The 57,671-nt window shown below is 62.6% G+C and carries 50 protein-coding genes, 4 tRNA genes and 1 pseudogene (1 of these 55 running past the window's edge); 34 read left to right on the forward strand and 21 right to left on the reverse strand.

Annotated features, from left to right (window positions below):
• Positions 1-174 precede the first annotated feature (174 nt).
• The 6 genes from FZZ93_RS15685 (at position 175) to FZZ93_RS15710 (ending at position 7,460) form a co-directional block, all read left to right on the forward strand.
• Entirely contained in the window at positions 175-1,548 is a 1,374-nt protein-coding gene (locus FZZ93_RS15685) for an MFS transporter (protein WP_149323245.1), read from the forward strand.
• 26 nt (positions 1,549-1,574) lie between these two features.
• A complete protein-coding gene (locus FZZ93_RS15690; protein ID WP_149323246.1) occupies positions 1,575-2,552 on the forward strand; it encodes a glycoside hydrolase family 43 protein in 978 nt (325 codons plus the stop codon).
• A gap of 102 nt (positions 2,553-2,654) precedes the next feature.
• Positions 2,655-3,659 carry an AraD1 family protein gene (araD1, locus tag FZZ93_RS15695; protein WP_149323247.1) on the forward strand — a complete coding sequence of 335 codons (1,005 nt, stop codon included), beginning with the start codon at positions 2,655-2,657 and terminating at the stop codon, positions 3,657-3,659.
• 107 nt (positions 3,660-3,766) lie between these two features.
• Positions 3,767-5,344 (forward strand): aldehyde dehydrogenase (NADP(+)), encoded by a 1,578-nt coding sequence (locus tag FZZ93_RS15700; RefSeq protein WP_149323248.1) that lies wholly within the window; start codon positions 3,767-3,769, stop codon positions 5,342-5,344.
• A 90-nt stretch (positions 5,345-5,434) separates the two neighbouring features.
• Positions 5,435-6,601: a fumarylacetoacetate hydrolase family protein gene (locus tag FZZ93_RS15705; RefSeq protein ID WP_149323249.1), complete on the forward strand. Its 1,167-nt coding sequence runs from the start codon at positions 5,435-5,437 to the stop codon at positions 6,599-6,601.
• A gap of 94 nt (positions 6,602-6,695) precedes the next feature.
• The gene (locus FZZ93_RS15710) at positions 6,696-7,460 is read left to right on the forward strand and encodes a FadR/GntR family transcriptional regulator (protein ID WP_149323250.1); all 765 of its coding nucleotides are present in this window, start codon (positions 6,696-6,698) and stop codon (positions 7,458-7,460) included.
• A 129-nt stretch (positions 7,461-7,589) separates the two neighbouring features.
• Here the strand turns inward: FZZ93_RS15710 and FZZ93_RS15715 are convergent.
• Positions 7,590-7,665, reverse strand: a tRNA-Ala gene (locus FZZ93_RS15715).
• Positions 7,666-7,902: 237 nt separating this feature from the next.
• Between FZZ93_RS15715 and uvrY the strand changes: the two genes are divergently transcribed.
• From uvrY to FZZ93_RS15745, 6 genes are all read left to right on the forward strand, one after another.
• On the forward strand, positions 7,903-8,550 hold the full coding sequence (uvrY, locus tag FZZ93_RS15720; RefSeq protein ID WP_149323251.1) for a UvrY/SirA/GacA family response regulator transcription factor: 648 nt from the start codon (positions 7,903-7,905) through the stop codon (positions 8,548-8,550).
• 59 nt (positions 8,551-8,609) lie between these two features.
• The gene (uvrC, locus tag FZZ93_RS15725; protein WP_149323302.1) at positions 8,610-10,424 is read left to right on the forward strand and encodes an excinuclease ABC subunit UvrC; all 1,815 of its coding nucleotides are present in this window, start codon (positions 8,610-8,612) and stop codon (positions 10,422-10,424) included.
• A gap of 72 nt (positions 10,425-10,496) precedes the next feature.
• On the forward strand, positions 10,497-11,045 hold the full coding sequence (gene pgsA, locus FZZ93_RS15730; protein WP_149323252.1) for a CDP-diacylglycerol--glycerol-3-phosphate 3-phosphatidyltransferase: 549 nt from the start codon (positions 10,497-10,499) through the stop codon (positions 11,043-11,045).
• 62 nt (positions 11,046-11,107) lie between these two features.
• A tRNA-Gly gene (locus tag FZZ93_RS15735) sits at positions 11,108-11,182 on the forward strand.
• Positions 11,183-11,209: 27 nt separating this feature from the next.
• Positions 11,210-11,283, forward strand: a tRNA-Cys gene (locus tag FZZ93_RS15740).
• Positions 11,284-11,325: 42 nt separating this feature from the next.
• Positions 11,326-11,412 (forward strand) — tRNA-Leu (locus FZZ93_RS15745).
• A 282-nt stretch (positions 11,413-11,694) separates the two neighbouring features.
• Here the strand turns inward: FZZ93_RS15745 and hemN are convergent.
• The 6 genes from hemN to FZZ93_RS15775 are packed head-to-tail and all read right to left on the reverse strand — an operon-like array spanning position 11,695 to position 20,758.
• On the reverse strand, positions 11,695-13,080 hold the full coding sequence (gene hemN, locus FZZ93_RS15750; protein ID WP_149323253.1) for an oxygen-independent coproporphyrinogen III oxidase: 1,386 nt from the start codon (positions 13,078-13,080) through the stop codon (positions 11,695-11,697).
• A 44-nt stretch (positions 13,081-13,124) separates the two neighbouring features.
• Entirely contained in the window at positions 13,125-13,937 is an 813-nt protein-coding gene (locus FZZ93_RS15755) for a peptidylprolyl isomerase (protein WP_149323254.1), read from the reverse strand.
• Between the two features lie 24 nt (positions 13,938-13,961).
• Positions 13,962-14,639 carry a respiratory nitrate reductase subunit gamma gene (gene narI, locus FZZ93_RS15760; protein WP_149323255.1) on the reverse strand — a complete coding sequence of 226 codons (678 nt, stop codon included), beginning with the start codon at positions 14,637-14,639 and terminating at the stop codon, positions 13,962-13,964.
• Positions 14,636-15,415, reverse strand: coding sequence for a nitrate reductase molybdenum cofactor assembly chaperone (gene narJ / locus FZZ93_RS15765; RefSeq protein ID WP_149323256.1), 780 nt, complete (start codon positions 15,413-15,415; stop codon positions 14,636-14,638). The genes narI and narJ overlap by 4 nt, the downstream gene beginning before the upstream one ends.
• Positions 15,408-16,973, reverse strand: a complete 1,566-nt coding sequence (gene narH / locus FZZ93_RS15770; RefSeq protein WP_149323257.1) for a nitrate reductase subunit beta — start codon at positions 16,971-16,973, stop codon at positions 15,408-15,410. The genes narJ and narH overlap by 8 nt, the downstream gene beginning before the upstream one ends.
• Positions 16,970-20,758: a nitrate reductase subunit alpha gene (locus tag FZZ93_RS15775; protein WP_149323258.1), complete on the reverse strand. Its 3,789-nt coding sequence runs from the start codon at positions 20,756-20,758 to the stop codon at positions 16,970-16,972. The genes narH and FZZ93_RS15775 overlap by 4 nt, the downstream gene beginning before the upstream one ends.
• 280 nt (positions 20,759-21,038) lie before the next feature.
• Here FZZ93_RS15775 and FZZ93_RS15780 point away from each other — a divergent pair, with 280 nt between their 5' ends.
• The 6 genes from FZZ93_RS15780 (at position 21,039) to FZZ93_RS15810 (ending at position 28,801) form a co-directional block, all read left to right on the forward strand.
• Positions 21,039-22,904, forward strand: a complete 1,866-nt coding sequence (locus FZZ93_RS15780) for a type IV pili methyl-accepting chemotaxis transducer N-terminal domain-containing protein (RefSeq protein ID WP_149323259.1) — start codon at positions 21,039-21,041, stop codon at positions 22,902-22,904.
• Positions 22,905-22,933: 29 nt separating this feature from the next.
• Entirely contained in the window at positions 22,934-23,593 is a 660-nt protein-coding gene (gene narL, locus FZZ93_RS15785) for a two-component system response regulator NarL (protein WP_149323260.1), read from the forward strand.
• Between the two features lie 232 nt (positions 23,594-23,825).
• The gene (locus tag FZZ93_RS15790) at positions 23,826-25,478 is read left to right on the forward strand and encodes an MFS transporter (RefSeq protein WP_246146241.1); all 1,653 of its coding nucleotides are present in this window, start codon (positions 23,826-23,828) and stop codon (positions 25,476-25,478) included.
• 63 nt (positions 25,479-25,541) lie between these two features.
• On the forward strand, positions 25,542-26,807 hold the full coding sequence (locus FZZ93_RS15795) for an MFS transporter (protein ID WP_149323261.1): 1,266 nt from the start codon (positions 25,542-25,544) through the stop codon (positions 26,805-26,807).
• A gap of 13 nt (positions 26,808-26,820) precedes the next feature.
• The gene (locus FZZ93_RS15800; RefSeq protein WP_149323262.1) at positions 26,821-27,387 is read left to right on the forward strand and encodes a YIP1 family protein; all 567 of its coding nucleotides are present in this window, start codon (positions 26,821-26,823) and stop codon (positions 27,385-27,387) included.
• 463 nt (positions 27,388-27,850) lie between these two features.
• A complete protein-coding gene (locus tag FZZ93_RS15810) occupies positions 27,851-28,801 on the forward strand; it encodes a cupin domain-containing protein (RefSeq protein WP_149323263.1) in 951 nt (316 codons plus the stop codon).
• Positions 28,802-28,961: 160 nt separating this feature from the next.
• Here FZZ93_RS15810 and FZZ93_RS15815 read toward each other — a convergent pair whose 3' ends face one another.
• Complete coding sequence (locus tag FZZ93_RS15815; RefSeq protein WP_149323264.1) at positions 28,962-30,191, reverse strand: Hint domain-containing protein; 1,230 nt, start codon at positions 30,189-30,191, stop codon at positions 28,962-28,964.
• 755 nt (positions 30,192-30,946) lie between these two features.
• On the opposite strand from FZZ93_RS15815, the gene FZZ93_RS15820 reads away from it, so the two are divergent.
• The gene (locus FZZ93_RS15820) at positions 30,947-32,104 is read left to right on the forward strand and encodes an FUSC family protein (protein WP_149323265.1); all 1,158 of its coding nucleotides are present in this window, start codon (positions 30,947-30,949) and stop codon (positions 32,102-32,104) included.
• Positions 32,085-33,665, forward strand: coding sequence for an L-aspartate oxidase (gene nadB / locus FZZ93_RS15825; protein WP_149323266.1), 1,581 nt, complete (start codon positions 32,085-32,087; stop codon positions 33,663-33,665). The genes FZZ93_RS15820 and nadB overlap by 20 nt, the downstream gene beginning before the upstream one ends.
• Before the next feature lie 2 nt (positions 33,666-33,667).
• Here nadB and FZZ93_RS15830 read toward each other — a convergent pair whose 3' ends face one another.
• Both FZZ93_RS15830 and FZZ93_RS15835 read right to left on the reverse strand, forming a co-directional pair.
• Complete coding sequence (locus tag FZZ93_RS15830) at positions 33,668-34,072, reverse strand: hypothetical protein (RefSeq protein ID WP_187774554.1); 405 nt, start codon at positions 34,070-34,072, stop codon at positions 33,668-33,670.
• Positions 34,032-34,325, reverse strand: coding sequence for an FAD assembly factor SdhE (locus FZZ93_RS15835; protein ID WP_149323268.1), 294 nt, complete (start codon positions 34,323-34,325; stop codon positions 34,032-34,034). Before FZZ93_RS15835 ends, FZZ93_RS15830 begins: the two co-directional genes overlap by 41 nt.
• Before the next feature lie 245 nt (positions 34,326-34,570).
• On the opposite strand from FZZ93_RS15835, the pseudogene FZZ93_RS15840 reads away from it, so the two are divergent.
• From FZZ93_RS15840 to lapB, 3 genes and pseudogenes are all read left to right on the forward strand, one after another.
• Positions 34,571-34,870, forward strand: a pseudogene (locus FZZ93_RS15840) (integration host factor subunit beta); the annotation flags it as partial.
• A gap of 55 nt (positions 34,871-34,925) precedes the next feature.
• Entirely contained in the window at positions 34,926-35,231 is a 306-nt protein-coding gene (locus tag FZZ93_RS15845; RefSeq protein WP_013332624.1) for a lipopolysaccharide assembly protein LapA domain-containing protein, read from the forward strand.
• A 1-nt stretch (position 35,232) separates the two neighbouring features.
• The gene (gene lapB, locus FZZ93_RS15850) at positions 35,233-36,414 is read left to right on the forward strand and encodes a lipopolysaccharide assembly protein LapB (protein ID WP_149323270.1); all 1,182 of its coding nucleotides are present in this window, start codon (positions 35,233-35,235) and stop codon (positions 36,412-36,414) included.
• A 6-nt stretch (positions 36,415-36,420) separates the two neighbouring features.
• Here the strand turns inward: lapB and pyrF are convergent, their stop codons facing one another.
• Entirely contained in the window at positions 36,421-37,122 is a 702-nt protein-coding gene (gene pyrF / locus FZZ93_RS15855; protein ID WP_149323271.1) for an orotidine-5'-phosphate decarboxylase, read from the reverse strand.
• Between the two features lie 226 nt (positions 37,123-37,348).
• Here pyrF and FZZ93_RS15860 point away from each other — a divergent pair, with 226 nt between their 5' ends.
• Complete coding sequence (locus tag FZZ93_RS15860; protein ID WP_149323272.1) at positions 37,349-37,681, forward strand: ComEA family DNA-binding protein; 333 nt, start codon at positions 37,349-37,351, stop codon at positions 37,679-37,681.
• Between the two features lie 78 nt (positions 37,682-37,759).
• Here the strand turns inward: FZZ93_RS15860 and FZZ93_RS15865 are convergent, their stop codons facing one another.
• Entirely contained in the window at positions 37,760-38,521 is a 762-nt protein-coding gene (locus FZZ93_RS15865) for an SDR family oxidoreductase (RefSeq protein WP_149323273.1), read from the reverse strand.
• A 163-nt stretch (positions 38,522-38,684) separates the two neighbouring features.
• Here FZZ93_RS15865 and FZZ93_RS15870 point away from each other — a divergent pair, with 163 nt between their 5' ends.
• From FZZ93_RS15870 to FZZ93_RS15885, 4 genes are all read left to right on the forward strand, one after another.
• Positions 38,685-39,227, forward strand: coding sequence for an FxsA family protein (locus FZZ93_RS15870; protein ID WP_149323274.1), 543 nt, complete (start codon positions 38,685-38,687; stop codon positions 39,225-39,227).
• Between the two features lie 202 nt (positions 39,228-39,429).
• Positions 39,430-39,723 (forward strand): co-chaperone GroES, encoded by a 294-nt coding sequence (locus FZZ93_RS15875; protein ID WP_149323275.1) that lies wholly within the window; start codon positions 39,430-39,432, stop codon positions 39,721-39,723.
• A 60-nt stretch (positions 39,724-39,783) separates the two neighbouring features.
• The gene (gene groL, locus FZZ93_RS15880) at positions 39,784-41,430 is read left to right on the forward strand and encodes a chaperonin GroEL (protein WP_149323276.1); all 1,647 of its coding nucleotides are present in this window, start codon (positions 39,784-39,786) and stop codon (positions 41,428-41,430) included.
• A 181-nt stretch (positions 41,431-41,611) separates the two neighbouring features.
• On the forward strand, positions 41,612-42,346 hold the full coding sequence (locus FZZ93_RS15885; RefSeq protein WP_149323277.1) for an RNA methyltransferase: 735 nt from the start codon (positions 41,612-41,614) through the stop codon (positions 42,344-42,346).
• Positions 42,347-42,578: 232 nt separating this feature from the next.
• On the opposite strand, the gene lhpI is transcribed toward FZZ93_RS15885, so the two are convergent.
• From lhpI to FZZ93_RS15920, 7 genes are all read right to left on the reverse strand, one after another.
• Positions 42,579-43,520, reverse strand: a complete 942-nt coding sequence (gene lhpI, locus FZZ93_RS15890) for a bifunctional Delta(1)-pyrroline-2-carboxylate/Delta(1)-piperideine-2-carboxylate reductase (protein WP_149323278.1) — start codon at positions 43,518-43,520, stop codon at positions 42,579-42,581.
• Position 43,521: 1 nt separating this feature from the next.
• A complete protein-coding gene (locus tag FZZ93_RS15895; RefSeq protein ID WP_149323279.1) occupies positions 43,522-43,878 on the reverse strand; it encodes a RidA family protein in 357 nt (118 codons plus the stop codon).
• Positions 43,879-43,910: 32 nt separating this feature from the next.
• Positions 43,911-44,945 (reverse strand): histone deacetylase family protein, encoded by a 1,035-nt coding sequence (locus FZZ93_RS15900; RefSeq protein ID WP_149323280.1) that lies wholly within the window; start codon positions 44,943-44,945, stop codon positions 43,911-43,913.
• Positions 44,946-44,968: 23 nt separating this feature from the next.
• Entirely contained in the window at positions 44,969-46,246 is a 1,278-nt protein-coding gene (locus FZZ93_RS15905; protein ID WP_149323281.1) for a TRAP transporter large permease, read from the reverse strand.
• Complete coding sequence (locus tag FZZ93_RS15910) at positions 46,243-46,788, reverse strand: TRAP transporter small permease (protein ID WP_149323282.1); 546 nt, start codon at positions 46,786-46,788, stop codon at positions 46,243-46,245. The genes FZZ93_RS15905 and FZZ93_RS15910 overlap by 4 nt, the downstream gene beginning before the upstream one ends.
• Positions 46,789-46,873: 85 nt before the next feature.
• Positions 46,874-47,950 carry a TRAP transporter substrate-binding protein gene (locus FZZ93_RS15915; RefSeq protein ID WP_149323283.1) on the reverse strand — a complete coding sequence of 359 codons (1,077 nt, stop codon included), beginning with the start codon at positions 47,948-47,950 and terminating at the stop codon, positions 46,874-46,876.
• A 141-nt stretch (positions 47,951-48,091) separates the two neighbouring features.
• Entirely contained in the window at positions 48,092-48,868 is a 777-nt protein-coding gene (locus tag FZZ93_RS15920; protein WP_149323284.1) for an AraC family transcriptional regulator, read from the reverse strand.
• Positions 48,869-49,102: 234 nt separating this feature from the next.
• On the opposite strand from FZZ93_RS15920, the gene FZZ93_RS15925 reads away from it, so the two are divergent.
• The 4 genes from FZZ93_RS15925 (at position 49,103) to FZZ93_RS15940 (ending at position 53,000) form a co-directional block, all read left to right on the forward strand.
• Positions 49,103-50,278: a zinc-binding dehydrogenase gene (locus FZZ93_RS15925; RefSeq protein WP_149323285.1), complete on the forward strand. Its 1,176-nt coding sequence runs from the start codon at positions 49,103-49,105 to the stop codon at positions 50,276-50,278.
• A complete protein-coding gene (locus FZZ93_RS15930) occupies positions 50,275-51,351 on the forward strand; it encodes a proline racemase family protein (protein ID WP_149323286.1) in 1,077 nt (358 codons plus the stop codon). Before FZZ93_RS15925 ends, FZZ93_RS15930 begins: the two co-directional genes overlap by 4 nt.
• Positions 51,352-51,354: 3 nt before the next feature.
• Complete coding sequence (locus FZZ93_RS15935) at positions 51,355-51,843, forward strand: LabA-like NYN domain-containing protein (protein ID WP_149323287.1); 489 nt, start codon at positions 51,355-51,357, stop codon at positions 51,841-51,843.
• A gap of 77 nt (positions 51,844-51,920) precedes the next feature.
• Positions 51,921-53,000 (forward strand): patatin-like phospholipase family protein, encoded by a 1,080-nt coding sequence (locus FZZ93_RS15940; RefSeq protein ID WP_149323288.1) that lies wholly within the window; start codon positions 51,921-51,923, stop codon positions 52,998-53,000.
• Positions 53,001-53,005: 5 nt separating this feature from the next.
• On the opposite strand, the gene norR is transcribed toward FZZ93_RS15940, so the two are convergent.
• Positions 53,006-54,559 (reverse strand): nitric oxide reductase transcriptional regulator NorR, encoded by a 1,554-nt coding sequence (norR, locus tag FZZ93_RS15945; RefSeq protein WP_149323289.1) that lies wholly within the window; start codon positions 54,557-54,559, stop codon positions 53,006-53,008.
• Between the two features lie 259 nt (positions 54,560-54,818).
• Here norR and hmpA point away from each other — a divergent pair, with 259 nt between their 5' ends.
• A complete protein-coding gene (hmpA, locus tag FZZ93_RS15950) occupies positions 54,819-56,003 on the forward strand; it encodes an NO-inducible flavohemoprotein (RefSeq protein WP_149323290.1) in 1,185 nt (394 codons plus the stop codon).
• Between the two features lie 71 nt (positions 56,004-56,074).
• Here the strand turns inward: hmpA and FZZ93_RS15955 are convergent, their stop codons facing one another.
• Entirely contained in the window at positions 56,075-56,992 is a 918-nt protein-coding gene (locus FZZ93_RS15955) for an AraC family transcriptional regulator (protein WP_149323291.1), read from the reverse strand.
• Between the two features lie 324 nt (positions 56,993-57,316).
• On the opposite strand from FZZ93_RS15955, the gene FZZ93_RS15960 reads away from it, so the two are divergent.
• Positions 57,317-57,671: the 5' portion of an NAD(P)-dependent alcohol dehydrogenase gene (locus tag FZZ93_RS15960; RefSeq protein WP_149323292.1), read on the forward strand. 710 nt of this gene lie beyond the right edge of the window; 355 of the gene's 1,065 nt are visible here — the first part of the coding sequence; the start codon lies at positions 57,317-57,319; its stop codon lies beyond the right edge, outside the window.

Below are 57,671 nucleotides of genomic sequence, written 5' to 3' on the forward strand. Positions count from 1 at the left end.
CTGTTGCCGTTCATCGCCTTGCAGCTGTGTGTGCTGTTCGCGCTGTTGTTCTGGCCGAACCTGGCGATGTGGCTGGTGAACTAACTGGCTGTGAACCAGCCCCTCATGACCATTCAACACATCATTCAACAAACCATTCAATACGCCATCCAACAACGCCAAGGAAGCAAAGTAATGACGACGCGACGCCTGACCTACCTGGAAAAAGTGGGATTCGGCAGCGGGGACATGGCGATCAACATCGTGATTTCCTCGATGTTTCTGATCATCTCGTTCTTCTACACGGACATCTTTGGCCTGAAGCCGAGCCACATGGGTATTCTCTTTCTCGTGGCTCGCCTGGTGGATGCCATCACCGATCCTTTGATGGGCATCATCACCGATAAATTCAACAGCAAGCGCGGACGATATCGCCCCTATTTCCTGATCTTTTCGGTCCCTTTCGGTATTTCCGTGCTGCTGCTTTTCACCACGCCGGACTGGAGCTATAACGCCAAGCTGGTGTGGGCCTATTCCACCTACCTGTTCGTCACCCTGATGTTCACGTCCGTGACGATTCCTTACATTTCGTTGATCGGTGTGCTGACGCCCGATCCTCAGGATCGGCTCTCCGCCAACGGTTATCGACTCTTCTTCGCCAAGATTGCAGCCTTTCTCGTTACCATCATCGTGCCCAAGCTGGCCGAATACGTGGGTGGTGAAAACCTCCAGTTCGGCTACCAGTTTTCCATGGGATTGATGGGCGGGCTGGCCACCCTGCTCTTCCTTTTTTGCTATGCCAACACCACTGAACGGGTACAGCACACCATCGAGGACAAACCACTGCGTTCGCAGTTGCGCATCCTGAAGAAGAACGATCAATGGCTGGTGCTATGCGCTGTCTGCTTCACCGGCACCCTGGGCTATGTGATACGCAGCTCGGTGGCCGCCTACTATGCCAAATATTACCTGGGCGCCGATGCCACCATGCTGTCGGCCTTCCTCACCACGGGCGTCAGCGCGGCAATACTGGCCATGATCGCCTCGACATGGTTGACCAAGCGCCACTGCAAGATCCAGCTATTCCGCTGGAGCCAGCTGGCGGTGGGTGCCTTGAGCGTGCTGATGTTCGTCGCTGTAGGCCCGGGAGATATCGCCCTCGCCTTCGTGTTGTACTTTCTCATTTCCTTCATCGTCGACCTGCACGCTCCCGTTTTCTGGTCGGCGATCGCCGAATCCGTCGACTATGGCGAGGCCAAGACCGGGCAGCGTGTCTCGGGGCTCGCCTTTGGCGGCATTTCCTTCTGCCAGAAGGCTGGCATGGGGGCGGCAGGCTTTCTCGTCGGCCAACTGCTGACCTTTTTCAACTATGAAGCCAACGTCGAACAGAGCGCCTTTACCCTGACCGGCATCGCGCTGATGCTCTCGATCATTCCAGGTGTGTTCCACACCCTGATGGGTAGTCTCATGTTCAAGTACCGCATCACCAACCGCTACTACAACGCCATGCAAGACGGCGAGCTGGACGATACGACCCCAGCAGCCGTTAGCGTCAGGACATCATCATGACACCGACACGGCAACAGGAGAACGCAATGGACAAGCCTCTTGCCCCCTTGATCGAACAACGGGCGGACCCTTTCATCCACCGGCACGACAACGGCTACTATTTCATCGCTTCGGTACCCGCCTATGACAGGCTGGAACTGCGTCACGCCACCACCATCGCCGGCCTCGCCGAGGCCGAGCCGGTCACCGTCTGGGAAAAGGAAGACAACGGCCCGCTCAGCGAGCTGATCTGGGCGCCGGAACTTCACTATCATCAGGGCCGCTGGACCATCTATTTCGCCGCCGCTCCCAGCCGCGAGATTCGGGACGGTCTCTTCCAGCACCGCATGTATTGCATCGCCACCAGCGCCAGCGATCCCATGCAGGGTGAGTGGAGCCATCCCCGACAGATCGATACCAGTATCGACAGCTTCTGTCTCGATGGCACCGCCTTCCAGCATGACGGCGAGCTCTACTATGTCTGGGCGCAGAAGGAAGCCAGCATCCCGGGCAACACCAACCTCTACATCGCCCGGATGGCCACGCCGGAGACCCTCGACAGTGCGCCAGTGCGGCTTTCCATCCCCGAGTTCGACTGGGAAACGCGCGGCTTCATGGTCAATGAAGGCCCCGCCGTGCTGATTCGACACGGCCGCGTGCTGCTGACCTACTCGGCCAGCGCCACCGACGAGAACTATTGCATGGGACTGCTGTGGGCCGACCAATCCGCCGACCTGCTGAATCCGGCCAGCTGGACGAAATCGGCCAGCCCCGTGTTCACCAGCGACTCGCAGCGCTCGGTATTCGGCCCCGGACACAACAGCTTCACCGTCGCCGAGGATGGCATTACCGACATGCTGGTGTATCACGCCCGCACCTATACCGAGATCGTCGGCGATCCGCTCTGGGATCCCAATCGCCACACCTACGTCAAACCCATTGCCTGGGACGCCGATGGGTTCCCTCGCTTCGGCCGGCCATCGCTGGTGGAAACCCCGGGAGACGAGGATGTGCTTGCGGGGTGATAGCGCCGAGCCCATCCATATGTACAACATTTGGAATTATTTATTGAACATGCCATCCTGTCCCGCATGCAGCAGCGGCGACACGCCGAGGAGAATGAACCGATGCGCCTGATCCAGTGCCTGCACGAAGACCGCCTGCACGCCGCCCTGGTGGAAACCGAAACGACGGTGCGGCTCGCCGACACCGATACCTATCATCTCGCCCGCGACGCCATGGCATCGGGCCGGTCGCTTGCCGAAGTCATCGAAGCGCGCCTGACCGACACGCGCCTGGACTATGCCAAGCTCATCGACGCAGGACGCCTGATGCCGCCGCTCACGCACCCGGATCCGGCGCATTGCCTGGTCACCGGCACCGGCCTGACCCACCTGGGCAGCGCCGACGCCCGTTCGGCCATGCATGCCAAGACCCAGGCCAACGAGGAAGATTTGACCGACTCCATGCGCATGTTCAAGCTCGGCGTGGAGAACGGCAAACCCGCCGCCGGCGAGGTGGGTGCCCAGCCCGAATGGTTCTACAAGGGCGACGGCGACTGCGTGGTGCCGCCCGAAGCGCCGCTGCCCTCGCCGGCCTTCGCCCAGGATGGCGGTGAGGAACCGGAACTGGCCGGCCTGTATCTCATCGATGACAAGGGTCGTCCACGCCGTCTGGGCTTCGCCGTCGGCAACGAGTTCTCCGACCATGTCACCGAGCGCTTCAACTACCTGTGGCTGGCGCATTCCAAGCTGCGCGCCTGCAGCTTCGGACCGGAACTGCTCATCGGTTCGCTGCCCGGCCACCTCGAGGGAGTCAGCCGCATCACTCGCGATGGCGAGACGCTGTGGCAAAAACCCTTCCTGACCGGCGAGGACAACATGGCCCACAGCCTGGCCAACCTCGAGCATCACCACTTCAAGTATCCGGGCTTCCGCCGTCCCGGCGACGTGCATGTGCACTTCTTCGGCACTGCCACGCTCAGCTTCGCCGACGGCATTCAGCCGCGCGAGGGCGATCGCTTCGAGATCGAGATTCCGGCCTTCGGCCGCGCCCTGCGCAATCCGCTGACCCAGGAAACAACCCACAACGACACGGACGTTTCACCGCTGACGGATGTTTCACCGCTGTAGGTACCACCCAGCTGTAGATACCATCCAGGCACTTATCCAGCCAGGTCGCTGCAGGCACCTGCGAATGTCTGAACAGCGTCCCATCGTTACCCATGAAAGGAGTGACCATGACACTAGAAGGCACGCAACTCATCGGACGTGAAACCGTTCTGGCCACGGGCGAGGCCTTCCACGCCATCGACCCGTCCACCGGCGAGACACTCCAGCCGGCCTTTCCCACTGGTGGCCAGGCCGAGGTCGAGCGCGCCAGCGAACTGGCTCGGGCGGCCTTCGACAGCTACCGCGAAACGGGGCTCGAGGCCCGGGCCCGCTTTCTCGAGACGATCGCCGACAAGATCGAGGGCATCGGCGATGAACTGATCGAGCGCGCCATGGCCGAGTCCGGCCTGCCCCGCGCACGCCTCGAGAGCGAGCGCGGCCGCACCTGCGGTCAACTGCGCCTGTTCGCCAAGGTCGTACGCGACGGTGAATGGCTCGACGTGCGCATCGACCCCGCGCTGCCCGAGCGCCAGCCCATGCCGCGAGTCGACCTGCGCCAGCGTCACGTGGCCCTGGGGCCGGTGGCCGTATTCGGCGCCAGCAACTTCCCGCTGGCCTTCTCGGTCGCCGGCGGCGATACCGCCTCGGCCCTGGCCGCCGGCTGCCCGGTGGTAGTCAAGGGACACCCCGCCCATCCCGGCACCTCGGAGCTGGTGGGCCGCGCCGTTCAGGCAGCGGTCGCCGAATGCCAGCTACCCGAAGGGGTCTTCTCCCTGCTCCAGGGCGCCGGCAACGAGATCGGCCAGGCGCTGGTCACGAACCCGAGCATCAAGGCCGTGGGCTTCACCGGTTCGCGGGCTGGCGGCACCGCCCTGGCGCGCCTGGCGCAGAACCGCCCGGAGCCGATCCCGGTCTACGCCGAGATGAGCAGCATCAACCCGGTCTTCCTGCTGCCCGAGGCCCTAGAGGCACGTGGCGAAGCACTCGCCGAAGGCTTCGTCGGCTCGCTCAACATGGGCGCCGGCCAGTTCTGCACCAACCCGGGGCTGATGATCGGCATTCAGGGTGAAGCGCTTGACGCCTTCCTGGCCACCGCCGCCAAGGCCGTCGAAGCCAGCGGCACCCAGACCATGCTGACGCCGGGCATCCGGGATGCCTATGACCGCGGCGTGGCGGCCCTGGCGTCCAGCGACAAGGCGCGCGAAGTGGCGCGTGGGCAATCCAGTGACGCCCCCAATCAGTGCCAGACAGGCCTGTTCGTGACCAAGGCCAAGGACTTCCTCGCCGACGAGACGCTCCAGGCAGAAGTCTTCGGTGCCACCTCGCTGGTAGTGAGCTGCGCCGACCAGGACGAGGTCAAGCGTGTCGCCGAACATCTCGAGGGGCAGCTCACCGCGACCCTGCAGATGGACGATGCCGACGTCGACTTTGCCCGTGACCTGCTGCCGACCCTGGAGCGTCGCGCCGGTCGCGTGATGGTCAACGGCTGGCCCACCGGGGTCGAGGTATGCCATGCCATGGTGCATGGCGGCCCCTATCCGGCCACGTCCGACTCGCGCACCACCTCGGTGGGCAGCGCGGCGATCCACCGCTTCCTGCGTCCGGTGTGCTACCAGAACCTGCCCCAGGCGCTATTGCCCGAAGCCCTGCGCGACGGCAACCCGCATGGCGTCAGCCGACTGGTGGACGGCCAGCGCGAGCACTGAGCCGACGACAGAAACAGGCGGACTATCGGATCGGCGGCACCATCGGGGCCGCCGATCCCGTCACGTCGTTTTTCACAGGATGACACTCCCATGTCTCAGGACAATCGACTCCCCGACGATCACCACCAGGCTTTGCTGGTCGGCCGGGTCTGGCGCGATACGCCGGAAGGTCCCGCACTGGTGATCGTGCGCGGCGGCCAAGTCATTGATATCTCCCACTCGATCGGCAACATGGCCGATCTGCTCGACCGCAGCGACGCCGCGCGCTGGGCCAGCTCCGCCACAGGCCCTGTACTGTGCGATGTCACGACCTTGCTCGACAACTCCGAGCGTTCGCCGCAAGTCGCCCCGCACCTGCTGGCGCCTTGCGATATCCAGGCCATCAAGGCCTGCGGCGTCACTTTCGCCGTCAGCCTGCTCGAGCGCGTCATCGAGGAACAGGCCGGCGGCGATCCGGGCCGGGCCGCCGAGTTACGTAAGGAGATGCAGCGGTTGATCGGCGGAGATCTGTCGCGGATCGCCCCGGGCTCCGACGAGGCCATGGCCCTGCGTGACGAACTCAAGGCCCGTGGTGCCTGGTCGCAATACATGGAAGTCGGTATCGGCCCGGACGCCGAGGTATTCACCAAGGCCCAGCCGCTCTCCTCGGTGGGTTTCGGCGCCTGGGTGGGCCTGCATCCGGCCTCGCGCTGGAACAACCCCGAACCCGAGATCGTGCTGGCCGTGAACGCGGCGGGCATACCGGTCGGCGCCACCCTGGGCAACGACGTCAACCTTCGCGACATCGAAGGGCGCAGCGCCCTGCTGCTGGGCAAGGCCAAGGACAACAACGCCTCATGCGCCATCGGCCCCTTCATTCGCCTGTTCGACGATCACTTCACCATGGACGACGTGCGCAGCGCCATGGTCGAACTGCGCATCGACGGCGAGGATGACGGCTTCAGGCTCGAGGACACGAGCGACATGCGCGAGATCAGCCGCTCACCGGAGGACTTGGTCGGCCAGACCATCGGCGCCCATCACCAATATCCGGATGGCTTCATGCTGTTCCTTGGCACCATGTTCTCGCCGATCCAGGATCGCGACGGGCCGGGCCAGGGGTTTACCCACCACCCAGGCGACACCGTGACCATCGCAACACCACGTCTTGGTACCCTGGTCAATCGCGTGGGACGAAGCGACCGCTTGCCGCCCTGGAGCTATGGCATTCGGCGCTGGCTGGCCGATCAGCAACGTTCGTCCACCAACCGGACGTGACGCCAGTGGCGTAGCCGCAACTTCTGTGCCCACCCGGATTGCGGCTATGTTTAAACATAGGCTAGGATCATCGCCATTTCTGCGGAGCCCGTCAGTGCCAGCAACTTCCCGCCCCTCGCGTGTACGCCCTTCCATCGCCGAGCATCTCGCCGAAGCCATCTTCTCCGGCCGCTATCGACCCGGCGATTTCGTCCCCAAGGAAGTCGACCTGGCCCAGCAATTCGAGCTCAACCGCTCAGCGGTGCGCAGCGATCTTCGCATGCTGGTCGATGTCGGCATCATTGAACGCATCTCGGGCCATGGTTCCAAGGTTCGTGACTACGAAGCCTGGAACATCCTTGACCCGCAGGTCACCGACTGGATGACGCGCTATGCCGCGCCCAACCCGAGAATCCAGCGGGAGATTCTCGCCTTTCGCCTCGACGTCGAGCCCTATGTGGCAATGACCGCCGCCCGACGCGCCACCGCCCGCGATCTGGTCGCCATCGAGGAAGCCTTCGACGGCATGGGCAAGCACCTGAACGATACCTCCGGCGAGGAACAGCGCCGCCTGCATACCGAGCATGATGTCGCCTTTCACGTTGCCATCTTCAAGGCAACCCACAACATCGTCTGGGCCCAGCTTTCGCACATACTAAGGCCCTCGATCCATCTGCTGATCGAGACGTCGAACATCAGTGCCACCGACCCTGAAGCCAGTCTCGAACGTCACCGTCAGGTCATGGAGAGCATTCGCGCACGGCGCCCCGCCGAGGCCTTTCGCGCCGCCCAGGCAGTCCTGGCAGGCACTGCCTCGGCGCTGGGCATCGAGCCGGGAGAAGGCACCCTGGGCGGCCAGGCCATACCGCCCAACGATTGAGCCACCGCCACCTCTCATGACGCCCGAGGCGAGCCACTGGCACCGTCGGGCCGTCATCATTGTTCATCCGACCAGCCACGAAAAAGCCGCCTGATGCATTGCACCAGGCGGCTGATTCTCGAAAACTGTTGGTGGAGCCTAGCGGGATCGAACCGCTGACCTCAACACTGCCAGTGTTGCGCTCTCCCAGCTGAGCTAAGGCCCCACATGTACTCGCCGTTGCGAGAACGAGGCGTATGTTATTCATTGAAGCGCGACTCGTCAACCCAAGGATCAGCAAAATGATAAAAAACGTTACCGAGACGCCATCACCAATTCCACTTAACCCCGTGTTATGCCAAGGTATGCGCAATTCAACGGAGGCTGCTCAGCCAGTCTCGCGCCCCTCTCGGCGCGAGCCATGTCCCTGCATTTTGTCCACCGCACAGTTAGGAGTTCCTTCTTGATCAGGGTTCTCGTCGCCGATGACCATCACTTGGTGAGGACCAGCATCGCCCATCTGCTGAATGACGAACCAGGCATCAGCGTGATCGGTGAAGCTGCCGATGGCGAACAAGCCATTGGTCAGGCCCGCCAACTCAAGCCGGATGTCATCCTGATGGATATCCGCATGCCCGGCATAGGCGGTCTGGAGGCCACCCGCAAGATCACCCGCCTGACCAGCGACGTGCGCATCCTGGTATTGACCGCCTTCATCGAGGAAGCCTTTGCCCAGCGCCTGCTCGAGGCCGGCGCCCACGGTTTTATCAGCAAGGGATCGCAGCACGACGAGATGGTCAAGGCAATCCACAGCGTGTTTGGCGGGAAGCGCTATATCAGCCCCGACATCGCCCAACGCCTGGTACTGTTTAGCATCGACTCCAACGACAACCCCTTCGACCTGCTTTCCCAGCGTGAACTCCAGGTCGCCATGATGATCGTCAACTGCCAGAAGGTCGCCGACATCGCCGACCGCATGTTCCTGAGCCCCAAGACCGTCAACACCTACCGCTACCGCATTTTCGAAAAGCTCGACGTGCATTCCGATGTGGAGCTGACCCACCTGGCACTACGATACGGGCTGGTGGACGGCTTCAGCGAGGCAGACTAACCCAAGCCGGTAACGGGTCTGATAGGATGAATGCCGTTTCATCCGTTACCGGCATCCCGATGAGCTTCGATTCTCGCCAGTTTCTCGACACCATCACCGAATCCCCCGGGGTCTATCGCATGCTCGACGAGCAAGGCGATACGCTTTATGTCGGCAAGGCCCGGCGCCTCAAGGCGCGCCTGGCCAGCTATTTTCGCGGTACGCTCAACACCAAGACCCAGGCCTTGGTCTCGCGCATCGCCGACATCCAGGTCACGGTCACCAACAGCGAAACCGAGGCCCTGCTGCTCGAACAAACCCTGATCAAGGAGCAGCGTCCGCCCTATAACATCCTGCTGCGCGACGACAAGTCCTACCCGTTCGTCTTCGTCACCGACCGCCACCCGTACCCGGCGCTGGAATACAAGCGGGCCCGCACTCGGCATGGCGATGGCCGCTATCTCGGCCCCTACCCCAGCAGCGGCGCAGTGCGTGAAAGCCTGTCACTGATGCAGAAGATCTTTCGCATCCGCAATTGCGAGGACAGTGTCTTCGCCCACCGCAGCCGCCCGTGCCTGCAGTATCAGATCGGCCGCTGCAGCGCCCCGTGCGTGGGTTATATCGACGAGGACGATTACCGCCGCGACCTGGAACATGCCGTGCAATGCCTGGAAGGCAAGAGCGAGATGGTGACCCAGGAACTCACCCGGGACATGGAAGCCGCCAGCCAGGCGCTCGACTTCGAAGAAGCGGCGCGCCTGCGGGACCAGATCCAGCAATTGCGCCAGCTTCAGCAGCGCCAGTTCGTCGATACCGGCAGCGGCGACGCCGACATCTTCGCCCTGGCGAGTCGCCCCGGCGCCCTGTGCATCTCGGTGCTCTCGGTGCGCGGCGGCCGGTTGCTGGGCGCACGCCACCACACGCCAAGCAATGGCCTCGACCTGACGCCCGACACACTGCTTGGCGATTTCATCAGCCAGTACTATCTCGGCCAGGCACGCGAGATTCCTGCCGAGATCATCACCAGTCATGCGCTGTCCGATACCGACCTGATTGCCCGAGCCCTGGAGACGTTTGCCGGGAAACGCGTGCGCCTCACCGCACGGGTGCGCGGCCATCGAGCTCAATGGCAGGAACTCGCACGTACCAACGCCGAACAGCAGCTTGCCTCCCAACTGGCCAGTCAGGCTCAGCTCGCTCAGCGCTTCGCCTCCCTGAGCGATGCCCTGTCGCTCGAACAGGTACCGGCCCGCCTCGAGTGCTTCGATATCAGCCACAGCCACGGCGAAGCTACGGTGGCATCCTGTGTGGTCTTCGACGTCAACGGTCCTCGCAAGTCCGACTACCGGCGCTTCAACATCAAGAATATCGAAGCCGGTGACGACTACGCCGCCATGCGCCAGGCCCTGACGCGACGTTTCAAGCGGCTCAAGGACGGCGAGGGAGAAGCGCCCGACCTGCTGATCGTCGATGGCGGCAAGGGCCAGCTCAACATGGCCCGGGAGGTCTTCGCCGAACTCGGCGTCGAGGGTGTGAGGCTCATCGGCGTGGCCAAGGGCACGACCCGCAAGGCAGGGCTCGAGACACTGTTCATCGAGACCCCTGACCGTACTCTGGATCTCGACACCTCCTCGCCCGCCCTGCACCTGCTGCAGCATATCCGTGATGAGTCACACCGCTTCGCCATCACCGGACATCGTACTCGGCGCGACAAGGCCCGACGCACGTCGACGCTTCAGGACATTCCCGGGGTCGGGCCTCGTCGACGGCGCGAGTTGTTGCGCTTCTTCGGCGGCTTGCAGGGCGTCAAGCAAGCGAGCCGCGAGGAACTCGCACGGGTTCCCGGCATCAGCACAACGCTCGCCGAGTCGATTCATCGCGCCCTGCATGGATGAGTGGCCACAAGGCGGATAGAATAGATGGGCTTTTTCCGGCATCCCCCCTTCAAGGCAAGGATCGCAGCTCCGATGAACATACCCAATCTCCTGACGTTGGCCAGAATCATCTTTATTCCGCTGCTGGTGGTGTTCTTCTACCTGCCCTTCTCATGGAGCATGCCACTGGCCGCCGCCCTCTTTGCTCTGGCCTCGGTGACGGATTGGCTGGATGGTTTTCTGGCACGCCGCTGGGATCAGTCGACACCGTTCGGCGCCTTCCTCGACCCGGTCGCCGACAAGCTGATGGTCGCGGTGGCCCTGGCACTGCTGATCGAACGCTATGACGCCATCTGGCTGACCCTGCCGGCGCTGGTGATCATCGGTCGCGAAATCGTCATTTCGGCATTGCGGGAATGGATGGCTGAAATGGGCAAACGCGGCACGGTGGCGGTCTCCTGGATCGGCAAGCTCAAGACCACGCTCCAGATGGTCGCCCTGCTGCTGCTGCTGGCCTTCTCGCCGGGTGCCCCCATCGCCGTGTTGGGCGTCGTCACGCTTTATTTCTCCGCACTGCTGACACTCTGGTCGATGGTCCAGTATCTGCGTGCCGCCTGGCCACACCTGGCCCGCTCGATGTAACGACATCACGGAAAAGCGTTTGACAGTCACCGACTTATCCGTATAATGCGTCCTCGAGTCGAGCGGGAATAGCTCAGTGGTAGAGCATCGCCTTGCCAAGGCGAGGGTCGCGAGTTCGAATCTCGTTTCCCGCTCCATTCCTCGAGAATGGCAAGACTCCAAGAGGCTGGATGGCAGAGTGGTTATGCAGCGGACTGCAACTCCGTGTACGCCGGTTCGATTCCGACTCCAGCCTCCATTTTTCCCCTCCCGTATCATCTATCCAATCTGATCGAATCCCGCCCGGATGGCGAAATTGGTAGACGCAAGGGACTTAAAATCCCTCGGTGGCAACACCGTGCCGGTTCGAGCCCGGCTCCGGGCACCATCTTAAAATCAATATGTTATGTTGATTTCCTCTCTTTGTGATTGCTGATTTTCCTTCGATTAGCCACCCAAAAGTGTCCACCATGACACGTCAGGGCTCTACCTCCCACTATCAGTATTAACCGGTCGCCCGCCTTGGTTGGTGACTCTCTGGTCAGCGACTAGCGGCTCACATTCACCTTCGATGGCGAGGATGCCATCCTGGTTGACTATCAGGATTACCATCAGAAGGTCGCATGAACCGCATGCATAACCCCGCGCCCATGCTCGGCCTTCCCGTCGGTCAGATGGTGCGCGAGAACCTCTGCTGCCCGCCATCCAGATAAGCGTCGAAGGCCATCGCCAGGTTGCGCATCATCAAGCGACCGGCCGGGAGTACCGCCAGCGCGTCATCGCGTAGCTCGATCAGCCCGTCGGCGGCAGGCTCCACCAATCGTTCCAGGGCTTCGGCGAAGTAGTCGCCAAAGTCGATTCCATGACGCGCTTCCAAACCAGGGATATCGACGAGTCCCTGACACATCAGGCCATGAATGACATCGCCACGCAGCCGGTCATCGTCACTCAAGCGATAACCGCGCTTCACTGGTAACCGACCGTCCTCCAGACGTTGCCGATACTGGGCAATGTCCTTGGCGTTCTGGCTGTAGGTGTCGCCAACTCTGCCGATGGCGGTAATGCCCAGCCCCACCAGGTCGCAGTCGGCATGGGTCGAGTAACCCTGGAAGTTGCGTTGCAAGGTGCCATTCTGACCTGCCAGGCAGAGCTCATCCTCGGGCAAGGCGAAGTGATCCATGCCGATATAGTCGTAGCCCGCACCGCAAAGCCGCTCGATGGTCAGCTCCAACAGTTCCAGCTTGCGCTCCGGCGGAGGCATGTCAGCGGGGCGAATCAGCCGCTGGGCCTTGAAGTGCCCCGGAAGGTGCGCATAGCTGTAGGCGGCGATACGGTCCGGACGCAGCGCAATGAGCTTGGCCAGGGTGGCGTCGAAGCTGGAAAGGGTCTGCCGTGGCAGGCCGTAGATCAAATCGACACTGAGCGAATCGAAACCCGCCTCACGGGCCGCCGCCATCAAGGCTGCCACCTGCTCCTCCCCCTGCACGCGATTCACCGCGCGCTGCACCTCGATATCGAAGTCCTGTACGCCGAGGCTGAGTCGGTTGAAGCCCAGGCCACGCAGTGCGCTGACCTGCTCCGGCGTCACGGTGCGAGGATCCAATTCGATCGAGAATTCGCGCTCGCCTTCCGGGGCGAAATGAAAGGCATTGTCCAGCGCCTCCAGCAATGCCCTCAACTGAGCATGACTCAAATAGGTCGGCGTGCCGCCTCCCAGATGCAACTGCGTCATGCGCCGCTCGTCGTCGAACAAGGCGCCCTGCACTTCGATCTCGCGAATCAACCAGCCCAGATATTCGGCGGCACGCTGGGTATTGTGGGTAATGATCTTGTTGCAGGCACAGTAATAGCAAAGGCTCTTGCAGAACGGGATGTGCACATAAGCCGACAACGGCTTGGGCGACACGGCCCGGTTGCTGCGCGCAGCGGCACCACGGTAGTCGTCCTCGACGAAAACCTCGCTGAACTGCGGCGCGGTAGGATATGACGTATAGCGCGGCCCCGGCCGGTCATACTTTTCCACCAGACGGCGATCGAACAGTAAATCGTGCGGCATGACAGACAACGCCTTGTGAGTGGGAGTGATGGACAACATGCGCCCTACTGCATCAATACACGATCGACATCCTCATCGAGCTCGATGCCCTTCACGCCGATCTCGGCCACCAGCGCCAGCAGGTAGTGGCGCAGGGCACGCCGCGAGGCCTGTTCGCGCAGGCAGTGACGCACTCGATCGACGACCCGTTCGAAGGCTGGCTCGCGGCCCTCGACGCGCCGATCGATGACCACCACGTGCCAACCATAGCGCGAGGCCAGCGGCCGGTCGTGGAGCCCCTCGGGCAAGTGCTGCAGGGCGCGGTCGAGTTCGGGCACCGTCTGGCCGGGCTGCAGCCAGCCCAGCTCACCGCCCTGATCCTTCGAGGGGCAGGCGGAGTGGCGCTGGGCGAGTTCGGTAAAGCGCTCCGGGTGCTCGGTCAACTGCTCGATGAGCCGCCTTCCCTGCCGATAGCCGGCGTCACGCGCTTCGGCATCGTCCGGCGCCGCTGCCAACAGCACATGGCGCACCTCGAGGCGGGTCGGCTCGCGGAACCGCTCGGGATGGGCCGCGTGAAAGCGTCGGCAGTCCGCCTCGGTGGGCTCGGGCACCTCGAGTTCACGATCCAGCAAGGCGGCGATGGCCGCTTCGCTGTCGTCCTGCGAGTCCCCCGCCAGCCCCAGATGCTCGGCCCGCTGGCACAGCAGCTCGCGCACCACCAGCGCCCGGGCAGCCTTGAAGTGAGCGTCTCCGGCGCTGTCGGCCGGGTGATATTGCATCTCGCGGGCGATCTCGTCCTCCTCGATCAGCGTCTCGCCGACCCAAATGGAGGACGCCGTCGCGCCTCCGGGAAGCTGCTCGATAGCGATCTCTTGCATGGTCGTGTCTCCCGGAAATATCGGTCAGGCCCGGCGGCGAACGATCTGGTAGCGCCGGGCGATGTAGCCCAGCGGTGCGCTCCAGACGTGCACCAGGCGGGTGAAGGGGAAGACCAGGACGATGGTCAGGCCGACGAAGATATGCAGCTTGTAGATCCAGCCGATACCCACCAGATAATCCGCGGCACCACCCTGGAAGAAGACGATGGCCTGCGCCCAGTGGGCAAGCCGGAGCATCACGCCGCCATCCAGGTGGCCCAGCGCCGGGATGATGGTGAGCAGTCCAAGAGTCACCTGCACCACCAGCAGCAGGATGATGACGGTGTCCATGGGGCTCGACGAGGCCTTGACCCGTGCATTGGTCAGGCGGCGCCAGGCCAGCATGGCGCCGCCGACCAGGCACATCACCCCGGCGATGCCGCCGATCAGGATGGCGATCACCTGCTTGGTGCCGGCACTCATGAAGGGTGCATAGACCCAATGCGGGGTCAGCAGGCCGACCAGGTGACCGAAGAAGATCACCAGGATGCCAATGTGGAAGAGGTTGCTGGCCAGGCGCATGCGGCTCGACGACAGCATCTGGCTGGAGCCGGTCTTCCAGGTGTACTGGCCGTGATCGAAACGCAGCAGGCTGCCGATGAGGAAAACACTGCCGGCGAGATAGGGGTAGAGCCCGAACAGCAGGGTGTGGAAATAACTCATGACGGATCTCCTTGTGGCCGTGCGGTCGGGTCGAGAACCCGCACCGCCTCGCTGTGCGCCGCCCGCTTGCGCTCGGCGAGCCGCCGCCCCTCGGCGGACTGCAGGGCGCAGTCCTGGTCGGATTCGGCGGAGAAACGCACTGCCTCCTCTTCCCAGACCGCATCCAGCGCCTCGGGGGTGTTATCGGGTGCTTCCTGCTTCACCGTTTCGCGATGCGCATCGACATCGCCCTCGGCGCCGATCAGCCCCAGCAGCGCCAGGGGCACCAGAGCGTGATCGGCCTCGCGCTCCTCCAAACGAGCGGTGAGCCGTGCCAGAATATGGCGGATCTCGCCCAGCCAGCGGCCGATCTCGGCCTCCGAGCGGGTGGAGAGATACTCCAGAAACAATGGCAGATAGTCCGGCAGCTCGCGGGCATCGAGCTCGAAGCCCGCGGCGCGATACTCGCCCAGCAGGTCGACCATGGCCTGGCCTCGGGCACGGGATTCGCCGTGGACATGCTCGAACAACAACAGCGAGGTGTTGCGACCGCGGTCGAACAGCGCCACGTACTCGACCTGCAGGTCGAGGAGATTGGCGTCCCGCAATCGCCGGCACCAGTCCATCAGGGCGGTACGCAGCGCCGGTCGCCAGCGCCGTTCGGCATCGAGAATCGCGATCATCTCCGGCGCGGCGGCCTGAAGCGCCTCGGTGGGGTAATCGAGCAGCCTGGCCAGCACGCGCAGGCTGCGCATGCCGCCTGCCGGACCGGGGTATGACATCGCCGCTTCAGCCATGACGACTCTCCTCGGTCTGCGCATGGGGATCAAAGACCTCCACCGGCTGGACCAGGGTGGTCGTCTGCCGGCGGCCGCCGAACAGGCCAGCGTCACTGTCGCCACCCTGGCAGCCATCGCCGAAGCTGAAGCCACAGCCACCACGTTCGCCGAAGGCGTCGGTGGCCAGCTCGCGGTGGCTGGTGGGAATCACGAAGCGATCCTCGTAGTTGGCGATGGCCAGGTAGCGGTACATCTCCTCCACCTGGGCCTCGGTCAACCCGACCTCGTCGAGCACCTCGTTTCTCGCCTCGCCTTCCACATGCTTGCCGCGCATGTAGACGCGCATTGCCATCAGCCGCTTGAGGGCCAGCACCACAGGCTCCTCCTCGCCGGCGGAAAGCATGTTGGCCAGGTACTGCACCGGGATGCGCAGCGACTCGATCTTCGGCAACACGCCGTCGTACTCGACCTTGCCCGCCTCGGCGGCGGACTGGATCGGCGACAGCGGCGGCACGTACCAGACCATCGGCAAAGTGCGGTACTCGGGGTGCAACGGCAGTGCCAGGCCCCAGTCCATGGCCAGCTTGTAGACCGGCGAGGCCTGGGCGGCGGCGATGACATTGTCGGCGATGCCGTCCTTCTTCGCCTGGGCGATCACTTCCGGGTCGTGGGGGTCGAGGAAGATCTGGCGCTGGCGATGGTAGAGATCGCGCTCGTCGACGGCACTGGCCACTTCCTCGATGCAGTCGGCATCGTAGAGCAGCACGCCCAGGTAGCGGATGCGCCCCACGCAGGTTTCGGAACAGACCGTGGGCTGGCCGGCCTCGATGCGCGGATAGCAGAAGATGCATTTCTCGGACTTGCCGCTCTTCCAGTTGTAATAGATCTTCTTGTAGGGACAGCCGGAGATGCACATCCGCCAGCCACGGCACTTGTCCTGATCGATCAGCACGATGCCGTCCTCCTCGCGCTTGTAGATCGCCCCGCTCGGGCAACTCGCCACGCAAGTGGGGTTCAGGCAGTGCTCGCAAAGCCGCGGCAGATACATCATGAAAGTGTTTTCGAACTGGCCGTAGATATCGGCCTGCACCTGTTCGAAGTTGGCATCACGGCGACGCTTGGTAAATTCGGTGCCGAGAATCTCCTCCCAGTTGGGCCCCCACTCAATCTTGTTCATGCGCTGGCCCGAGATCAGCGAGCGTGGCCGCGCGGTGGGCTGGTGCTCACCTTGCTTGGCATTGTGCAGACGCTCGTAATCGAAGGTGAAAGGCTCGTAATAGTCGTCGATCTCCGGCAGGTCGGGATTGGCGAAGATGTTCGCCAGCACCCGCCACTTGCCGCCGATGCGCGGTTCGATGCGGCCATCCTGACGACGCAACCAGCCGCCCTTCCACTTGTCCTGGTTCTCCCATTCCTTGGGATAGCCGATGCCGGGCTTGGTCTCGACGTTGTTGAACCAGGCGTACTCCATGCCCTCGCGGCTGGTCCAGACGTTCTTGCAGGTCACCGAGCAGGTGTGACATCCGATGCACTTGTCGAGGTTGAGCACCATGCCGACTTGCGAGCGAATCTTCATTTCACGGCCTCCTGCTGGTAGTCGTTGCCTTCGCCATCCAGCCAGTCGACGTGCTTCATCTTGCGTACCAGTACGAACTCGTCGCGGTTGGATCCGACGGTGCCGTAGTAGTTGAAGCCGTAGGCAAGCTGCGCATAGCCACCGATCATGTGGGTCGGCTTGGGACACACCCGGGTGACCGAGTTGTGGATGCCGCCGCGGGTGCCGGAGATCTCGGAGCCCGGCACGTTCACGTTGCGCTCCTGGGCGTGGTACATCATCACCATGCCGTTCTTGACCCGCTGGCTGACCACCGCCCGGGCGGCGATGGAACCGTTGACGTTGTACAGCTCGATCCAGTCGTTGTCCTCGATGCCTATCTCGGCGGCGTCGTCCTCGGAGAGCCAGACCACCGGCCCGCCGCGGTTCAGCGTCAGCATCAGCAGGTTGTCGGAGTAGGTGGAGTGGATCCCCCACTTCTGGTGAGGCGTGATGAAGTTCAACGCCTTGCTCGGGAAGCCGTTGTCGGCCGGCGGTTCGACGTACTTCGCCGCCTTGGTATTGATCGGCGGGCGATAGACCAACAGGCTCTCGCCGAAGGCGCGCATCCAGGCGTGATCCTGGTAGAACTGCTGGCGACCGCTGACGGTACGCCACGGAATCAGTTCATGAACGTTGGTGTAGCCGGCGTTGTAGGAAACGTGCTCGTCCTCGAGCCCCGACCAGGTGGGGCTGGAGATGATCTTGCGCGGCTGGGCGACGATGTCGCGGAAGCGGATCTTCTCCTCTTCCTTGTTGACGGCCAGATGGCTGTGGTCGCGTCCGGTGATCTTCGACAGCGCGCCCCAGGCCTTCACCGCCACCTGACCGTTGGTCTCCGGGGCGAGCGTCAGCACGGTCTCGGCGGCATCGATGGCACTCTCGATACAGGGGCGCCCCTTGGCCGGACCCTCGAGCTTGCGCCGGTTCAGTTTTCCGAGCAGTTCGACTTCCTTGTCGGTGTTCCAGTTGATGCCCTTGCCGCCGTTGCCGAGCGCTTCCAGTGCCGGGCCAAGCGAGGTGAAGCGCTCATAGGTGGCCGGGTAGTCGCGCTTGACCTCGATCAACGCCGGCAGGGTCTTGCCGGGTACCGGCTCGCACTCGCCGCGCTTCCAGTCACGCACCTCGATCTGACCAAGCTCCCCGGGGGAATCATGCTGCAACGGCAGGGTGACCAGATCGGTCTCCTTGCCCAGATGCCCCACGCAGACCCGGGAAAAGGCCTTGGCGATACCCTTGTAGATCTCCCAGTCGCTGCGCGACTCCCAGGCCGGGTCGGTGGCCGCGGTCAGAGGGTGGATGAAGGGATGCATGTCGGAGGTGTTGAGATCGTCCTTCTCGTACCAGGTCGCCGTGGGCAGCACGATGTCCGAGTAGAGACAGGTGGTCGACATCCGGAAGTCCAGGGTCACCAGCAGGTCGAGCTTGCCCTCGGGTGCCGCATCGTGCCACTTCACCTCTTCTGGCTTGGTACCGCCCTCCTCGCCCAGATCCTTGCCCTGGAGGCCATTGCGGGTGCCCAACAGATACTTGAGCATGTACTCGTGGCCCTTGCCCGAACTGCCCAGCAGATTGGAGCGCCAGATGAACATGTTGCGCGGGAAGTTCTGGGGGGCGTCGGGATCCTCGGCGGCGAATGCCAGCTCGCCGCTCTTCAAGCGCTCGACGACATAGTCGGCGGTGGACTGCCCCGCCTCGGCGGCGGATTTGGCCAGGTGCAGCGGATTGGTCGCGAGCTGCGGCGCGGATGGCAGCCAGCCCATGCGCTCGGCGCGCACGTTGAAGTCGATCAGGCTGCCCTGGTAATCGGCCGGGTTGGCCAGCGGCGAGAGAATCTCCTTGATCTCGAGCTTCTCGTAACGCCACTGCGAGGAATGGTTGTAGAAGAAGGAGGTGGAGTTCATGTGCCGCGGCGGGCGGGTCCAGTCCAGGCCGAAGGCCAGCGGCAGCCAGCCAGTCTGCGGGCGCAGCTTCTCCTGACCCACGTAGTGGGCCCAGCCACCGCCACTCTGACCGATGCAGCCACACATCACCAACATGTTGATCAGGCCGCGGTAGTTCATGTCCATGTGGTACCAGTGGTTCATGCCGGCACCGACGATGATCATCGAACGCCCACGGGTCTTGTCGGCATTGTCGGCAAACTCACGGGCGATGCGCGCGGCCTGCTCGGCGGGCACGCCGGTAATCTTCTCCTGCCAGGCCGGCGTATAGGGGCGAACCTGATCGTAGGCGGTGGCGCCGTCGTCGTCGCCCTCCTGACCGAAACCACGATCAATACCGTAGTTGGCGCACATCAGGTCGAACACGGTGACCGCCAGCACCTCGCTACCGTCGGCCTTCTTGAGGCGCTTGGTGGGCAGGCAATGGAACAGCAGCTCGTCGCTGCCGCCTTCGTTGGCGACGTGCGTGAAGTGCTCGTGGGCGATGCCGCCGAAGTAGGGAAAGGCCACCTGGGCCACCTCGTCATGGTGCTCGGCCAAGGTCAGCAGCGGCTTGATCTCCGCGCCGTCGGCATCGCGCGACTCGAGGTTCCACTTGCCCTTTTCATGTGCGTTCTCGCCGTTCTTCTCGCCCCAGCGGAAGCCGATGGAACCGTGCGGCACCACCAACTGATCGCGGGTCTCGTCCCAGGCCAGGGTCTTCCACTCGGGATTGTTGTCCTGCCCCAGGCTGGCCTCGAAGTCGCTGGCACGCATCTGGCGCCCCGGCGCATAGCTGCCGTCTTCGCGAGGCTCGAGCTCGACCAGCAAGGGCATGTCGGTGTAGCGCCGCACATAGTCGGTGAAGTAGGCACTCGGCTTGTCGAGGTGAAATTCCTTGAGGATGACATGGCCCATGGCCATGGCCAGGGCGGCATCGGTGCCCTGCTTGGCAGAGAGCCACTCGTCGGTGAGCTTGGAGACCTCGGCATAGTCCGGCGTGATGGAAACGGTCTTGGTGCCCTTGTAGCGCACCTCGGTGAAGAAGTGCGCATCCGGGGTACGTGTCTGGGGCACATTGGAGCCCCAGGCGATGATATAGCCCGAGTTGTACCAGTCAGCGGACTCCGGCACATCGGTCTGCTCGCCCCAGGTCTGGGGGCTGGCCGGCGGCAGGTCGCAGTACCAGTCGTAGAAGCTCATGCACACGCCACCGATCAGCGATAGATAGCGGCTGCCGGCGGCATAGCTGACCATCGACATGGCAGGAATCGGCGAAAAACCGATGATGCGATCCGGGCCGTACTGCTTGGCGGTGTAGACGTTGGAGGCGGCGATCAGTTCGTTGAGCTCGTCCCAGTCGGCACGCACGAATCCCCCCATGCCGCGGGCCTGCTTGTAGCGCCGGGCGCGCTGCGGATCCTCGACGATCGTCGCCCAGGCCTCGACCGGGTCACGCTGTTCGGCCAACGCCTCGCGCCACAGCTCGAGCAGCGGCTTGCGGATCAACGGGTGCTTCAGGCGATTGGCGCTGTACAGGTACCAGGAGTAGCTGGCCCCACGCGGGCAGCCACGTGGCTCATGATTGGGCAGGTCGGGCCGGGTGCGCGGATAATCGGTCTGCTGGGTCTCCCAGGTGACCAGACCGTTCTTGACGTAAATTTTCCAACTGCATGAGCCGGTACAGTTCACTCCATGGGTCGAGCGCACAATCTTGTCGTGCTGCCAGCGCTGACGATAGCCGTTCTCCCAGCCCCGATCCTCTTCACGAAGCTCTCCGTGGCCATGGGAGAAAGGAACTCGGGCCTTGCGAAAGAAGTTCAGCCGATCAATGAAATGACTCATGGTGGCTCTCCAGGCTCCTCGAAATCTGCATGACCACCGGGTCCCGCCCGTAATGAATGGGCCGGTCATCCCAGCGTGGTCATCGTGGGTAAGGATTCTGGGCGATCAAAGCGCCGATTACTGCCTGGTTACCCCTATATCGTCCGCTTCTACCTCCAAGGTGATACACGACACTTCCTCCATGGGCACATCGGCGATATCGAGGGGCATGCCTGATGGGGAAGCGCCGGTCAGCTAGGGTATAGTGACGCCCATCGCTCACGCCTCCTCCGGAGCCCCGATGAAACTGCTACAACGCTCTCTGGCAGCCCGTATTACGGCTTCGTTGCTGGCAATCAGCACCATGGCGTTGATCAGTATCGCCGTGACCACCTGGGTCGCCGACGGCAGTCGAGGGGATGCCGCCACCATCAACTGGGCCGGGTCGTTGCGCATGAACACCTACCAGGTGATCACCGCCCTGCAGCGCTACCAGCAGGAACCGGGTGCTGCACAGCGCCAGCAGGTCGCAGAGATGGCGGAGCGTTTCACCGACCGACTGGGCAATCCACAGCCGATCGACTCCCTGCGGATATCCGACAAGCATCCAATACGCACTCACTACCAGCAACTCGAGCGCCACTGGCAGAACCAGCTAGCCCCACGAGTCGTCGCCGCCATCGACGACGATACCCAAATTGCCCCGCTTATCCATGAGCTGGAAAGGCAGGTCAACGACGTCGACCAGATGGTTTCGCTGCTCGAGCGACACAGCAACACCAAGCTTCAGCGCCTCGGTACACTACAGCTTTTCTTCCTGGCACTGACGATGATCGTCGTTGCCATCGCCCTCTACGAAATCCGCCACAACCTGGTGCGACCACTGCGCCAACTGGTGGTCCTGGCGCGCGAAGCCAGCCGGCACAATTTCAAGCATCGCAGTCAATTGCAGGGCGATGACGAACTGGCCCTGCTCGGTCGAACCCTGGACAGCATGGCCACCGAGCTGGGTACCAGTTACGCCGAGCTACAGGACCGGGTATCACGCAAGAAACAGGAGCTGGCCCGTAGCAACGCCGCCATGCAGATCCTGCATGATGGTAGCCGGGCCCTCTATGGAGGTGGCAACGACCTGTGTACCAGCGCCGCCCCCATGCTGCGCCGCCTGGAGGAACTGCTCGAGATCGGCCCGATCGGGTTATCGCTGCATGATCCTTTCGATCATCGCGAAGTGCCCATTCTCGTCACCCATTCGCCATCCCGGCCGGCCTACTGCCGCGATCACGACTGCAATGCCTGTTTGATCGATCCCAGCCCCGAGGTATTCACCGACGAGGGCAGCGAGGGGCTCGAGCGTCTACTGCTGCCCGTGAGCGTCAGTACCACGCTGCTCGGTACTCTCGAAGTTTACTATCCCGCCGAGCTTGGGCTCACCGACAGCACTCGACGCCTGCTCAATGCCCTCACCGATCAACTGGCCACGGCGGTCTATCTGCAGCGACGCATCGAACAGCAACAACAGGTATCACTGATGCACGAACGGACCATCATTGCCCGTGAACTGCATGATTCCCTCGCCCAGTCGCTGTCCTACCTGAAGATTCAGGTCGCCCGTCTGGAGCGCATGCAATCCAAAGGTCTGTCCCGAGAGGATCAGGCGCCGGTGTTCGACGAGCTGCGCACCGGGCTGGACAGCGCCTACCGCCAGCTGCGCGAACTGCTCACGACCTTCCGGCTGCGCTTCGACGGCCCGGGCCTGCAGAGCAGCCTGAGCCAGACCGTCTCAGAGTTCAGCGAACGCCTGGACTTTGCGGTGGAGTTCGATTTCGACGTACCGCCGCAACTGCTCAACCCCAACGAAGAAATCCACGTGCTGCAGATCGTCCGCGAGGCCCTGGCCAACATCCTCAAGCATGCCCATGCCCATTGGGCCCGCGTCAGTGTACGTTTCGTCGAGGCTCACCTGAGGGTCATCATCGAGGACAATGGCGTCGGCCTGGAAAGCGATGTTTCGCCGCCGATGCACCATGGCTTGGTGATCATGCGTGATCGTGCCGATACCCTGGGAGGCAATCTCCAGGTGCGCAGGCGCGATGTCGGCGGTACCCTCGTAGCCCTCGATTTCACCCCACAGACGGCTCGGCTGATTGCCCAGCAGACAGCCTGAGCGTCGCCGGCCAGCCAGAGATCCGCCAGATGACTCAGTCTCACGACACCGCCAGCATCCTGATCATCGACGACCACCCGTTGCTGCGACGCGGCGTGCTCCAGCTACTCGAGCTCGAGGACGACCTGGTCCTCGTCGGCGAGGCGGGTACGCCCGCAGAAGGCCTGCGTCTGGCCGATGAACGCGATCCCGACCTGATCCTGCTCGATCTCAACATGCCCGACATGGACGGCATCGAGACCCTCAAGCGACTGCGCGCCAACGAGTTCGCCGGGCGCATCGTAATCTTCACCGTTTCCGATCACGAGGAAGACGTGGTCGCCGCCCTGCATGCCGGCGCCGATGGCTATCTACTCAAGGACATGGATCCGGACGACATGGTCCACCAGCTACGCCAGGCAGCGCTGGGCCGCATGGTGATCAGCGACAGTCTGGCCTCGTTGCTCGCCGAAGCATTGCGCAATCAGAAAGGCCAGCCTGCCGCCCCGGACATTCATAGCCTGACCCAGCGCGAGCGGGAGATCCTGCGTGAACTGGCCATGGGACTGTCCAACAAGTTGATCGCCCGCCGACTCGACATCACCGAAGGTACGGTCAAGGTGCACGTCAAGCATCTGCTCAAGAAGCTCAACCTGCGCTCACGGGTCGAAGCTGCCGTATGGGCCGTACAGGAAGGCATGGGGAGATAAGGGGAAATACCTCCGATGATCCGGCCCGCTCTTCCGGCCTGTCCCGTAGCACCGACATGTCATCCAACTCCTTGATCCAGCAGAAAACTGGTGTTTTCCACCTCTACCTCAAAGGAGGTATTCGGCTGATTTCACGGCGTTTTTGACGCATTTCTCCATCGCCATCCCCGGCGTATCTTTCCCGACACAGCCCCTCATGGGGCCCATCGTGAATATCAGGGGGAAATGCGCCATGGACCGAGAGCGTGTCGACGCTGTACGCCGTGCAGACGAGCACGGCCTCCCACCGAAGGGTGGCAGACCCAACGCCGATATCGAGCACTGGGATGTCGAGGATACGGCTTTCTGGGAGACCCACGGGGGCCGGGTCGCCAATCGCAATCTGTGGATTTCCATACCCAGCCTGGCGATGGGATTCGCCATCTGGATGATGTGGGGCATGATCACCACGCAGATGCAGAACCTGGGCTTCCCTTTCACGGTGGACCAGCTCTTCACCTTGACCGCCATCAGCGGCCTTTCCGGCGCCACCCTGAGAATCCCCGCTTCTTTCATGATCCGCATCGCCGGCGGCCGCAACACCATCTTCCTGACCACCGCCCTGCTGATGATTCCAGCCCTGGGCACCGGTCTCGCCCTGATGAACCCGCAGACGCCCTTCTGGGTCTTTCAGGCCCTGGCCCTGCTCTCGGGTATCGGCGGCGGCAACTTCGCCTGCTCCATGAGCAACATCTCGACCTTCTTCCCGAAAGCACAGCAAGGCTATGCGCTGGGCATGAATGCCGGACTGGGCAACTTCGGCGTCACCACCATGCAGATCCTGGTTCCGCTGGTGATGACCGTGGGCCTGTTCGGCGTCCTCGCCGGCGCCCCCATGCCACTGCAAAGCACCAGCGGAACGCTCATCGGTCGTATCGAAGCCGGTACCGATGCCTGGATACAGAACGCCGCCCTGATCTGGCTGGTGTTTCTGATTCCCCTGGCCCTCGCCTGCTGGTTCGGCATGAATAACCTGCGCACCATCACCCCGCAGCCAGGCAGCCCCGCCTCGGCCTTCGGCAAGATACTCGGCTTCTATGGCGTGGGCATCGTCACCTCGGTGGTGGGCGTACTGACCCTGGGCTGGATCAGCATGTGGGTCGCCTTACCGGTCACCATCCTGCTGACGCTCGCCGCACTGCGTTCGCTGCCCGGTAATATCAAGCCGGCCATCCAGCAGCAGTTCTCCATCTTCTCGAACAAACACACCTGGTCGATGACGGTGCTCTACATTCTCACCTTCGGCTCTTTCATCGGCTTTTCCGCCGCCTTGCCGCTCTCCATCAACGTCATCTTCGGCAACATGATGGACGTGGCCGCCGATGGCAGCCTGATCCGGGTCCCCAACCCGGATGCCCCCAGCGCCCTGACCTGGTCCTGGATGGGTGCCTTCGTGGGCGCCCTGATTCGCCCGGTGGGCGGCTGGATCTCCGACAAGGTCGGCGGTTCCATCGTCACCCAGATCATCTCCGCCATCATGGTGGTGGCCTCCATCGCAACCGGCTACGTGATGATGCTCGCCTACAACGCCGCCGACCCAAACCAGTATTTCTGGATTTTCCTGGCACTGTTCATCGTGATGTTCGCGGCCAGCGGCATCGGCAACGGTTCCACCTTCCGCAGCATCGGCGTGATCTTCGATACCCAGCAGAAAGGCCCGGTGCTGGGCTGGAGCTCGGCGATTGCCGCCTATGGGGCCTTCATCGCCCCACAAGTGATCGGCGGGCAGATCAAGGCTGGCACTCCGGAACTCGCCATGTACGGTTTCGCCGTTTTCTATGCGCTCTGTCTGGTAGTGAACTGGTGGTTCTATCTGCGCAGCAACGCCTACGTGAAAAACCCCTGACATCGACGTCGTGACGACAACGGCAGATCGCAGCACCCAACGCTCAGGTAGGAGAAACAAAAAATGGCCTCCCATCGCTTCAAGCAGAATTCGATTCTGGTGGCCAATACATTCGCCTTCACCATGTGCTTCATGGTGTGGACGATGTTCGGCGAAATCGGCGTACCCATCGCCGAGCAGCTCGATCTCAATGGCACCCAGTTCGGTATCCTCACCGCGATCCCCATCCTGACGGGGTCGCTGAGCCGTCTACCCTTGGGCGCCATGACCGACCGCTACGGCGGCCGCCCGGTATTCCTCGGCGTACTGATCGCCGTGGTGCCCGCCATCTGGTTGACCCAGTTCGCCACGCAGTATTGGCAACTGCTGGCCTTGGGCGCCTGCATCGGCCTGGTCGGCGGCAACTTCTCGGTAGGCATCACCTACACCGCCAAGTGGTTCGAGAAAGAATGCCAGGGCCTGGCCATGGGCATCTTCGGTGCCGGCAACGCCGGCGCCGCCGTCACCAAGTACATCGCGCCCACGGTGATCATCATGCTGGGCTGGCAATCGGTGCCCAATCTCTATGCAGCGATCATGCTGATCACCATCCTGCTGTTCTGGTTCTTCACCTATAGCGACCCGACTCATCGGCGCCCCCAGGGGACATCGCTACGCGCACAGTTGAAGGTGCTCAACGATCCCAGGGTATGGAAATACTGCCAATATTACTCAGTGGTGTTCGGTGGCTACGTGGGAGTCTCGCTGTGGCTGACCCGTTACTACATGAACGAGTACGGCCTGGGCATCCAGTTGGCGGCGGTGATCGCCACCGTCTTCGTGCTGCCCTCCGGCGTGATTCGCGCCTTCGGCGGCTGGCTTTCCGATCGCTTCGGAGCGCATACCGTCACCTGGACCTGCATGTGGGCCAGCCTGATCGCCCTGTTCATCATGTCCTACCCGGCCACCCATTACAGCGTACAGGCCGCCGGTGGCCAGGGTACCGTGGAATTCAGCTTCGGCATTCCGGTATGGCTGTTCACGGCGGCGCTGTTCGTGGTGGGTATCGCCTGGGGCATCGGCAAGGCCTCGGTGTTCAAGTACCTATCCAACGAGTACGACGAGAACCTGGGCCTCGTCTCCGGCATCGTCGGGCTGGCTGGCGGGCTGGGCGGCTTTCTCCTTCCGATCATGTTCGGCGCCCTGGTCGATCTCACCGGCGTGGCCACCACAGTATGGATGCTCTGCTTCGGCGTAACCCTGGTCTCCATCATCTGGATGTGGTGGACCGAACGCCGGGCCCCGATCCTGACCCGTGAAAAAAAGCCCACACCCTCAGCCACTCGCTAACGGGAGCCCGAACATGAAGATAACCTCAATCATCCTCCTGCCCATCACGCGCACCGCTGGCTGGAAGGACCTGCAGCGGCGCAGGCCGTCCATCCCCACGCTGGCCTGGTGTCTGGTACTGCCCATGTCGTTGCTGCCGCCGATACTGCTCTACTACGCCGGCACCCATTATGGCGATGATTTCATGGCCGGCTTCGGCGACCGCCAGTGGCGCTTCATCACCACCATTCTGTTCCTGGCCGAACTGCTGACCTTCTTCGTCATGGGCTGGCTGATCCACGCCGTGGTCAATGCAACACGCGAGCTATCGATCGACTACCAGAACGCCTACTTGCTGGCCGCCCTGGCACCGCTGCCGATGTGGTCCGCCTCGATACTGCTGCTGATTCCCAGCCTGCTGCTCAATATCTTGGCGGAGCTGGTTGCCCTGGCCCTTTCCTGCAGCCTGATCTATCACGGCCTGCAGGCACTCTGCGAGCGACGCAGCAACGATGTGGTCACCATGTCAGCCACCTACACGGTGATGGCCGCAGGTGTCCTCGCCTGGGGGTTATTGCTGGGCATCATCCTGGCCTTTTAGAACGACCAACGTTACGCAAAGACGAATGATAGACAAAAACACCGGCCAGACATGCATGTCTGGCCGGTGCCTTGGCGCGTTTTGCTTTCCGCTCGCTCAATCTGTGTAATTCATAAAGAATCTTTCCGACTACCCTACCTACCCACACTGACCATTCCACATCTAATATTTTCTCGACATACATCTTTCTCCAGGAAAGCACACCCTACATACAGGGCTACTAAAAAAACATCTCACTTACCAGAAAACACAAACATTAAAAACACACAACATTTCCTTTCAGTCATTTATTGACACACCCACAGGACAAATATAAATTACCAAAAAATAAAGACAACCTTATTCATAAGCAATCATCTAACCCGAAAAACAATCATTCACAAACAAACCTCTCATAAACAACCAAACATCTTAAAAACAAAATACGACATGAAAGACGCATCACGAATCTATAGAGGACGACATGACAAATCACAATCTCAAGCACGATGAGCAAGAAAGCGAGATACATGGCAAAGGATACCCATTCCATATCACGCAGGAGGAAAATCAAGAACTCCGCCAGAAAGCGGCATCCGCTATTCCGTCACCGGTCATCAGCCAAGCGTCATCCTTCGACGAATACGTCCAGCAACTGATGATTCCCCCGGTAGTCATGGATATGGCCCGAAAGGCCGAAAACATGCGGCTGTCGCCCTGGGAGATAGCGGCAATGCGCAAGCATCTCGCGCCTGCCAAGCATCACGACAAAAAGATTGGTCTACTACGTAAAATTCTACACAAGAAAGCCAAGGCTGACCCGAGCCACCCACCCTATATCCGTGTTGCCTGTACTGGAAAAAGTCATTACGACTATCTCGCAGAAGCTGATGGCCATATACATAAACCCTTGCACAAGAAGAAGGGTGATGTTGGTTCCCCTGTAGTGCTTGAGATCTGGCCGGCCCAGCACTATTCTCCGATCCACTCCCACGGGGAAACGACCGGCATCGTCTTCTGCCTTGCAGGTCAACTGGATGTCATGCTTTATGGCTCCCTGGACGGGAACGCTGAAAAACTCGGCCTGACCACTCTTACCCCTGGCCAATGTGCATGGCTATCGAAAGATACCTACCCGGTTCACCGCGTCTTTTGCCCGCTTGACGGAGGAGAAGGAAAAACCGGCCCTGGCTTCATCAACTCCACCGAGGAGTTTGGTGCCAGCTTTCATGTTTACCTCAATGAAGACGAAACACCCATGATGCCCCATGACGAAGAGGAGCATCATGACGACAACGAGCAACATCACTCCCATTCCAGGAATGCCTTCGACTTCATAAAAGAAGAAGACAGTAAGAAAGGGACGTTCAAGACACATTCCGACTTGTCCTGGCATGTCCTGCGTCGCGTCCTGGCAGAAACTGACCTCACCTGAGGTGGACACATGCATGCTCGTCGGCGGATCGAATGAGCCCTGGTGGCTCGATCCGTTATGATCCCAGCGCGACCCGAGACGCCTAATTGAAAAACACCGGCCAGACATCCATGTCTGGCCGGTGTTTCGGGAGGGGGAAGCTATACGTTCAGTAACTGGCTCAGGCGGTCTTGGCAACCGACATCACGTCCTCGATACCCAGGCGCTCACGCAGGGCCAGGGGTAACAGGCGACGCGACGAGATACGGTGGCGGGGCATCTCGACGACGCGCGTCTCGATACCGTAGAGCGCCACGTACTCGGCATAGTTGTCGAATGCCTGACGGTCGACATAGTCGACGTAGGTCTCGGCCTCGGTGCCGTTGGCGAGAATCACCTCGTGATTATCCGTCTCGATGTGGTAGTAGGTCACCGCGTCGGGCAGTTCAGAGCCCGGCACGTAATCGATGGTGTCGTGGTTGATCAGCGCACCGGCGTTGATCACCAGGTCATCGAGAATGACACCGTGGCTGGCGGTGAGAACCAGATCCTGATTGGGGATGCCGGCGGCCAGGGCGCCTTCACGGATCCGCACGGGGGAGTAATTCCCAGCCGCGGCCAGCCGACGGATGGTTTGGCGGCCGATCCACTTCACCGGCACCTGCTTGCCACTGGCCGTCATCACCAGATCGCCGATCGACAGCGTCTCCACGGCAGCTTCGCCGTCAGGCGTGCTAATCATCGTGCCTGCCGCGAAGCAGACCGGATAGGTAAACTTACCCCCGGAGAGATAGGCGTCAGGATCTTTCAGGAACTCTTGATATTGTTCCTCCGTCATATCGACCCTGGCGACGACCTTACCGCCGATCAAGTCATTGCCCTGTACCAGATTCAACTGGCCATCCCGATAAGCATCCTGCCAACCGAGGAAGCCTTCATCCAGTGACCAGTCACCACCACCGAGATTGAGCTGATCGCCTTCTTGCATTCCCTTGACGTTGAAGGTGTAGTTGTCGAGCAAGCTGACAGTGGGTTTTTCGAAGGTGAAGGAGCCGGTACCGTCGCCGGAAAACTCGACCTCATACGAGCTCAGCATGTTTCCTACGCTCAAAGCCCCCGCATCAAACGTAATGCCACTGTTGTCTCCAACGCCAAACTTCATGCTATTGAGAACGCCTAACTTCCCAATGCCTTGATCAATTAACAGATTCCCGCCATTGATGGCATTGAAAGTAGCAGACGATCCAGCCGTAACGGAGGCAATCCCGTCGACTCGAGTGTCGACACCATCGACGGTCAGCTCCGATGAGCCAAGAGCGGAGATCGCGAAGGAGCTACCGGCCGCTTCATCGCCTTCGCCAATCGTAACCGTCTGGTTTCCTCCGAGGTCTATCTGGATTCCCGAGGCCATAATCAGTTCCCCCAAATGTGAAATATAGTTAATAAAACACCACCTGAGAAAGTGATAACTCAGGAGCGGGGAGAATGACCCAGCCTTCAAACGCTTTCAACTGAGTTAACAATTCTTCATCTTGATACAAGAACCTATCTTTAAAAACCAATCAAACAACAAACAAACCACTAAGACCACGTAAAAATCTTCGCACATCCATATTCGATTGTACGAAATCTCCTCTTTCCAGATTCAAAAAAACATGTATTAGCCCAACAAACAACCAACCAACAACACCCAAACCACTATTCCCCTTACCCTCTTTCAGACCCTAAAAAACTAAATCATATAAATCATATAAATCACGCTAATATTTATTGGGATTAAATATCTGCGCATGAAATATGCTGCAGTGCATAGATGGAGAACTGTCCACTCGACATCGAATTGGAGCAATCTCGATACCCCACCCGAACCATGCGGGATCTGGGGTCGCGTACTCCTATGACCCATGATTAGCGAAGCAGTAACGCACCGGGCTATGTCCCTTCCCTGCTCGGCGATCCGGGGCGGCTTCCGTGCTATAATAAGGCGCAGTTCGCCACCGCGATCCTATAACCCCATGATTTCCAAGAGAGTTGCATGACAAGTCAAGCCCAACTCCTCCTCGGGTCAGGGCATCGGAGGGTCTCGACGATCGAGATCGCACGCTCAGCGCCCATTTCTCATCACCTGGCGCCTTGCGTCGAGCAACATAACGGGTTGGCCTCACCATGATTCTGGCGCGACTGCGCGACCCCTATTTCACGCATCGCCACCGCCGTACCCTCCACGTCATGCGTGTCGCCCTGGCACTCAGCGTCACGTTCGGCATCATCCAGCTCTTCACCATTCCGCATAGTGGCTGGGCCCTGGTCAGCACCGTGATGGTGATGGGTAACCTGCCGCACATTGGCGGCGTGCTCGACAAGGGACGACAGCGCCTGCTCGGCACCATCTTCGGCGCCCTGTGGGGGCTATTGCTCATCCTGTTCCCCGAGCGCATTGCCACCCTGGTGCCACTCGGCAGCCTGCTCGGCATCGCCTTCGTCACTTGGTTCACCTTCAGCAAACGCTACGGTTATGGCGGTTTGATGTTCGCCATCACTCTGTTGCTGGTAGTCGGAGATGGCACCCATGACCTCAGCGTTGCACTGTGGCGCAGTTTTGATGTTCTGCTGGGCACCCTGGTCGGCATTGTCGTGACCATGCTGGTCATGCCGCACAAGGCCACCGACATGCTGCGTTTCATGCTTGCCGACAATCTGGATCGCATGGCCCGGCTATATCATGCCCATACCTCGGCGACCTCGGCGCCGGACCTGGATACCCGCGAGTTGCTCAAGCACTGCAGCGGGCTTTTGGTCAAGCAGCGTGGTCTGGTCGACGCCATCCATCGCGAACGGCGTCTGCGGCGTGGCGAGCTCGATGACCTCATCTCTCTGCAGCGCCGAATGCTCTCCACCATCGAGTTGCTGCTGGAAACCCACTGGAATACCCGGGCCGGCCATGACCGCATCGACGCCATGCATGGCCTGCGGGATCAGCAACATACGCTGGCTCGCAATCTCGGCACCCTGGCCTTCCAGGTCCGCACCGGTCATCCGGTCGAGGTCGACATCCCCCCTTTCGACCTGCAACGCCACGCGGAGCTCGCTGGCAACGCCTATGGAGAAGATGGCCGCAAGCTCTTCAGCCCAAGTGGGTATCTGTGGCTCAATCGCGAACTGGCCCGCCTCAGCGGTGCATTGATCGAACGCCTCGGCGGCCTGGAACGCCTTCCCAGCCGCCGACTACGCAAGCGTGCCCAGCGCCATGGCCTAAAGGCCCCGTATCGGGGCCAGACCCGCACGCCCCATCAAGGAGAGTCGGATGACCGAGAGCCATCATGACGTGCTGATCATCGGCGGCGGCGCCGCCGGCCTGGCACTGGCGCTAGAGATCGCCGATTGCCGCCCCGTGACCCTCTTGCAACCCAGCCCGGATTCCCGGGGTGCCAGCCGCTGGGCCCAGGGTGGCATCGCCGCCGTCCTCTCTCCCAGCGACGATGTCGATGCCCATGTCGCCGACACTCTGGTGGCCGGAGATGGCCTCTGTGACGAAGCCGCTGTGCGCTTCACCGTGGATCAGGGCCCGGCCGCCATCGAATGGCTACTATCGCTCGGCGTGCCCTTCACCCCCGATCCCGACCCGAACGCCGGCTATCCTTACCACCTCACCCAGGAAGGTGGCCACGGCGCCCGCCGCATCATTCATGCCGACGATGCCACCGGCCGAGCGGTGATCGAGACCCTGGAAAACCATGTCGGCGCACATCCTGGCATCACAATACGCCACGACCTGAGTGCCATCGAACTGATCACCGATACCGCCGGCCATTGCCGGGGCGCTCGCTGTCTCGACGAGGCCGGCCACTTATATGCACTGATGGCGCGGGACACCGTGCTTGCCACCGGCGGCGCCAGCGGGCTGTATCGCCACACCACCAGCCCGCATCCCGCCAGCGGCGAGGGCATGATGATGGCCGCCGAGCTCGGCGCAGAACTGATGAACCTCGAGTTCCAGCAGTTCCACCCCACCTGCCTCTATGATCCCGAAGGCACGCCCTTCCTGATCAGTGAAGCCGTCCGCGGTGAAGGCGGCTATCTGCTCGGGGCCGATGGCCAACGCTTCATGCCGAACATCGATCCCCGGGCCGAGCTTGCACCACGGGATATCGTTGCCCGAGCCATCGATAGCGAAATGCAGCGCAGTGGCATGGACCACGTCTGGCTGGACATCCGCCATCTGGGCGAGGAAGCGATTCGTCACCACTTCCCCACCATTCATGCCCATTGCGCCTCGCGCGGGCTAGACCTTGCCCGCTCGCCGATCCCGGTGGTGCCCGCCGCGCACTACAGTTGCGGCGGCGTCAGTACCGATCTCGCGGGAGCCTCCACGGTACCTCGCCTCTACGCCATCGGTGAGGTCGCCTGCACGGGCTTGCACGGTGCCAACCGCATGGCCAGCAACTCCTTGCTGGAATGTCTGGCCTTCGCTCGCGGCTGCGCACGGCACCTGGCCGAGGAAACGGCCGGCAGTACGGCTCCTCTGATCGAGCGCGCTCAGGGAACACAGCCAGTTAGCCGCGAACTGATCGCCGAACTGCGTGAAGCCATGCGCGGTGTGATGAGCGCCAGGGTCGCCATCGTGCGCCGCGACGCTGGCCTGGACGAAGCCGCCAGCACGCTGGCCGAACTCAGTGAACGCCTCGCCCCTCACCTGGCCGAATCAACGCCCGACACCGATGCCACCAGCCTCTGGCATGCACTGCGTCTGGCCAGGCTGACCGTCGCCTGCGCGCGCGCGCGACGCGAATCACGTGGTTTGCACCATAATCCCGACTGCCCACTGCATGCCGATACCACGCCGATGCCCTCACGCATTCACCTGAGTGCGCTACAGGCGCCGTGAAATCACGACCCGCCAGTCGACAATAGGGCGCGGCGCAACTCCCGCAACCTGGCCGGATCGGCGCTGTCCGGCCATAGCCAGAGACGCCGCCGGCCAATACGCAGCCCGATCAGCCACGGGCCGAGGTAATCGCAACGCAGCTCGATATCACGCCAATCATCATGCCCGCCGTCACGCCAGCTCCAGCGGGGCGGCGCATTATCCCGTGGTGCGAATCGAAGCTCGCCGCGAGGGGCACATTGCGCGACACGTACCAGCACGCCGGTGACCACCAGCGCCCCCGATACGGCCAGCCAGGCCGGTGCCCACCAACCCAACACCCCGACCACGCCGCTCCCCAGGCCGGCGTGGAGTCCCACCGACAGCCTAGAGGCCGCGAGAGGAATGGTTATCGGTGTTCTCGGCATGCTCGACGATCATCTTCACGATACGCCGGCGCTCGGGCTCCTCGGGCCAGTCACGACGCATCAGCCAGAAGAACAGATCCTGATCCTCTTCGCTGATCAAGGTCCGATACGCCGCCTGATCCCGCTCATCGAGGTCGTCATAGCGTTGTTCGAGGAAAGGAACCAGCAGCAGATCGAGTTCCCACATACCGCGCCGGGAATGCCAATATAGACGCTTGCGCTGGGCGCTTGCGGCGGACGCATCATCGTTCAAGGTCGGCCTCGTTGCATCAAATGAGTGTCTCGGCAGTATACCCGAGACGCGCCAGCACGAGCAGTGGAGTGCAGCGGAACATGGAACGTCCGTGCCGCCGGGATATCAGCCGTGAGACATATCGCCTCTCAGACTCCCCCTTGTGGCTAAGGTTGTAGTGCGTTGTTTTCTCGAGAATTGCACAGTATGCTGAAGCAAACAATTGACTCGGCACAGGTCGACCCCGCCGGGCATCACGGAGAGAGCCGATGACCAAGTCCGAACTGATCGAGCAGATTGCCATGCGACAGCCGGAGCTGTCGGTCAAGGATGTGGAAACCGCCGTTCGCATGATACTCGACGATATTACCGGCACCCTGGCCGATGGCGGTCGGGTGGAAATTCGTGGTTTCGGCAGCTTCTCGCTGCATTACCGCGAGCCGCGCACCGGCCGTAACCCCAAGACCGGCGACCCGGTCGCGCTGAGCGGCAAGTTCGTGCCACACTTCAAACCCGGCAAGGAGCTGCGCGAGCAGGTCGACGCCAGTCGCGCCCTTGGCTACTGAACACCGGCCACTGCCCGGCTGACCACTCTCAACCATACGATACGGGAACTCGCACATGCGTTGGCTAAAAGGCCTGATCATGGCCATCATCCTGCTGGTGGTATTGCTGGTCGGCATTCTGTTTGCCGTCAACAACCAACAGGCCCTGCCCCTCAACCTGATCTGGGTCGAACTGCCCGCGGCCTCGCTGTCCGTCTGGCTGCTGGCCTCACTGGCCATCGGCGTGCTGCTTGGCATGCTGGCCATGAGCGGCGTCTACCTGCGTCTGCGAGCCCTGCTGACCCGCGCACAACGTCACAATCAGCAGCAGCGCAAGGAACTCGACCGGCTACGCATCCAGGAGATGAAGGAACTCCCCTGAGATGCCCGACGTTCTGCTGCTAGCCCTGTTGTTGGCGGCGGTCGCCATCGGATGGTGGCTGGGCCGCCGTGAACGCCGAGGCACCAGAGTGACGGGGACGTCGCCCACCCTGGCCCGCGATTACTTCGTGGGGCTCAACTACCTGCTCAACGATCAGCAGGACCGAGCCATCGAGACCTTCATCGGTGCCCTCGAAGTCAACAGCGACACCATCGAGACTCACATCGCCCTCGGCAACCTGTTCCGCAGCCGTGGCGAAGCCGACCGCGCCGTGAAGATTCACCAGAACCTTCTCGCTCGCCCGAGCCTGTCCGGTGATCAGGGAGATCGCGTCCAGTTGGAGCTTTCCCGCGATTTCCTCCACCTGGGGCTACTGGATCGCGCCGAGCGCCTGCTGCTGGGGCTCGTCAAGGACGCCCATGACGACGAACTATGCCGGTCGGCCAAGCGCCTGCTGGTCGATCTGTTGGAACGCGAGGGGGAATGGCAGGCCGCTCTGGACGTCGCCCTGCCGACTCTGGTCCGGCAACATGAGGATATTCGCCGCGCCGCCGCGCATTGGTTGTGCGAACTGGCCAACCAGGAACGTCATTCGGCAAGTCCCGTGCTGGCCCGGCGCCACCTGAAGCAGGCCTTGTCGACCGACGGACGTTGCGTACGCGCCAATCTGCTGCTCGCCGACATGGCCTTGGACACCGGCCAGTACCGGCAGGCCATTCGCCTGTTGAGCCGTATACCGGATCAGGACAAGGCCTTCGTGCCGACCATGCTGGAACCACTGAGCCACGCCTACCGACTGCTCGACGACGAAACCGGCCTCATCCGGCAACTCGAATCGCTACTGGAGCAGGCCCCCTACACCAGCGTGATCATCCTGCTGGCCGAAAGCCTGCGCCGCCATCACGGCGATGCGCATGCCGCCCTCGAGCTGGTAGGGCAGCAACTCAACCGCGAGCCCAGCCTGGGCGCCGTCGATTACCTGATGCGGCTCTATCGCCAGGACACCGCTGCCGACGACGAGCGCATCGAGCTCTTGCAACACCATACCGACACCCTGCTCAAGGCCTTGCCCCGCCATCGCTGCCGCCGCTGTGGCTTCAGCGGCGAGCAGCTCCACTGGCAATGCCCGCGCTGCCGGAGTTGGGGGACCACCAAGCCGATTACCGGCATCGAAGGCGAGTAGGCTTCATCAACCGAGGGCAAGTTCGCGCTCGATATCCGTCAAGGCGGCCATGGGATCACTAGCCTGGGTGACCGGCCGCCCCACCACCAGATGCGTACTTCCCGCCGCCATGGCGGATGCCGGCGTCATGATGCGGCGCTGGTCGTCTGCGGCGGCCGAGGCCGGCCGAATGCCCGGCGTCACCTTGAGGAAGGAGGCGCCGCATGTCTCGCGCAACCGCTCGGCCTCCATGGACGAGCAAACCACGCCATCCAGACCACAGTCCTTGGCCAGCGTCGCCAGGCGCATCACCTGCTGTTCGGCCGAGGCCGTGATACCCACCTCGGCCAGGTCCCGCTCTTCCATGCTGGTCAGTACCGTCACCGCGATCAGCTGAGTCGACAGCGCATGCTGCTCGAGGCGTTCACGGGCGGCCTCCATCATCCGACGACCGCCGGCAGCATGCACATTGACCATCCACACACCCTGCTCGGCGGCGGCCTGCACGGCACCCGCCACAGTGTTGGGAATGTCGTGAAACTTGAGGTCGAGGAACACCTCGAAGCCACGCCCGTGCAATGCCTCCAGCACATCGGGACCACTGCGGGTGAACAGCTCCTTGCCCACCTTGAGCCGGCAACGCGCCGGATCGAGTCGATCGGCCATGCACAGGGCAGCATCCAGCGAGGTGTAATCGAGCGCGATGATCAGAGGAGAGGCGGTTGACACGAACGAACTCCTGGGCGGTTGAGTGATTCGAGCCAGTATATCAGTCATCCACCTCACCGCACTTGGCCGATCTCGCGCACCGAGTGTCCTCGATCACCGCATTGCCTTTCCCGCATTTGCCTACACCCGCATCGGGCTGACGGCACTAGCTTGAAGATGGGCATATCACCTTGCCCACGCCAACAACTCAACGTTTCGATCAGCAAATTCCAATAAGGAGGTCGGCATGCATACCGACATCAAGGGACTGACCACCGGCCTTGGCCTGGCGCTGCTCCTGGGCATGGCACAGCCCGTACTGGCCGAGGACACCACCGACGCATCCGCCGCCGATTCCACGTCGGCATCCGACAACATGGCCCAGATCGCCCCCATCGACATCAATACCGCGGATGCCGCCCTGCTCTCTGAACTACCAGGCATCGGCGACGTCAAGGCCTCCGCCATCGTCGAGGAACGCGAGGCCAATGGCCCCTACGAGAACGCCGACGACCTGACCCGGGTCAGTGGAATCGGCACGGCGACCGTCGAGGCCCTCGAAGATGACGTGACCTATTAACCAAACGATCATTGATAGCCGAACGATTTCCTCCTGCGCACAACGCCACCGGCACGGCCGGTGGCGTCAGCACGACATTTACAGCCGCAGCCCTCCATCACACTCCATGATCCGGCCGGTAAAGTAGTCATTCTCGAAGATGAAGGCCACGCTTTCGGCGATATCCTCCGGCTGCCCCAGGCGCTTCAAGGGCACCCCCGAGGTAATGCGCTCCAGCATGTCTTCGCGGATCGAGGCTGTCATCTCGGTCTCGATGAAACCCGGCGCCACGCCGCCAACACGAATGCCATGACGTGCCAGCTCACCAGCCCAGGTAACGGTCAATGCCGCCACACCGGCCTTGGCTGCCGAATAGTTGCTTTGCCCCTTGTTGCCCGCCCGGGAAATACTCGAAATATTGACGATCACGCCTTCCCGTCCTGCCTCGATCATGCGCGCCGCTGCTTCACGGCCGCACAGAAAGACGCCGGTCAGGTTCACATCGATGACGCTCTGCCATTGCGACAGCGACATGGTGCTCTCCACCCGGCCATCCCGGGCCTTGACCAACATGCCATCACGAACGATGCCGGCATTGTTGACCAAACCATCGATGTGGCCAAGCGAGGACTCGATGGCAGAAAACGCCTCGCGAACCGAGCCTTCTTCAGCCACATCGGCCACGAACCCATGCACCTTGATACCGGCGTGCGCCAAGCCACCAATGGCCTCATCGAGACGCTCGCCGTCCCTGTCGAGCAATGCCAGAGTCGCGCCACGGCGTCCCAGCCGTTCGGCCATTGCCAGGCCCAGTCCCTGGGCACCACCGGTAATGGCGATGACCCTGTTGTCGAGTAGCATGCATGCCCTCCCAATATTGTCCCGATAGCAAATGAATGAAGGCTGGACACCGAGTCTACGCTGCCAACCGAGCTGCGCCATCCTCCCTTGGCATCAGGCTTGGCCATCTTGATTTTTCCTCTCTCGCCCCCATGTCGTGGTCAACCGTCACACTGGAGTCATCATGCCTTTTCTTGTCATCTTCACCGTTTTCGCCTTACTGGACTTCATCCTGCTGTTTTCGATCGGCAGCCAGATCGGGCTGCTGACCACTCTGGCCCTGGTACTCGGCACAGGCTTCATCGGCCTGCATCTAATCCGCCGCGAGGGCGTGGCCACCTTCGCCCGGGCACAGGAACGCATGGCTCGCGGCGAAGTGCCATCCGGCGAGCTATTGACTGGCGCCGCCCTGATCTTCGGCGGTGCTCTGCTGATGGCGCCGGGCTTCCTCTCCGACGCCCTGGGCTTCATGTGCCTGATTCCCGACGCACGACGCCTGCTGGGCAAGCTGCTCGGCTGGCTCGGCCTGCGCATGGGCGGCGTTCACGTCCAGGGCGCCAGCTATCGGTCACACGCCAATAGCAGTGCCAATACCCGCGCCAACGCCGATGCCGACTGGCAACAGGCCGATGCACAGCGCGAAGCAGGTGACACCCATCGTCAGGACGATACCAACGGCCCACTCGAAGGGGATTTCATCGGTCGCGACGAGCATCGCCGGCGTTGAGAAATTTTTTATCGACGAGGGCTTGAAAGGCGCCCAGCCAGCCCCACTTATCCGACAGCATCGAGTTTCGACTCCGGTTTTGCCGGAGTCATTCACACGGAAGGCGAAGGTCGCCTTCAGCCTGCGGGGCAACCGTGGGTGGATGATGTCAACCGCCGTGGCAGCGACGCCCGGCACAGCAACTATCAGGAGAACGTGAGCAATGAACATCCGTCCCTTGCACGATCGCGTCGTCATTCGTCGCGTTGAAGAAGAGCAAAAGACCGCAGGCGGCATCGTGCTCCCGGGCAGTGCCCAGGAAAAGCCGACACGGGGCGAAGTGCTCGCCGTCGGTAACGGCCGGATTCTGGAAAGCGGCGATGTCCGTCCGCTCGACGTCAAGGTCGGCGATACCGTGATCTTCAAGGAAGGCTTCGGCGTCGAGAAGCAGAAAATCGACGGCGAAGAAGTGTTGATCATGAGCGAATCCGACATCCTGGCCGTCGTCGAAGGCTGAGCCACGACGCCGTACACGCTCGAATTCTGACGTTCACGAACTCACAGGAAGCATACGAAAATGGCAGCGAAACAAGTCAAGTTCTCCAGTGATGCACGCACTCGCATGGCGAAGGGTGTCGACACCCTGGCCAATGCCGTCAAGGCGACCCTGGGTCCGAAGGGCCGCAACGTGGTGCTGGAAAAATCTTTCGGCGCGCCGACCGTAACCAAGGACGGCGTTTCCGTCGCCAAGGAGATCGAACTCAAGGACAGGTTCGAGAACATGGGCGCCCAGATGGTCAAGGAAGTCGCTTCCAAGACCTCCGATGTCGCCGGTGACGGCACCACCACCGCCACTGTGCTGGCCCAGTCCATCGTCACCGAAGGCCTGAAAGGCGTCATCGCCGGCATGAACCCGATGGACCTGAAGCGCGGCATCGACCAGGCTGTCGAGGCCGCCGTCAAGGAAATCGGCGAGCTGTCCGTGCCGTGCACCGACTCCAGCGCCATCGCCCAGGTCGGCACCATCTCCGCCAACGGCGACAAGCGCATCGGCCAGATCATCGCCGACGCCATGGAGAAGGTCGGCAAGGAAGGCGTCATCACCGTCGATGAAGGTCGTGGCTTCGACGACGAGTTGGATGTCGTGGAAGGCATGCAGTTCGACCGCGGCTACCTCTCGCCGTACTTCGTGACCAACCAGGACACCATGGCGGTGGAACTGGAAGACCCGTTCATCCTGCTGGTGGACAAGAAGGTCTCCAACATCCGCGAACTGCTGCCGACCCTGGAAGCCGTCGCCAAGGCCGGCAAGCCGCTGGTCATCATCGCCGAGGACATCGAGGGCGAAGCCCTGGCGACGCTGGTGGTGAACAACATGCGCGGTATCGTCAAGGTCGCCGCCGCCAAGGCGCCCGGCTTCGGCGATCGTCGCAAGGCCATGCTGCAGGACATCGCCATCCTCACCGGCGGCACTGTGATCTCCGAGGAAGTGGGCCTGGATCTCGAGCAGACCACCCTGGACCACCTGGGCACCGCCAAGCGCGTGACCATGTCCAAGGAAAACACCACCATCATCGATGGCGCCGGCAAGGATGGTGACATCGAAGCACGCGTCAGCCAGATCCGCGCCCAGATCGAAGAGACGTCCTCCGACTACGATCGCGAGAAGCTCCAGGAGCGTGTCGCCAAGCTGGCCGGCGGTGTCGCCGTGATCCGCGTCGGTGCCGCGACCGAGTTCGAGATGAAGGAGAAAAAGGCTCGCGTCGAAGACGCCCTGCACTCCACTCGCGCCGCTGTCGAGGAAGGCGTGGTGCCCGGTGGTGGTACCGCCCTGATCCGCGTGCTGACCAAGATCGCTGGCCTCAAGGGCGAGAACGAGGACCAGACCCACGGCATCGCCATCGCCGTGCGCGCCATGGAAGCCCCGCTGCGTCAGATCGTCACCAACGCCGGTCAGGAAGCTTCCGTAATCCTGAACCGCGTCAAGGACGGTGAAGGCAACTTCGGCTACAACGCCCAGACCGGCGAGTTCGGCGACCTGTTCGAAATGGGCGTGCTGGACCCGGCCAAGGTCACGCGCAGCGCCGTGCAGTCCGCTGGCTCCATCGCCGGCCTGATGATCACCACCGAGTGCATGATCGCCGACGACCCGGACGAGAAAGAATCCGGTGGCGGCGACATGGGTGGCATGGGCGGTATGGGAGGCATGGGCGGCATGATGTAAGCCGACCTCCTTCCAGGCCCCGCCTGAGACAAACCCCCGCCGGGAAACCGGTGGGGGTTTCTTTATGCGAAAAGGAAGAAGGAAGAGAGAAGACAGACAATGTAGAATCTCCGCCAATATGGAACACGCTGGCGTCTCTTCCCTCTTACGTCTTACGTCTTAGCCCTTACATCTTTTATCTATGTTGTCGAACATCCGCATCGTTCTCGTCCAGACCTATCACCCCGGTAACATCGGCGCCTCGGCGCGGGCCATGAAGACCATGGGACTCACCGATCTGGTACTGGTCAATCCCCGCTGTTTCCCCGATCCCGAGGCCTCCAGGCTCGCCGCCGGGGCAGAAGATGTCGTCGACCAGGCCCGCGTCGTCACCTCGCTGAGCGAAGCGGTAGCCGACTGCGTGCAGGTGGTAGGCGCCAGCGCGCGGCTGCGCAGTTATCCTTTGCCTCACTACGACGAACCCTCGGAGATGGCCGCCAGCCTGGTCGACAATGCCCGGGAAGCGCCCGTGGCACTGGTCTTCGGTCGCGAGCGATTCGGCCTGACCAACGACGAGATTCGTGACTGCAGCCACCAGGTCAGCATTCCCGCCAACCCAGACTACGGCGTGCTTAACCTGTCCCAGGCCGTACAAGTCCTGGCCTACGAGACCTTCGGCGCCTGGCGTCGCCTCCCCGACAGCGATTACCAGGCCCCCCGCCATACCTCGATGCCCTTGCCCACTCGCCAGCAACTCGGTCATTTTCATGACCACCTCTCGCGGGTCATGCATGCCAGCGGCTTCATCACCCAGCCTCATGCCCGCACCGAGGAACAGTTGCGTGCCTTGTTCGATCGCGCCCAGCCCACCAGGCGTGACATCTCGCTGTTGCGCGGCCTGTTGAGCTCCCTGGAAGAAGGCATTGGCGACCAGTGAGCGACCGTCAACGAACCGTCATCCCAGCGACACAGGAATGTCATCGCATTACGCGATAGTGAGCCTGTCCGAGGATGGGACGCGGCAAGGGACACTGCCAATATCGTTGCCAGGGACGCCAAGGGGCAGGATGCCCCTCAAGGAGAATCGGCATCAGGACGATGCCCAGGGAGGACGAGAATAGCTCGCCACGATGATTGTCATCGTGGCGTTTTTCTTGCGCGCTGATCCATCAATCAGCATTTCTCCGCCTCTCCCAGACCTCGATGGCGGCGGCCAGGTCCTCCAGCGATGCCCCTACCGACTTGAAGACCGTGATCGCCTCGGGTCCGCTGCGCCCAGCCTTGCGCCCTGCAAGCAGCTCGGCGAGCTCGGCACGGATATCCTCGAACGCAAAAGCCCCCTCGTCGACGGCCTGATGGATGTCTCCGGCCTCGCCACGCGCCCCGTCATAGGTATCCACGAAGACTTCCCCGCGTCTCAGGCATTCGCCATCGGTCTCGCGCATGCTGGGCTTGAAGGCGCCAATCAGGTCGAGATGCGTACCCGGCGTCAGCCAGTCGCCATGCACCAGCGGTTCGCTGGAAAGCGTCACGCAACTGATCAGGTCAGCGTTGCCGCATGCCGCCTGCAGATTGCTCACCGCCCCCGTGTCGAAGCGATCGGCATACGCCTCGGCCAGCCGGCGCGCCTTGTCGGGCTGGCGCCCCCAGATGCGAACGCGGCGGATGGGCCGTACCGAGGCATGCGCCTCGATGACCATCGGCGCCAGCTTGCCGGTGCCTACCACCAGCAGCGTTTCGGCGTCTTCACGGGCCAGTTCGCGGGCGGCCAATGCCGAAGCGGCAGCGGTGCGCCGGCGCGTCAGCTCGCTGCCATCGATACAGGCCAGCGGCTGCCCATGGTCGCCCTCGCTGAGCAGGTAGACGCCGGCGATCGCCGGCAGGCCGTGCGAGGCGTTCTGGGGGAAGACATTGACCATCTTCACCCCGATGTAGCCGTCCTGCTCCCAGGCCGGCATCAGCAACAGCGTGGCCTCGCCGTCGCGACGCTGCATGGCATGGTGATGGCGCGGCGGCGATTCCACGCCGCGGCGGAACGTTTCGGCCAGCCGCTCCACCAGCGCCGGCCATGCCAGGCTGGAAGCGACTTCCCCGGCGTCGATGATGCGCATATCACTCCTCCGGCAGTGCCGCCACGACCATGATCTCGACCCTCCATTCGGGCCTGGCCAACCGAGCCTCCACCGCCGCACGCACCGGCGGGCGACCCGGGGTCACCCAGGCATCCCAGGCGGCGTTCATCTCGGCGAACTCGGCCATGTCGTTGACCCAGATCTGCGCCGACACTAGATGCTCCTTCGAGGTACCGGCCCGGCCGAGAAGCTCGTCGATGCGCGCCAGAACCTGCTCGGTCTGGCCGCGCATGTCGGCGCTGGCATCCGCGGGTACCTGGCCGGCCAGGTAGACGGTACCGTTGTGAATGGCGATCTGGCTCATGCGGGCATTGCTGTCGTAATGGGTCAGGCTCATGTGATGTCTCTCGCAATAGAAAAAGGTACCGATCAGGCACCGGTGAAGCCGGCCATGAAGGCGGCCAGATTGTGACTCAGATAAGCGGTGGGATAGCCCCCCTCCTGCACCAGCACCGTGGGCAGGTCGAGCGCAGCAAGCCGACGGCCCACCGCCGTGAAATCCTCGCGCTCCAGGGCCAGGCCCGCCAGGGGATCGGCCTTGTGGGCATCGAGCCCGAGCGCCACCACCACGGCCTGGGGCGCGTAGTCGGCGAGCCGCTCGAGCAGCGTCTCCAGGCCATCGAGAAAGACCGCGCCGTCACTGCCCAGGGGCAGCGGCAGGTTGACGTTGGCGCCCTCGCCCTCTCCCTCGCCGGTCTCATCGGCTCCGCCCCAGAAGAACGGATAGAAGTCCGCCGGGTCGGCATGCAGCGAGCCGGTCCAGACATCGTGGCGCGCATAGAAGATGTCCTGGGTACCGTTGCCGTGGTGCAGGTCCACGTCGACGATGGCCACCCGCGCGAAACTCTCGCGTAGCACCGTGGCAGCCAGAGCGGCGTTATTGAGATAACAGAAGCCCCCGGCGCGCTCCGGACCGGCGTGATGTCCCGGCGGCCGGCACAGGGCATAGGCATGGTGCTCGCTGCCGTTGACCGCCTCGGCCGCGGCTTGGGCGGTGACCGCGCTGGCCAGGATGCCGGCGAAGCTGTCGGCGGTGATCGGGCAGGCCATGTCATGCAAGTGCCAGCCTGCCTGGCCGACCGGATGACGTGGGTAATGATGACCGCCACCACAGGGATGCACATTGGGAGCGACGATCTCGGCGGCATCCGGCAACGCCTGCCAGCGGGCATGAATGGTCGCCAGGAAGTCGAGATAGCGTGGCGCATGAATCTTCGCCAGGCGCGCTTTCAGCCGCTCGCTATCGACGCCGCCAGGCGCGGTCAATGAAAGCCCGACCTCGGCCAGGCCCTGCGCCAGCAATTCGGCGCGCACCGGCCCTTCCGGGGAAGGCGCCGGACGCCCCCGCAGCAGGAAGAGCTCCGGCGCGTGACGTTCCTGGTCGGGATGATAGTAAAGCCTCATGCGTAGCGTCCTTGTAGCGACCCTCAGCCAAGCAGCGAGGGAATCCAGGTGGAAAGGAATGGGAAAGCGGCCAGCAGCAGCACCACGCCAATGAAGGCGCAGTAGAACGGCAGCGAGGCCAGGATCGCCCGCTCGTAGGGCACCTCGGCGATGCGCGCCGCCGTCATCAACGTCATGCCCACCGGTGGCGTGACATTGGCGATGTTCAGCGTGACGATCATGACGATGGCGAAATGCAGCGGATCGAACCCCAGCGACACCATGGCCGGCACCACCACCGGACCGATCACCACCAATGCCGGCAGCACGTCCATCACCGTGCCGAGCACAATCAACAACAAGCACACCAGCATGATCTGCACGAAGGGCACGTCGCTCAGCGTGGTGATGAGCGTCGCCGCCTCCCGGGCAATGCCGGAGCGCGTCACGAACCAGCCAAGTACCGCCGAGGTCGCCAGCAGAAAGAACACCACTCCGGAGAACTTCACCGTGGTCACCAGGGCGTTCCAGATCTTCTCGAGCGTCAGGTTGCGGTAGAAGACCACGCCGATGAAGATCGCATAGACGGCAGCGAATCCGGAGGCCTCGGTGATGGTCGTCATGCCCGAGAGGATGCCGCCGAGGATGATCAAGGGCACCAGCATGGCCGGCAGCGCCGAGAAGAACGCCAGGACGGCTACCCGGATCGGCGTGCCGGCCTGCTTGGGATACCCCCGCAGCCAGGCCAGCACGATACTGGTCAACAGCAGCGCCAGGGTCATGAGCACACCGGGCAGGATGCCGCCGGCAAACAGGTCGATCACCGAGATGTCGCGCAGCAGGGTCGCATAGACCACCATCACCACACTGGGCGGAATGATCGGCCCGATGATCGACGAACAGGCCGTGATGGCGGCGGCATATTCAGCGTCGTATCCCTGCTTTTTCATCTCGGGGATCATGATCTTGCCGATCGCCACGGTGTCGGTGATAGCCGCTCCGGTCAGGCCGGCGAAGAACAGCGAGACCGTGACGTTGACATGCGACAAGGCCCCGCGAATGCGCCCGAACAAGGCATTGTTGAAGGCGATCAACTTATGGGTCAGCCCGCCCTGGTTCATCAGTTCGGCGGTGAAGATGAAGTACGGCACGGCGATCAGCATGTAGCCGGAGACACCGGAGAACATACGGTCGGCGATGATGCCGACCAGACGCTCTCCCCCCAGCGAGTAGACACCGGCGACGCCCGAGATCGCCATGACCACGGCGACCGGCGCACCAATCAGCAGAACGACGACAAAGGCGATGATGGCGGGCGTCATGAGCGGGACTCCTCGTCCTGGCCGTGGATCACCTCCTCGATCACCTCGGCCTCGTCGGTGAAATGCTCCAGCAAGCTGAAGCCATGCACCAGATGCAACAGGAAGATGACGCCGGCCAGCGGCACGGCAATGGCCGTCCACTTGCGCGAGATCTGTATGACATCCGACACCATGTAGATCTGGGTCGCATTGCGGAAGAAATCCCAGCCGTACCAGATCACCAGCAGCGCGAAGAAGGCGATCACCGCCAGGGTGAGCACGGCGGCGACCTTGACCAGCGCCTCGGGCAGCACCCGCATCAGCAGTGTCATGGCCACATGCTCGCCGGCATGCAGGGCGATGGTTGACGACAGCATGCCGATCCACGGCAGGAACAACCGGGCCAGCGAATAGGTCCAGCTCAGGGCTCCACCGGTGAACAGCGTATACACAAAGCCCGTGAAGGAAATGGCCAGCATGCCGAGGATGCAGGCCACGCAGATCACGATGGCAACCTGGTTGACGGCATCGCTGAGACGGCGGACCTGGGTCAGTAGCGACATGATCGATATCCGAATGGGCGAGCAAGACACCAGCCGTGGCGGAAGCCAGCCCCACCACGGCTATCGCACAACGTATCGGGCCTTATTACTGGCCATAACGCTGGAAGGCCTCGTCCGGCAGCGAATCGCGCAGCGCATCGACCTTGGCCAGCATGTCCTCGACCAGTTGCTCATCGATGCCGAAGTCCTCGACGATCCATTGCTTCCAAGCCGGCCGAGCGATCTCGGCCATCCGCTGACGCTCTTCGGTGGGCATGATGTAGCACTCCTCGAACAGCTCGCAGGACGTCTGCCAACTGGCCGTGGCAAGCATCGCCGAGGCACCGTGGCTCAGCGCTACCGCTTCCCGGGCCGCCTCGGTAACGATGCGCTGGTACTCCTCGGGCAACGCCTGGAACCAGGTCTCGCTGACCACCCAGGACGCGCTGTTGTAAACATGGCCGGTCAGGGTGGTGTAATCGGTCACCTCGTCCAGCCCATAGGTGGTATTGATCACCGGCGCGTTGAACTGGCCATCGGCCAGGCCGGTTTCCAGCGCGGTGATCAGCTCGCCCCAGGGCAGCGGCGTGGCCGAGGCGCCCAGCGCCTTCATGGTGGCCACGTGAGCAGGATTCTCCTCGGTACGGATATTGAGCCCCTCGAGATCCTCGACGGTCTTGATCAGGCGCTCGTTGTTGGTGAAGGCCACGAAGCCGCCACCGTCATCGAAGGTTCCCAGGTAGCGCATATCGGCCGCCTCGATGGCGCCGGACATGAAGTCCGCGAACCACTGACTGTCGAAGAAGGCCCAGGCCTGACGCCAGTTGTCGAACAGGAAGGGGGCGGTGACCACCTGGTAATCCTCGTAGAAGGAGGACATCGCCCCGGAGGTAAGCACACTCGACTGCAGGGCGCGTCCGCCGGCTTGCACCTGAGAGCCGGTTTCCACCTCGGAGCCCATTTGGCCACCGCCGAAGATATTGACCGCCAGGTCGCCATCGGTGCGCGACTCGACCAACTCCTTGAAGTGCACCAGGGCCGGATAGATGCTGTTGTTCTCGAGGCTCTCGGGAATCAGGGTGGCAATGGCCATCTCGTGGGACTGGGCTTGCGCCTGGGCGCTGGCCATGGCCAGCGGCACGGCGGCGAGCGCCGCCAGGCGGGCAAGTGAATGGCTCGGCATCGTATCGTCCTCGCGTCTTTGCTGTTGTTATCGTCCGCCGCGAGCCGACACCCACGGCGAACCGCTATACAGCAATGTAGGAAGCGATACGACATCGCGCTTGCCTGCGAATGAGAAATCCTTGCCCCAGGCTCGCGTCTCTCAGCTCAAGCGCCGCTCGCTCGACGGCGATGCATCGAAGGCGCGTCGATAGGCGCGCGAGAAACTGCCCTGATCGCGGAACCCCACCAGTGCCGCGATCTGCCCGAGACTCAGGGCACTGTGATTGACCAATGTCCGGGCATGCTCAAGCCGTCGCTGCTGGACATACGCCAGGGGCGTCATGCCGATGCATTCGCGGAAACGAGCATGGAAATGCCCGACGCTCAGCGCGCATTGGGCGGCCAAGTGCTCGACGTGGATTGCCTCGGCCAGGTGACGGTCGATCCAGTCATCCAGCCTTGCCATGTCGAGCCGGCCATCGCGTCCCGCCACGTACGCCTCTCCTTGCGCGGACAACGCTTGCGACTCGAGGTGCAGATAGAGCGCCCGCAGCAGCAAGGCGGCGATCTCGCTGTGCAGGGCCGGACAGTGCTCGAGTTGCTGCATCAGGCTCTCGGCCAGCCGATTCAACTGCAGCGGCACACCGAAGAAGCGAGGGCGGTCGAACAAGCGCTCGATTTCACCGGCATCGCGCAGCACCGGCAGGCTCGCAACCGGGATGTCCAGCACGAAGGTGCGATTTCGCCCATCGCCCAGATACTCATGATGATGGGCACAGGGGATCAGGCAGCCCCGGCTGCCGGTGATTCGCTCGCCATTGCCTTCGATGGAAAGCTCGGTGGCGCCCCGGGTGGCCAGGATCAACTGATGATGCCCATGCACATGGGCCACATGTTCGCGTGCGAGATTGGTGGCGCGCAGATCGATCAGCGACATCGCGCAGACCTCGGCATGATGGTGGTGAGCACATGCTCACCATGACGCCGGGGCACAACCGGTGCAAGCGACCCAGGCCATCCCGAGTCAACGCTTGGCAGCCGGAATCATCGAAACCGGGCCGCACCGAAAAAACGCCCTTCCCGAGGCCTGCAAATCGGAAAAAAACCCCACTGGCCAATCCGCGGTTCTTTGCTATTGTCGGCGTTTTAATCCAATGCAAGGAGCACGCCGATGGGCTTTACCCCTCTGCCGGAGACGGTTCCCACCACCATGTCGGCCATGCTGCTGACCGGCCATGGCGACGTCGACAAGCTGGTCTATCACCAGGATGTGGCCACACCGCGGCCCGCCACCGGTGAGGTACTGGTCAAGGTGACCGCCACAGCCAAGAACAACACCGACCGCAAGGCACGCGAGGGGCTCTACCCCACCAAGGACAAGGGCGAGGTGGCTTCCTTCGCCATGGGCGGCTCACCGACCCTGACCTTTCCGCGCATCCAGGGCGCCGATGTGGTCGGCCAGGTGGTGGCCGTGGGCGACGGCGTCGACGCCTCGCGCCTTGGCGAGCGTGGCCTGCTGGACTTCAACCTCTATGCCGACGAGCGGCGCGACATCAACCTGACGCCGGACTACTACGGCCATGGCGCCGATGGCGGCTACGCCGAGTACATCGCCGTGCCGTCCGACCAGTTCCATCATGTCCCCAATCCCGCGCTGAGCGACGCCGAACTGGCCGCCATGGGCATGTGCTCGTACCAGACGGCCTATCACATGATGACCTCGGCAGGCATCAAGGCCGGAGAACGCGTTCTGGTCACCGGCGCCAGCGGTGGCGTGGGTACCGCCCTGATCCAGCTGTGCCGGATCGTCGGCGCCGTGCCCTATGCCCTGAGTCAGCGCGACAAGGCCGAGGCCCTGCTGAACCTAGGTGCCGAGGCGGTACTCGACCGCTCCGACATGAGCGACTTCACCGAGCAGGTCAAGGCCGTGACCGGCGGCGCCCCCATCGACGCCGTCATGGACCTGGTCGGCGGCGAGATGACCGACCGCTTCATCGACACCATGATCTTCGACATGAACGCCCGCGCCAGCTACCCTCGGCTCTCCATCGCCGGTGCCAGCGGCGGCAACGTCAGCGAGATCATGTGGACGCGCATCTATCTCTACCAGGTGCAGATCTTCGGCGTTTCCCACGGCACCCGCGAGGAAGCCGAACAACTGGTCGCCTGGATTCGCGACGGCCAGCTCAAGCCCGTACTGCATGCCGCCTTCAAGCTCTCCGAACTGCACGAGGCCGAGCGCTACTTCGTCAATCGCGGCAGCAACTATCTGGGCAAGATCGTCATCGTGCCGGACAGCGAATGGGCGCAGCACGGCGCCCCCCATGCCCTCGAGGGACACCAATGAGCCAGACACCCAGGCCCCAGGAACTCAGCATCCGCCTGATGGACACCCATGCCGGCGGTGACGTCAGCCGCATCGTGCTCGGCGGCATCACGCCCCTGCCGGGCGACACCGTGCGAGCGCAGATGGAATACCTGCGCGACGACGCCGACGGGCTGCGCAAGCTGCTTCTCGAGGAGCCCTACGGCATCCCCGAGATGTCGGTGGATCTGATCGTGCCGGCCAGCGACGCCCGGGCCGAAGCCGGCTACATCATCATGGAGGTGATGGGTTATCCCATCTACTCCGGCTCCAACACCATCTGCACCGCCACGGCGGTGCTCGAAGCCGGCCTGGTCCCCAAGCAGGAAGGACGACAACGCTTCATGCTGGAAGCCCCCGCCGGACTGGTCCAGATCGAGGCACTGGTCGAGAACGGTGTGGTCGAGGCCATCACCTGCGAGGGCCTGCCCAGTTACATCGACACCTACAAGGCCAGCATCCACGTGCCCTCGATCGGCGACGTAACCTACAGCGTGGCCTACAGTGGCGGCTTCTACGCCCTGGTCGATGCCACCGAGCTGGGCTTCATGCTGGTCGCGGAAGAAGAACGCCGCCTCGCCGAATGCGCCCACAAGATCGTCGAGGCGATCCAGGCCGAGCGCGGCTTCTCTCATTACACCCTGGGCGACGTCGGCCCTCTGCCCTTCCTGCACTTCATGGGGCCGGTGGAACAGGTCGCCGACGACTTCTACCGCTCGCGCTCGGCGACTTACGTCCATCCTGGCGTGATCTGCCGCAGTACCACCGGCACCGGCACCTCGGCCCGCCTGGCGCTCATGAACCATGAAGGTCGCATCCAGCCGGGCGACAAGCTCGAGACGGTCTCCCTGCGCGAAACCGGCTTCATCGGCGAGTTCACCGGCACCCACCAGGAAGGCACCCACCAGGTCGTGGACAACACCATCACCGGCAAGGCCCACGTCCTGGCGCGTTCCGATATCATCATCAACTGCGAGGATCCCCTGGTCGAGTGCTCCGGCCTCCACCACATTCTCAGCGCCGGCCAGGAATCAACCGGCGAGTCAGGTGCATAACGTATGAAGAAGGTACTCCTGCTGGCCGACATCCAGAACCTGTACTACACCGCCCGCCACACCTACCGTCGCAACGTCGACTACAACGCCCTGTGGGCCAGCGCCACCCGGAACCGCCAGGTGACCCACGCCTTCGCCTACGCCATCGACCGCGGTGATGAAAAGCAGCGCCAGTTCCAGAACATCCTGCGTGCCATCGGCTTCGAGGTGCGCCTCAAGCCCTTCATCCAGCGGGCCGATGGCTCGGCCAAGGGCGACTGGGACGTCGGTATCACTCTGGATGCCGTCGAGCATGCCGCCGAAGTCGATGTGGTCGTGCTGGCTTCCGGAGATGGCGACTTCGCCCTGCTGGCCGACAAACTGCGACGCCATCACGGTGTCGAGGTAGAGGTCTACGGCGTGCCAGCCCTCACCGCCGATGCCTTGATCCGCTCGGCCTCGCGCTTCATCCCCATCGAGGGCGAACTGTTGCTGGACTCGACAACGCGGTAGCAAGAAGCATCTCGTGCAGAAACCGGTCGGAAGCGTCTACACTGCACTGCAACATGCAGCGTTCGACCGGAGGGGACATGCCGCAGGAACGCAAACGCATCAACCTGGCCCTGCAGGGAGGCGGTTCTCACGGCGCCCTGACCTGGGGCGTGCTGGACCGCTTGCTGGAAGACGAACGCCTGGAGATCAACGGCATCAGCGGCACCAGTGCGGGCGCCATGAATGCCGTGGTACTGGCCGACGGCCTCCACCGCAACGGTCGGGACGGCGCCCGCAACGCCCTGCGCACCTTTTGGGAAGCGGTGAGTGCCGCGGCGCGCTTCTCCCCCTTCCAGCGGGGCTTTATGGACAGGCTGATGGGCCACGACAGCCTGGACCACTCGCCGAGCTACCTGCTCTTCGAAAGCCTGACCCGGCTGGTTTCGCCCTCGCACCTCAATCCCATGGGCCTCAACCCGCTGCGCGAGCTCGTCGAACGCCAGATCGACTTCGAGCGGGTCAATGCCTGTCGTCGCGTCAAGATCTTCGTCACCGCCACCAACGTGCGCACCGGGCGCGCCACGATCTTCCGCCAGCCCGGTCTTTCGGTCGATACCCTGATGGCCTCGGCCTGCCTGCCCACGCTATTTCCCGCCGTGGAGATCGACGGCGAGGCCTATTGGGACGGCGGATTCAGCGGCAACCCGGCGCTCTATCCCCTGGTCGACGACCAGGACTGCCGCGACCTGGTGGTGGTGCAGGTCAACCCGCTCGTGCGCCAGCAGCTGCCCGACTGCGCCCGGGACGTCATTAACCGCATCAACGAGATCACCTTCAACTCCAGCCTGATAAAGGAGCTGCGCAGCATCCAGCTATTGCACCGCCTCATCGAGGCCGAAGGCCTCGAGCTCGAAAACTATCGCGCCATGCGTCTGCACCTGATCCATACCGCGCAGGATATCGAATCGCTCGGTGCGTCGAGCAAGATGAACGCCGAATGGCACTTTATCTCGCAGCTTCACGAGTTGGGCCGGCACTGGGCCGACCAATGGCTGGACGAGAATCTCGAGGCCATCGGCCAGCACTCCACCTTCGACCTGGATGCCGTCTTCGACGACACCTTTCGTCCGCTCGGACGTTCCGATCAGGCGTTTCCGGAGACAGCGTCGCGCTCCTGACAACGTCATGCCTTCAGCCCCAGGCGCCGGGCCAGCCGGTGCAGATTGCCCGGATCCATGCCCAGCGACCGGGCCGTTGCCGCCCAGTTGCCATCGTGCTCGCTCAAGCTGGCCTGGATGTGGCGCCGCTGGAACGCCTCGGTCGCCTCTTTCAGCGGCAATGACGGTTCACCGGGGCACTCGGCATCGGCCGCCGCCTCCCCAAGCTCCACGGCCAGCGCCCTTCCAGCCTCATTGGGCAGGTCGAGATGTTCGCGAGTGATCAGGGCCACTGACTGACGGCGCTCACTGGTCGTCATCGAATCTCGCTCCCCCAAGGCACGCAATGCCGCCCTGGCCAGGGTGTGTTCGAGCTCACGAACATTGCCCGGCCAATGCCAGGCCAGCAGCGCCGCTTCGGCGTCCGACTCCAGCCGCAGATTGTTGAGTCCCAGGCGAACCCTGTTGATCTCGAGGAAATGACCGACCAGCAGCGGGATATCCTCGGGTCGTTCGCGCAAGGGCGGCACATACAGAGGGAAAGCACTCAGCCGATGATAGAGATCCGCGCGGAATCGGCCGGCGTCAGCCTCGGCATTGAGATCGCGGTTGGTGACCGCGATGACCCTCACATCGACCTTGCGCGGTGTCTCGCAACCCAGCGGCTGAATATCCCCTTCCTGCAGGACGCGCAGCAGCTTGGGCTGAAGCGCCAGGGGCAGCTCACCGATCTCGTCGAGCATCAGGGTGCCGCCATCCGCCATCTCGAAATGCCCGCGTCGATCCTCGGTCGCCCCGGAGAAGGCACCACGCCGGTGGCCGAACAGTTCGCTCTCGATCAGGCTCTCCGGCAACGCGGCGCAATTGACCTGCACCAATGGCCCTTGATGCCGACGCGAACGCCGATGCAGGGCGCGCACCGCCAATTCCTTGCCAACCCCCGTTTCCCCGTGCAGAAGCACGCTCATGTCAGTGGGCGCCACCAGGTCGATGGCATCGTCGAGCTGACGCATGGCGCGACTGTTCCAGCGCCAGTTGACCTCGGTGGGTCGATCCTGGGCCAGGGCCTCGTTGAGACGGGTACGCGTGGTCCGCAAGCGCTCGGCCAGGCACAGGCACGTCCCCAGCAGCCGCGCAATGCTCAACAGTTGTTCGTCATCGAGGCCGTCCAGACGCCCGGGCTCGAGCGCGTCCAGCGTCAATAGTCCGATCAGGCGGTCATCGTCGCGCAGCGCGACGCCAAGACAATCGTGAACCTCGCTGAGGTCCTCGTCGATCAAGCCATCGAAGGGATCCGGCAACGGGCTGTCATGAGGAAACCGGCACACGCCGGGATGGCTGGCGATCGCCGCGAGCCGGGGATGGTCCTGCAAGGCGAAGTGCCGTCCGCGGACCTCGTCATCGAGGCCCAGCAACGCCACCGGACGCAAGGCGTCCCCGTCCATCACCATCAAGGTGCTGGCATCGGCGGGAAAATCCCCCACCAGGGCCCGCAGCAGGTTGGCCCAGTGCGTATCGGAGGCCTCACCCTCCGACAGCCGAGCCAGGAGAGCTCGCAGCGCCTTGAGAAATTCCGTCATTCGTTACCTGACCTGGGCCACCGACAAAATGGATGTCATAACGACACTCATAGTGTCATATCGACTATTGTCATTGAAACAGCGCAGGGCGAAACCATGATCTCCCTCGATGTTTCTTTCTAACATCTTTCCAAAAAACACTATTAATAACAGATAGTTGTAAACATCATGCGGCGAAGTGTCGCAATGACAATAACATGGAACGCGCCTTGCTCATTCATGGTGTCATTCACCATATTCCGGAGAGAGGCTTACGGCCATGCTGACAAGCACCCAGGAACGCATCATCGAAGCGACTGCTCCCGTCGTTGCCGAACATCTCACCACCATCACCCAGCATTTCTATCCCTTGATGTTCGAGCGCTATCCCGAAGTCGCACCGCTCTTCAACCAGACCCACCAGGCCACTGGCGGCCAGCCTCGCGCCCTGGCCAACTCAGTGCTGGCGTATGTCCAACTACGCAAGAGCCCGGCCCAGGCTCGCCATGCCCTGGAAACCGTGGTCAACAAGCACGTATCACTGGATATCCAGCCCGAGCAGTATCCGATCGTCGGTGAATGTCTGATGGCCGCCATCGGTGAGGTCCTTGGCGAAGCCGTCACCGAAGAGGTCGCCGATGCCTGGGGCGCACTGTATCAGGAGTTGGCCGACCTGCTGATCGATCTCGAAGGCCAGCGCTATCGCGAATTCGCCGAGGCCCCCGGCGGCTGGCGCGGTGTCAGAGCCTTCCGAATCGCCGATATCCGTCAGGAAAGCGCCGTCATCCGCTCCTTCGTTCTGGAGCCCGAAGATGGCCAGCCCGTTGCCGACTTCAGCCCCGGTCAATTCATCGGCATTCGCCTGACGATCGACGGTAAACTGGTATACCGGCACTACAGCCTGTCGGACTCACCCAATGGCCGCAGCTACCGGATCTCCATCAAGCGCGAAGCCGACGGCGTCGTCAGCCGCCATTTCCATGACGTGCTGAATATCGGCGACCGCATCGAGCTGCTGCCACCCGCCGGCGATCTGACCCTGCCGGAAGAAGGACACGACCCGGTCATGCTGCTCAGCGGCGGGGTCGGCCAGACACCCATGCTGTCGCTGCTGCGCCAGGCCCTGGAACAGGGGCGGCAGGTCGTCTATCTGCATGCGGCACTGGACGAGGACCACCATGCATTCGGCGACGACGTGAAGGCCCTGGCTCGCGACTATCCCGACCACCTGCGGGTCGTCACCGTCTACGAGCAGGCGGACGATGCCAGCCATGTCGACCATATCGGGCGTGTGGACCGTGAGCTGATCGCCCGCTACCTACCCACCGGCGCACCGCACTGCTATTACGTCGGTCCGCAGGGCTTCATGGTCGCCGTCGACCAAATCCTGCAAGCCCTGGGGGTTCCCGCAGAGCACCGTCATTTCGAGCACTTCGGCCCCTCGCGCGCGCTCGAAGCCGCCTGACGCCCCGCTAGCCTCACCCGGATAGTCGCCGCCCGGCGGCTATCCGGCCCCCCCGCCCTCCTTCATGAGCCTCACGACACCTGCAACGAGTGCTCTTCCTTGCGATGCTGCAGCGGCGCCGTACCGAAGTAACGCTTATAGTCACGACTGAACTGCGAGACGCTGCGATAGCCCACCGCCAGGGCCGCCTGGTTCACGTTGCAGCTCTTCTGGGCCAGCAGTTGTTGCGCCTTGAGCAGTCGTAATCGCTTCAAGTACTGCAGCGGCGAGGCCTGCACGATTTCCTTGAAATGCTGATGGAAAGTCGACGGGCTCATGTTCGCCTGACGGGCCAACTCCTCCACCGACACTTCTTCCGCATAGTGGGCATGCAACCGCGACAGTACCTGGACGATGCGCGAGTAGTGTCCCTGATGCAGCACCAGGGCACGCAGTGCCGGCCCCTGCTGGCCTCGCAGGGCCTCGAACACCACGTCGCGCACGCGCGCCTCTCCCATGGCGGCCGTCTCGGCGGGGTCGTGCAGACTCCGCAACAAGCGCTCCACCGCCCCCTGCATGCCATCGGTCATCGATACCGACGCCATGGGCACCGGCGACGCTTCATTCTTGCCGCCTCCATCACGGTCGCCGATACCTTCACCGCTCGCTGTCACCAGCTCGCCGAGCAGCGCCGGCTCGAGATGTACCGCCACGCCCAGCAAGGGAGCCTCCGGGGAAGCGTGGGTCTCGCACTCGAACGGCAACGGCAGCGTCTGTACCAGGTATTGACCGGGACCATAGTGAATCTCCCGATCTCCCAGATAGCCGATCTTGTATCCCTGGGCCACGATGATCAGGCTCGGCTCGTAGATCATCGGTGCGCGATCACACGGCCGGTGCATGGCCATCAACGACACCGCCGGCAGCCGGGTCGGGGTATAGCCGTCCCCCTCGACCAGCGGTGCCAACAGGTCGACGAGTGAACTGGTGCAGGCTTGCGTGACATGCATTCTGACGTCCTTCCTCCATGCCGGGGCCGTCGGGCATTCCCCCGGGCGCCCATTCATCGAAGCGCGATGCGACTCGTAGAAAATAGCAAAAATGCGAGAGAAACACGCTTTCCTGACGAGACCGCGCCACACCCTGATGATGGCTCATCATTTCAGGACGATATGATGGCGGCAACAGCGTCGCCATGACATGGCACGACACCACCTTTCGGAGAAACGGACAAAAAATCCGGAGAAACGTCGGTCCCCAAGCTCCCTTGCCGCTTCCATAATGCTCCCAACCTCGCACCGCGCGGGGATCACTGACCGACAGGAGAGCCATTCATGAGTCAGACTCGTGCCTATGCGGCCCACGCGGCCGACCAACCTCTGGCCCCTTTCACCTTCGAACGCCGTCAGCCGCGACCGGACGACGTCGCCATCGAGATTCTCTACTGCGGCGTCTGCCACAGTGACCTGCACTTCGCCCGCAACGACTGGGGCATGACACGCTTCCCCATCGTGCCCGGCCACGAGATCGTCGGCCGCGTTACCGCCGTGGGCGACGAGGTCAGCCGCTTCCAGGTCGGCGACATGGTCGGCGTCGGCTGCATGGTCGACTCCTGCCGCCATTGCCAGCCCTGCCAGGATGGCGTCGAGCAGTTCTGCCTCGAAGGCTTCACCATGACCTACGGCAGCG

Source organism: Halomonas eurihalina, from assembly GCF_008274785.1.
GTDB lineage: Bacteria > Pseudomonadota > Gammaproteobacteria > Pseudomonadales > Halomonadaceae > Halomonas > Halomonas eurihalina.

What these genes read in the sequence shown, in the direction of transcription:
- FZZ93_RS15685 (WP_149323245.1), top strand. Translation starts at nt 175, where the DNA reads ATGACGACGCGACGCCTGACCTACCTGGAAAAAGTGGGATTCGGCAGC.
- FZZ93_RS15690 (WP_149323246.1), top strand. Translation starts at nt 1,575, where the DNA reads ATGGACAAGCCTCTTGCCCCCTTGATCGAACAACGGGCGGACCCTTTC.
- araD1 (WP_149323247.1), top strand. Translation starts at nt 2,655, where the DNA reads ATGCGCCTGATCCAGTGCCTGCACGAAGACCGCCTGCACGCCGCCCTG.
- FZZ93_RS15700 (WP_149323248.1), top strand. Translation starts at nt 3,767, where the DNA reads ATGACACTAGAAGGCACGCAACTCATCGGACGTGAAACCGTTCTGGCC.
- FZZ93_RS15705 (WP_149323249.1), top strand. Translation starts at nt 5,435, where the DNA reads ATGTCTCAGGACAATCGACTCCCCGACGATCACCACCAGGCTTTGCTG.
- uvrC (WP_149323302.1), top strand. Translation starts at nt 8,610, where the DNA reads ATGAGCTTCGATTCTCGCCAGTTTCTCGACACCATCACCGAATCCCCC.
- pgsA (WP_149323252.1), top strand. Translation starts at nt 10,497, where the DNA reads ATGAACATACCCAATCTCCTGACGTTGGCCAGAATCATCTTTATTCCG.
- hemN (WP_149323253.1), bottom strand. Translation starts at nt 13,080, where the DNA reads ATGCCGCACGATTTACTGTTCGATCGCCGTCTGGTGGAAAAGTATGAC.
- FZZ93_RS15755 (WP_149323254.1), bottom strand. Translation starts at nt 13,937, where the DNA reads ATGCAAGAGATCGCTATCGAGCAGCTTCCCGGAGGCGCGACGGCGTCC.
- narI (WP_149323255.1), bottom strand. Translation starts at nt 14,639, where the DNA reads ATGAGTTATTTCCACACCCTGCTGTTCGGGCTCTACCCCTATCTCGCC.
- narJ (WP_149323256.1), bottom strand. Translation starts at nt 15,415, where the DNA reads ATGGCTGAAGCGGCGATGTCATACCCCGGTCCGGCAGGCGGCATGCGC.
- narH (WP_149323257.1), bottom strand. Translation starts at nt 16,973, where the DNA reads ATGAAGATTCGCTCGCAAGTCGGCATGGTGCTCAACCTCGACAAGTGC.
- FZZ93_RS15775 (WP_149323258.1), bottom strand. Translation starts at nt 20,758, where the DNA reads ATGAGTCATTTCATTGATCGGCTGAACTTCTTTCGCAAGGCCCGAGTT.
- FZZ93_RS15780 (WP_149323259.1), top strand. Translation starts at nt 21,039, where the DNA reads ATGAAACTGCTACAACGCTCTCTGGCAGCCCGTATTACGGCTTCGTTG.
- narL (WP_149323260.1), top strand. Translation starts at nt 22,934, where the DNA reads ATGACTCAGTCTCACGACACCGCCAGCATCCTGATCATCGACGACCAC.
- FZZ93_RS15790 (WP_246146241.1), top strand. Translation starts at nt 23,826, where the DNA reads ATGGACCGAGAGCGTGTCGACGCTGTACGCCGTGCAGACGAGCACGGC.
- FZZ93_RS15795 (WP_149323261.1), top strand. Translation starts at nt 25,542, where the DNA reads ATGGCCTCCCATCGCTTCAAGCAGAATTCGATTCTGGTGGCCAATACA.
- FZZ93_RS15800 (WP_149323262.1), top strand. Translation starts at nt 26,821, where the DNA reads ATGAAGATAACCTCAATCATCCTCCTGCCCATCACGCGCACCGCTGGC.
- FZZ93_RS15810 (WP_149323263.1), top strand. Translation starts at nt 27,851, where the DNA reads ATGACAAATCACAATCTCAAGCACGATGAGCAAGAAAGCGAGATACAT.
- FZZ93_RS15815 (WP_149323264.1), bottom strand. Translation starts at nt 30,191, where the DNA reads ATGGCCTCGGGAATCCAGATAGACCTCGGAGGAAACCAGACGGTTACG.
- FZZ93_RS15820 (WP_149323265.1), top strand. Translation starts at nt 30,947, where the DNA reads ATGATTCTGGCGCGACTGCGCGACCCCTATTTCACGCATCGCCACCGC.
- nadB (WP_149323266.1), top strand. Translation starts at nt 32,085, where the DNA reads ATGACCGAGAGCCATCATGACGTGCTGATCATCGGCGGCGGCGCCGCC.
- FZZ93_RS15830 (WP_187774554.1), bottom strand. Translation starts at nt 34,072, where the DNA reads ATGCCGAGAACACCGATAACCATTCCTCTCGCGGCCTCTAGGCTGTCG.
- FZZ93_RS15845 (WP_013332624.1), top strand. Translation starts at nt 34,926, where the DNA reads ATGCGTTGGCTAAAAGGCCTGATCATGGCCATCATCCTGCTGGTGGTA.
- lapB (WP_149323270.1), top strand. Translation starts at nt 35,233, where the DNA reads ATGCCCGACGTTCTGCTGCTAGCCCTGTTGTTGGCGGCGGTCGCCATC.
- FZZ93_RS15860 (WP_149323272.1), top strand. Translation starts at nt 37,349, where the DNA reads ATGCATACCGACATCAAGGGACTGACCACCGGCCTTGGCCTGGCGCTG.
- FZZ93_RS15865 (WP_149323273.1), bottom strand. Translation starts at nt 38,521, where the DNA reads ATGCTACTCGACAACAGGGTCATCGCCATTACCGGTGGTGCCCAGGGA.
- FZZ93_RS15870 (WP_149323274.1), top strand. Translation starts at nt 38,685, where the DNA reads ATGCCTTTTCTTGTCATCTTCACCGTTTTCGCCTTACTGGACTTCATC.
- FZZ93_RS15875 (WP_149323275.1), top strand. Translation starts at nt 39,430, where the DNA reads ATGAACATCCGTCCCTTGCACGATCGCGTCGTCATTCGTCGCGTTGAA.
- groL (WP_149323276.1), top strand. Translation starts at nt 39,784, where the DNA reads ATGGCAGCGAAACAAGTCAAGTTCTCCAGTGATGCACGCACTCGCATG.
- FZZ93_RS15885 (WP_149323277.1), top strand. Translation starts at nt 41,612, where the DNA reads ATGTTGTCGAACATCCGCATCGTTCTCGTCCAGACCTATCACCCCGGT.
- lhpI (WP_149323278.1), bottom strand. Translation starts at nt 43,520, where the DNA reads ATGCGCATCATCGACGCCGGGGAAGTCGCTTCCAGCCTGGCATGGCCG.
- FZZ93_RS15895 (WP_149323279.1), bottom strand. Translation starts at nt 43,878, where the DNA reads ATGAGCCTGACCCATTACGACAGCAATGCCCGCATGAGCCAGATCGCC.
- FZZ93_RS15900 (WP_149323280.1), bottom strand. Translation starts at nt 44,945, where the DNA reads ATGAGGCTTTACTATCATCCCGACCAGGAACGTCACGCGCCGGAGCTC.
- FZZ93_RS15905 (WP_149323281.1), bottom strand. Translation starts at nt 46,246, where the DNA reads ATGACGCCCGCCATCATCGCCTTTGTCGTCGTTCTGCTGATTGGTGCG.
- FZZ93_RS15910 (WP_149323282.1), bottom strand. Translation starts at nt 46,788, where the DNA reads ATGTCGCTACTGACCCAGGTCCGCCGTCTCAGCGATGCCGTCAACCAG.
- FZZ93_RS15915 (WP_149323283.1), bottom strand. Translation starts at nt 47,950, where the DNA reads ATGCCGAGCCATTCACTTGCCCGCCTGGCGGCGCTCGCCGCCGTGCCG.
- FZZ93_RS15920 (WP_149323284.1), bottom strand. Translation starts at nt 48,868, where the DNA reads ATGTCGCTGATCGATCTGCGCGCCACCAATCTCGCACGCGAACATGTG.
- FZZ93_RS15925 (WP_149323285.1), top strand. Translation starts at nt 49,103, where the DNA reads ATGGGCTTTACCCCTCTGCCGGAGACGGTTCCCACCACCATGTCGGCC.
- FZZ93_RS15930 (WP_149323286.1), top strand. Translation starts at nt 50,275, where the DNA reads ATGAGCCAGACACCCAGGCCCCAGGAACTCAGCATCCGCCTGATGGAC.
- FZZ93_RS15935 (WP_149323287.1), top strand. Translation starts at nt 51,355, where the DNA reads ATGAAGAAGGTACTCCTGCTGGCCGACATCCAGAACCTGTACTACACC.
- FZZ93_RS15940 (WP_149323288.1), top strand. Translation starts at nt 51,921, where the DNA reads ATGCCGCAGGAACGCAAACGCATCAACCTGGCCCTGCAGGGAGGCGGT.
- norR (WP_149323289.1), bottom strand. Translation starts at nt 54,559, where the DNA reads ATGACGGAATTTCTCAAGGCGCTGCGAGCTCTCCTGGCTCGGCTGTCG.
- hmpA (WP_149323290.1), top strand. Translation starts at nt 54,819, where the DNA reads ATGCTGACAAGCACCCAGGAACGCATCATCGAAGCGACTGCTCCCGTC.
- FZZ93_RS15955 (WP_149323291.1), bottom strand. Translation starts at nt 56,992, where the DNA reads ATGCATGTCACGCAAGCCTGCACCAGTTCACTCGTCGACCTGTTGGCA.